Annotated in this window: 45 protein-coding genes; 27 read left to right on the top strand and 18 right to left on the bottom strand. The window is 64.7% G+C overall.

The window, feature by feature from the left end; all coding sequences use genetic code 11:
• Positions 1–594: 594 nt before the first annotated feature.
• Entirely contained in the window at positions 595–1,008 is a 414-nt protein-coding gene (locus tag QX124_RS06280; protein ID WP_315796672.1) for an SRPBCC family protein, read from the bottom strand.
• 147 nt (positions 1,009–1,155) lie between these two features.
• Here QX124_RS06280 and QX124_RS06275 point away from each other — a divergent pair, with 147 nt between their 5' ends.
• Positions 1,156–1,407, top strand: coding sequence for a hypothetical protein (locus tag QX124_RS06275; RefSeq protein ID WP_315796671.1), 252 nt, complete (start codon positions 1,156–1,158; stop codon positions 1,405–1,407).
• A gap of 169 nt (positions 1,408–1,576) precedes the next feature.
• On the opposite strand, the gene QX124_RS06270 is transcribed toward QX124_RS06275, so the two are convergent.
• The 7 genes from QX124_RS06270 to QX124_RS06240 all read right to left on the bottom strand — a co-directional run bounded on the left by QX124_RS06270 (position 1,577) and on the right by QX124_RS06240 (position 7,220).
• Positions 1,577–2,278, bottom strand: coding sequence for a hypothetical protein (locus QX124_RS06270; RefSeq protein WP_315796670.1), 702 nt, complete (start codon positions 2,276–2,278; stop codon positions 1,577–1,579).
• Positions 2,268–2,798, bottom strand: coding sequence for a hypothetical protein (locus QX124_RS06265; protein WP_315796669.1), 531 nt, complete (start codon positions 2,796–2,798; stop codon positions 2,268–2,270). Before QX124_RS06265 ends, QX124_RS06270 begins: the two co-directional genes overlap by 11 nt.
• Before the next feature lie 258 nt (positions 2,799–3,056).
• Positions 3,057–3,527 (bottom strand): DUF4265 domain-containing protein, encoded by a 471-nt coding sequence (locus tag QX124_RS06260; RefSeq protein ID WP_315796668.1) that lies wholly within the window; start codon positions 3,525–3,527, stop codon positions 3,057–3,059.
• A gap of 92 nt (positions 3,528–3,619) precedes the next feature.
• Positions 3,620–4,675: a hypothetical protein gene (locus QX124_RS06255; RefSeq protein WP_315796667.1), complete on the bottom strand. Its 1,056-nt coding sequence runs from the start codon at positions 4,673–4,675 to the stop codon at positions 3,620–3,622.
• 423 nt (positions 4,676–5,098) lie between these two features.
• Entirely contained in the window at positions 5,099–5,353 is a 255-nt protein-coding gene (locus tag QX124_RS06250; protein WP_315718031.1) for a DUF3297 family protein, read from the bottom strand.
• Complete coding sequence (locus QX124_RS06245) at positions 5,350–5,826, bottom strand: glutathione peroxidase (RefSeq protein WP_315725519.1); 477 nt, start codon at positions 5,824–5,826, stop codon at positions 5,350–5,352. Before QX124_RS06245 ends, QX124_RS06250 begins: the two co-directional genes overlap by 4 nt.
• Positions 5,826–7,220, bottom strand: coding sequence for an amidase family protein (locus QX124_RS06240; RefSeq protein ID WP_315796666.1), 1,395 nt, complete (start codon positions 7,218–7,220; stop codon positions 5,826–5,828). Before QX124_RS06240 ends, QX124_RS06245 begins: the two co-directional genes overlap by 1 nt.
• A 244-nt stretch (positions 7,221–7,464) precedes the next feature.
• On the opposite strand from QX124_RS06240, the gene QX124_RS06235 reads away from it, so the two are divergent.
• The gene (locus tag QX124_RS06235) at positions 7,465–8,568 is read left to right on the top strand and encodes a lactonase family protein (protein ID WP_315796665.1); all 1,104 of its coding nucleotides are present in this window, start codon (positions 7,465–7,467) and stop codon (positions 8,566–8,568) included.
• 80 nt (positions 8,569–8,648) lie between these two features.
• Positions 8,649–9,083, top strand: coding sequence for a group III truncated hemoglobin (locus tag QX124_RS06230; RefSeq protein ID WP_315796914.1), 435 nt, complete (start codon positions 8,649–8,651; stop codon positions 9,081–9,083).
• 54 nt (positions 9,084–9,137) lie between these two features.
• On the opposite strand, the gene QX124_RS06225 is transcribed toward QX124_RS06230, so the two are convergent.
• Positions 9,138–9,395 (bottom strand): DUF6894 family protein, encoded by a 258-nt coding sequence (locus QX124_RS06225; protein ID WP_315718026.1) that lies wholly within the window; start codon positions 9,393–9,395, stop codon positions 9,138–9,140.
• Positions 9,396–9,700: 305 nt separating this feature from the next.
• Here QX124_RS06225 and pqqA point away from each other — a divergent pair, with 305 nt between their 5' ends.
• From pqqA to QX124_RS06175, 10 genes are all read left to right on the top strand, one after another.
• Positions 9,701–9,781, top strand: a complete 81-nt coding sequence (pqqA, locus tag QX124_RS06220; protein WP_012029362.1) for a pyrroloquinoline quinone precursor peptide PqqA — start codon at positions 9,701–9,703, stop codon at positions 9,779–9,781.
• Between the two features lie 215 nt (positions 9,782–9,996).
• A complete protein-coding gene (pqqB, locus tag QX124_RS06215; RefSeq protein ID WP_315796664.1) occupies positions 9,997–10,926 on the top strand; it encodes a pyrroloquinoline quinone biosynthesis protein PqqB in 930 nt (309 codons plus the stop codon).
• Positions 10,927–10,946: 20 nt separating this feature from the next.
• Positions 10,947–11,702 (top strand): pyrroloquinoline-quinone synthase PqqC, encoded by a 756-nt coding sequence (gene pqqC, locus QX124_RS06210; RefSeq protein ID WP_409997672.1) that lies wholly within the window; start codon positions 10,947–10,949, stop codon positions 11,700–11,702.
• Between the two features lie 206 nt (positions 11,703–11,908).
• On the top strand, positions 11,909–12,217 hold the full coding sequence (gene pqqD / locus QX124_RS06205) for a pyrroloquinoline quinone biosynthesis peptide chaperone PqqD (RefSeq protein WP_315738637.1): 309 nt from the start codon (positions 11,909–11,911) through the stop codon (positions 12,215–12,217).
• Positions 12,214–13,410 (top strand): pyrroloquinoline quinone biosynthesis protein PqqE, encoded by a 1,197-nt coding sequence (pqqE, locus tag QX124_RS06200; RefSeq protein ID WP_315796662.1) that lies wholly within the window; start codon positions 12,214–12,216, stop codon positions 13,408–13,410. Before pqqD ends, pqqE begins: the two co-directional genes overlap by 4 nt.
• Positions 13,403–14,392: a prolyl aminopeptidase gene (pip, locus tag QX124_RS06195; RefSeq protein ID WP_315738640.1), complete on the top strand. Its 990-nt coding sequence runs from the start codon at positions 13,403–13,405 to the stop codon at positions 14,390–14,392. Before pqqE ends, pip begins: the two co-directional genes overlap by 8 nt.
• Positions 14,393–14,570: 178 nt before the next feature.
• Positions 14,571–15,239: a DUF4286 family protein gene (locus QX124_RS06190; protein WP_315738641.1), complete on the top strand. Its 669-nt coding sequence runs from the start codon at positions 14,571–14,573 to the stop codon at positions 15,237–15,239.
• 337 nt (positions 15,240–15,576) lie between these two features.
• The gene (locus tag QX124_RS06185; protein ID WP_315796661.1) at positions 15,577–17,376 is read left to right on the top strand and encodes an FAD-dependent oxidoreductase; all 1,800 of its coding nucleotides are present in this window, start codon (positions 15,577–15,579) and stop codon (positions 17,374–17,376) included.
• Positions 17,346–19,196 carry a 2-oxoacid:acceptor oxidoreductase subunit alpha gene (locus QX124_RS06180; protein WP_315738643.1) on the top strand — a complete coding sequence of 617 codons (1,851 nt, stop codon included), beginning with the start codon at positions 17,346–17,348 and terminating at the stop codon, positions 19,194–19,196. The genes QX124_RS06185 and QX124_RS06180 overlap by 31 nt, the downstream gene beginning before the upstream one ends.
• Positions 19,197–19,362: 166 nt before the next feature.
• On the top strand, positions 19,363–20,418 hold the full coding sequence (locus QX124_RS06175; protein ID WP_315796660.1) for a 2-oxoacid:ferredoxin oxidoreductase subunit beta: 1,056 nt from the start codon (positions 19,363–19,365) through the stop codon (positions 20,416–20,418).
• 159 nt (positions 20,419–20,577) lie between these two features.
• Here the strand turns inward: QX124_RS06175 and QX124_RS06170 are convergent, their stop codons facing one another.
• Entirely contained in the window at positions 20,578–21,849 is a 1,272-nt protein-coding gene (locus tag QX124_RS06170) for a TMEM143 family protein (protein ID WP_315796659.1), read from the bottom strand.
• Between the two features lie 162 nt (positions 21,850–22,011).
• Here QX124_RS06170 and QX124_RS06165 point away from each other — a divergent pair, with 162 nt between their 5' ends.
• Positions 22,012–22,422 (top strand): VOC family protein, encoded by a 411-nt coding sequence (locus QX124_RS06165; protein ID WP_315755269.1) that lies wholly within the window; start codon positions 22,012–22,014, stop codon positions 22,420–22,422.
• A gap of 15 nt (positions 22,423–22,437) precedes the next feature.
• Here QX124_RS06165 and QX124_RS06160 read toward each other — a convergent pair whose 3' ends face one another.
• The 3 genes from QX124_RS06160 to QX124_RS06150 all read right to left on the bottom strand — a co-directional run bounded on the left by QX124_RS06160 (position 22,438) and on the right by QX124_RS06150 (position 27,418).
• Positions 22,438–23,976, bottom strand: coding sequence for a SpoVR family protein (locus QX124_RS06160; protein ID WP_315738648.1), 1,539 nt, complete (start codon positions 23,974–23,976; stop codon positions 22,438–22,440).
• Positions 23,973–25,250, bottom strand: a complete 1,278-nt coding sequence (locus QX124_RS06155) for a YeaH/YhbH family protein (protein WP_315782020.1) — start codon at positions 25,248–25,250, stop codon at positions 23,973–23,975. Before QX124_RS06155 ends, QX124_RS06160 begins: the two co-directional genes overlap by 4 nt.
• A gap of 224 nt (positions 25,251–25,474) precedes the next feature.
• Positions 25,475–27,418 carry a PrkA family serine protein kinase gene (locus QX124_RS06150; protein WP_315738651.1) on the bottom strand — a complete coding sequence of 648 codons (1,944 nt, stop codon included), beginning with the start codon at positions 27,416–27,418 and terminating at the stop codon, positions 25,475–25,477.
• A gap of 1,135 nt (positions 27,419–28,553) precedes the next feature.
• On the opposite strand from QX124_RS06150, the gene QX124_RS06145 reads away from it, so the two are divergent.
• Genes QX124_RS06145 through QX124_RS06120 form a run of 6 tightly spaced genes read left to right on the top strand, consistent with a single transcriptional unit; the run spans position 28,554 to position 36,085 of the window.
• Entirely contained in the window at positions 28,554–31,400 is a 2,847-nt protein-coding gene (locus QX124_RS06145; protein ID WP_315796658.1) for a bifunctional transaldolase/phosoglucose isomerase, read from the top strand.
• 14 nt (positions 31,401–31,414) lie between these two features.
• A complete protein-coding gene (gnd, locus tag QX124_RS06140) occupies positions 31,415–32,452 on the top strand; it encodes a phosphogluconate dehydrogenase (NAD(+)-dependent, decarboxylating) (protein ID WP_315796657.1) in 1,038 nt (345 codons plus the stop codon).
• Entirely contained in the window at positions 32,449–33,972 is a 1,524-nt protein-coding gene (gene zwf, locus QX124_RS06135; RefSeq protein WP_315796656.1) for a glucose-6-phosphate dehydrogenase, read from the top strand. Before gnd ends, zwf begins: the two co-directional genes overlap by 4 nt.
• A 2-nt stretch (positions 33,973–33,974) precedes the next feature.
• Positions 33,975–34,724, top strand: coding sequence for a 6-phosphogluconolactonase (gene pgl / locus QX124_RS06130; protein WP_315796655.1), 750 nt, complete (start codon positions 33,975–33,977; stop codon positions 34,722–34,724).
• Positions 34,711–35,241 (top strand): gluconokinase, encoded by a 531-nt coding sequence (locus QX124_RS06125; protein ID WP_315796654.1) that lies wholly within the window; start codon positions 34,711–34,713, stop codon positions 35,239–35,241. The genes pgl and QX124_RS06125 overlap by 14 nt, the downstream gene beginning before the upstream one ends.
• 19 nt (positions 35,242–35,260) lie before the next feature.
• Complete coding sequence (locus tag QX124_RS06120) at positions 35,261–36,085, top strand: HAD family hydrolase (RefSeq protein WP_315738656.1); 825 nt, start codon at positions 35,261–35,263, stop codon at positions 36,083–36,085.
• 11 nt (positions 36,086–36,096) lie between these two features.
• Here QX124_RS06120 and QX124_RS06115 read toward each other — a convergent pair whose 3' ends face one another.
• Entirely contained in the window at positions 36,097–37,908 is a 1,812-nt protein-coding gene (locus QX124_RS06115; protein WP_315796653.1) for a glycoside hydrolase family 15 protein, read from the bottom strand.
• 40 nt (positions 37,909–37,948) lie between these two features.
• A complete protein-coding gene (malQ, locus tag QX124_RS06110; protein WP_315796652.1) occupies positions 37,949–39,901 on the bottom strand; it encodes a 4-alpha-glucanotransferase in 1,953 nt (650 codons plus the stop codon).
• A 352-nt stretch (positions 39,902–40,253) separates the two neighbouring features.
• Here malQ and treS point away from each other — a divergent pair, with 352 nt between their 5' ends.
• From treS to treY, 5 genes are read left to right on the top strand one after another with little or no spacing between them, the layout of a single operon-like run.
• Positions 40,254–43,559, top strand: coding sequence for a maltose alpha-D-glucosyltransferase (treS, locus tag QX124_RS06105; protein WP_315796651.1), 3,306 nt, complete (start codon positions 40,254–40,256; stop codon positions 43,557–43,559).
• Complete coding sequence (gene glgB, locus QX124_RS06100; RefSeq protein ID WP_315796650.1) at positions 43,556–45,694, top strand: 1,4-alpha-glucan branching protein GlgB; 2,139 nt, start codon at positions 43,556–43,558, stop codon at positions 45,692–45,694. Before treS ends, glgB begins: the two co-directional genes overlap by 4 nt.
• Before the next feature lie 4 nt (positions 45,695–45,698).
• Positions 45,699–47,774, top strand: a complete 2,076-nt coding sequence (gene glgX / locus QX124_RS06095; RefSeq protein WP_315796649.1) for a glycogen debranching protein GlgX — start codon at positions 45,699–45,701, stop codon at positions 47,772–47,774.
• Positions 47,771–49,537 carry a malto-oligosyltrehalose trehalohydrolase gene (gene treZ / locus QX124_RS06090; RefSeq protein WP_315796648.1) on the top strand — a complete coding sequence of 589 codons (1,767 nt, stop codon included), beginning with the start codon at positions 47,771–47,773 and terminating at the stop codon, positions 49,535–49,537. Before glgX ends, treZ begins: the two co-directional genes overlap by 4 nt.
• Before the next feature lies 1 nt (position 49,538).
• Positions 49,539–52,340 carry a malto-oligosyltrehalose synthase gene (treY, locus tag QX124_RS06085; RefSeq protein WP_315796647.1) on the top strand — a complete coding sequence of 934 codons (2,802 nt, stop codon included), beginning with the start codon at positions 49,539–49,541 and terminating at the stop codon, positions 52,338–52,340.
• On the opposite strand, the gene QX124_RS06080 is transcribed toward treY, so the two are convergent.
• On the bottom strand, positions 52,341–52,652 hold the full coding sequence (locus QX124_RS06080) for a polyhydroxyalkanoic acid system family protein (protein ID WP_315796646.1): 312 nt from the start codon (positions 52,650–52,652) through the stop codon (positions 52,341–52,343).
• A gap of 169 nt (positions 52,653–52,821) precedes the next feature.
• On the opposite strand from QX124_RS06080, the gene QX124_RS06075 reads away from it, so the two are divergent.
• Positions 52,822–52,986, top strand: coding sequence for a DUF3309 family protein (locus tag QX124_RS06075; RefSeq protein ID WP_006614022.1), 165 nt, complete (start codon positions 52,822–52,824; stop codon positions 52,984–52,986).
• 94 nt (positions 52,987–53,080) lie between these two features.
• Here QX124_RS06075 and ligD read toward each other — a convergent pair whose 3' ends face one another.
• Positions 53,081–55,765: a DNA ligase D gene (gene ligD, locus QX124_RS06070; RefSeq protein WP_315796645.1), complete on the bottom strand. Its 2,685-nt coding sequence runs from the start codon at positions 55,763–55,765 to the stop codon at positions 53,081–53,083.
• Positions 55,766–56,406: 641 nt separating this feature from the next.
• Between ligD and QX124_RS06065 the strand changes: the two genes are divergently transcribed.
• Positions 56,407–57,288, top strand: a complete 882-nt coding sequence (locus QX124_RS06065; RefSeq protein WP_315796644.1) for a Ku protein — start codon at positions 56,407–56,409, stop codon at positions 57,286–57,288.
• Between the two features lie 45 nt (positions 57,289–57,333).
• Here the strand turns inward: QX124_RS06065 and QX124_RS06060 are convergent, their stop codons facing one another.
• The gene (locus QX124_RS06060; protein WP_315738669.1) at positions 57,334–57,627 is read right to left on the bottom strand and encodes a DUF6496 domain-containing protein; all 294 of its coding nucleotides are present in this window, start codon (positions 57,625–57,627) and stop codon (positions 57,334–57,336) included.
• Positions 57,628–57,671: the final 44 nt, after the last annotated feature.

The following is a 57,671-nucleotide window of genomic DNA, read 5'->3' as shown; positions in this document are numbered from 1 at the left end:
GCGTCCCACATCCGCCGCGGAGTATGGGTCCCGGCGTTCGCCGGGACGATGCTGTGGGAAAACCGCTTTCACATCTCAAACAGCTGGAGGACGTGCGACCGCGGCCTCGCGGCGCCTGACGCCCGAGTGCTGCGAAACACGTCACCCTCATCAAATACAGAGGGCGCAGGGAAGACCGGGTGCTGGCCGCAACCCATGGCCCCCGTGCGTGAGAAAGTGCACGGGGCAGGAACCACAGGTACGACCGGTGCATTCCGGCCTTCCCTGCGCGATGGTTTGAACGGTGTCCTTCGTGCTCTCCCTGGGGATCGGCGTTCTTGCCCCCATCGCCCGGGCGTGCCGTCAAGCAACGCTTGCGGACTTGACCTCAGCGTCGAGAGGTCAGGACCACACGACTTCTCCGTCCGCACAGACGCCGGTCGTCTACCGACATCTCCACGGCCACCGCATCCCTGCCCCGACGTTCGTGACGACGCGTACGCCCCTCTGCGAAAAGGACAGGACACGCGCATAATTGCTGATTTTCGGAATTTGTCAAGGTGAAAGATTCGGGCGCCGCTCGCGGCGCCCGCCGGGACCTCGGCCCCCTCGTCCTCACGACGCCTTCTTCGCCTCCACGTGCCGTGCAAAACTGTCGAGAATGGCCTGCCAGCCGCCCTGCTGCTGCTCGACTGAATGAGTCGTTTCGGCATCGAAGGCGACGCGAACGACAACGCCATTCGGGCCGGGCTCGAAGTGGACCTCGGCCTTCCGGTCGCCGAAGGCGTATTCGATCAGCTTGTGGTCGACGATCTTCGTGTAGGTGCCGGCGAAGTCGAAGCCCATGCTGCCGTCCTTGGCCTCCATCCGCGACGAGAACGCGCCGCCCTCTCTCAGGTCGACCGTGGCCTTGGTCGTATGCCAATCGTCGGAGGCCGCGTTCCACTTCACGATGTCGGCCGGCGTCGTATAGGCACGCCAAACCTGATCGATCGGGGCTGCGACGGTGGTTTGGACGGTGATCCTCATGATTATTGCTCCAGGTTCGAGTTCGACGGCTCACTGCATGCGTGCAGCATTTGTGTTCGCCCCAAGGACGATCCAGACTGGCCAGTCCCGACAGATGGCAAGAGAATTCTTGCGTCCCGGGGACAGCCCATTGTCGGAGATGTTTGGATGGGGAAAGCCACACGAGCAGGGTTCATCGGCGTCGCAGGCCTGATCGGCTTCGCGCTGGGGGCCGCCATGCTTGGATACGCTGCTCTGGCCATCGGCTTTTTCGCTCTCAGTTTCGCGCCGGGAGGCATTCACAGCGACTGGAGCATCGTCGTGCTGTTGGGCATCGTGGCTGGCGTGGGTCTGGGCAGCCTCTTAGGAACTTGGGCAGCCGTACGGCTCGCCAAACTCCTGCTGAGGGAGAAGCCATAGCAGCGCGGCCGGATGATACGGGAGGGTCTGGAAACGGCCCTCCGTAAAGGAGAAGGCTGCGGGTCTGTGATCAGCGATCCGGCTTCAAGAATTGCGGAACTGATGCTCGACGACTACGTCTACGCCGCGCGACGGACGGACGCGACTGCTTCTATTCCGGCATTGCCGCTCATCGATGTGCAGAACATGCATCAGGGTCCAAAAGCAGGGAAACTTTCGACACCTTGCCGGAAAGAATATCGTCAAGATATGACTTGAATTCGGTGGTGAGATCTCCGAGCCCGAGGATCCGTTGGAGAACGAGCCTGACGTCAGGCCCGGTCGTGTTGCAGATGATCGCATCGGGGGGAAATGGCCAAAGCGCCAATTCGATATCTCGCGACGAGATCTGGTCCCGCTCACGCAGATCGACCATCTTCTGAAGAAAGCTGATGAACTCGGACCTGCCGAGTTCGCGCATCGACCACAGGGAGATGGCGCGATGAATGGGGGTCTGCTTCGGGTCAGAAACCAGCCGAAGACAAAAATCCGGATACCGTGCGCTCAGTTGCTGCAGCTTCTTGAAGCTCTTGAGGGGCGGCCAGGGCTTGGGGGGCCCGCTTAGAATGATGCCCAGGATCGGCGATACCGCCGGCCCCAGCTCACCCTCGACGACACCGATCTGATCGACATAGGCCTGGTAGCTGTCTGCCTCGGTTGGACCATTGGTCTCGCGCCGATCGGCCCGCGCACGATCGTCTCCTCCGGCAAGGAGGCAACCGACGCATAGCATCAGACACAAGACAAGGTGACGCAGCGGCCGCACCGGGCGTCGACGCAAGCGGCCATCACGCAATGGCGCTTCGGAACCACGTCGCCGGCTAGTCGACACGGAGCCCTCGTGCGGCCAGGGCCTCGATCAAATACGGACGGCGCTCGTCGACCCACTCGACGCATTGTTCAGGGATGAGGCGGAGGCCGGCATCGACCATGTGCACCATCGGGCGCGGGACCCACGCCAGGATGTAGCTGGCCTCGTGGTCCTCCTGGAGATAAGCTACCCACGTATCCCATGGCGGGACATTGCCGTCCGTGAAGAAGCCGTCCGTCTCGCTAGCGGCGACACCGCAATCGAGACTGCCGTCCGGAAAGAACGCCAGCAGCCGGCCGTGAAAGCTGTAGATCTTCGGGAAGGTGATGGTGCCGCCACCGAGGCGGCAACGCCGCTGCTCGGCGACCGACTGAACCGAGGCCTTGCGCGTTCGGCTGCCGAATTCGGGCGCGATGTCGGCGCTGCGGAATGTCGTCGCGGGCCACCACGGGCGCGGGCGCGAGCTGCACCAGGCGATTGTTTCGGCCAGGTGCGGGATGACCTGGTCCAGGGTGTGGCCGTTTTCGGGATCGAGGTTCATGGTGGGCTCGTGTCGTTCCGATCAATCGTCGAGAACATCAACTGGCTCTGGCCGCCTGTCCAGCGCAGCTTCGCCGAGTCCGTTCATCATTGCTCTCTGCGCCACGCTTGCGCTTCGATCCATAGCCCTGCGGCGGCAGAACGACCTTCACCTCCTCGGGTGTTCGGTGACGCAGCAGCAAATTGGTCGCATGACGTTGTCGATTTTTGACGAAGAGTCTCGTGCATTGCTATCGCAATCCCGCCATCGCCATCGAAATCAATGCGCCCACCAGTTTGTGAAGTTGCCATGATCGTCGTACACGTTCCCGAACTCCCATTGAACGGCGGGACCAACCACCAAATTCATGATTGACTTGATCTTGTCTAGACCGAGACCGATATGAAGACTGAGAAGCAGGAGTGAGGCATCCTCACTGTTCTTTCCCACTTCGTACTTTCCATTCTCAGAAAGAACCGCATCGATCACCGCGTGCACGTCGGACCTATCAAGTGGTCCCTCGATGAAGACGCGAATAGACACTTGCCCGCTTCGCGACACGACCTCGAAGCGACCGGAATTCGGGTCGACAATTCTGACGATATCGTCCAATGCGACATCATAGGCGAACCCAGGAATGCTCCGGATTACATATTCCCCGTCCTGCCGCGTCATTTCCGCGAGCACGACTTCTCGCTTCATAGGCCCGGACACTGCGGCGATCGGCAGGCGTAGCAGCCGCTCCTCCATATCTACTCCCTCCCGCTACGGTCCACAGCTTCTGCTTAGCGATCGCCACTGGTGTTCGATAGGACGGCCATACATTCAGTTGATTGTCTAGCCTACGCAGCAGCTCGCTGCGGCCGCAGCCGCAGCACCGCCGGCGGCAGATTGGCTGCCAGCCACTCCGCGATCACCCGTTGCTTCCGATGATACGCCAGTCCCACCGCGACCACCGCGATGCCGATCAGCGACAGCGCGAACGGGAACAGCAGCGAGTCCTTGAAGACGACGTCGGCGAGGTGGCCGAGATACATCGTGATGCCGATCGCGCCGAAGACGGCGTAGGCGCGGCGGACGATGATGACGGCGATCGCGAGCAGGCCGACGTTCAGCAGGCAGTAGATCGCCTTGCCGAGCTCGGTGGCGCCTTCGGTGGCGCTGACGCCGCCCCAGAAGGCCAGCAGGCCGAACAGATTCAGCCAGAAGCCGAAGTCGCGGCTGTGGCTGGTGTAGTCGACGGTCCAGGCGACCGCGAGAATGCCGAGGCCGAACCAGATCGAGACGATGCGGCGCATCTCCCAGTCGATGTGGCTGACGTTGAAGATCCAGGGCGTGAGGTCCATCGACATGAACCACAGCGCGACCGAGATGATCGCGACGATGAAGGGGACGCGATAGAAGCGTAGCGCGATCGCGCCGGCCGCGATGGTGGCGATCTCCATGAACAGCCAACTGCCCTTGATCCAGACGTAGAAGTCGTGGACCGTGCCGGGATTGCCGAACTTGCCCCACCAGCCGAATTCGGCCTGGACGCCGTAGACGGCGAGCGGTGCCATCGACACGGCGATGGCGATCAGCAGGCCGCCGGGAACGCGCAGGTCGCGGCGCCAGAGGTGGTCGCCGGCGAAGCCGAACGCGGCGGCGTAGGCGAGCGCGCAAGCGGTCAGCGCACGGCCGCCCATCTGCGAGAACGCCACCGTCGAGAACAGGCCCATGGCGCCGATGACGATCAGCGCGCCGGCGTACCAGAGCAGATGCGCGGCATCGAATTTGGCGTGCGCCGCGGGACCCGCCTTCGCCTGTTGCTCGAGGTAGGTCAGCAACCGCTGCAACTCGTCGGGCCCGATCGCGCCGGCCCCGGCTGCGGCGCGCAGATCTTGTTCCGAATAGGCCATCGTCATCACCCTCTGTGACCCCGCCGGAGACGGCACGCAGGGGTCCGATCGCGCAAACGCCTGGGGACGTCGCGCGTCGGGACCGGTGCCGACGGGGCGGATATGGGTGAGTGTAGCGGAATGTGAGCGACGTTCAATATAATTTTGAACGACGCTCAAATATCTACGACCAACGTTCTAAATCACCCATCGCGACGCGGGGGCTAAAGCTGCTTCGACCCCGCCCTTCTCCACACCGTCATGGCCGGGCTTGTCCCGGCCATCCATGTCGTGCGCCTGGAATGACGACGCGGATGCCCGGGACAAGCCCGGGCATGATGAGTCCTGGGTTGGCGGTTTGCCTCATCACTGAGGCCAGAGGTTGGCGGATACGACCACCAGAGGCCCGCAGCGCAGTCGCCTCAATCCTTGAAAGCAGTCGCCTCAATCCTTGAAATACGGCTCGACCGGGCCGTGGACCTTGATGGTCAGCGGGTTGCCGTGGCGGTCCTTGGCGTTCCCTGCGGCGACGCGGATCCAGCCTTCGCTGATGCAGTATTCCTCGACATTGGTCTTCTCGGCGCCCTTGAAGCGGATGCCGACGTCGCGCGACAGGATCTCCGCATTGTAATAGGGGCTCTTCGGATCGACCGACAGCCGGTCAGGAAATGGGGTCGCAGTCGTCTCGTTGTCGCTCACAGCAGTGCCTCGATCTCTTTCTTCAACGCCTCGGGCGTGGTGGTCGGCGCATGGCGCGACACCACGTGACCGGTGCGATCGACCAGGAATTTGGTGAAATTCCACTTGATCGCTGAGCCCAGCAGGCCCGTCTTCTCGCCCTTCAGGAACCGGTATAGCGGATGCGCGTCCGCACCGTTGACGTCGATCTTCGCGAACAGCGGAAAGGTGACGTCGTACTTGCCGGCGCAGAACGCGCCGATCTCCTCGGCCGTGCCGGGCTCCTGGGCGCCGAACTGGTTACAGGGAAATCCGAGCACGGCAAAGCCCCTGTCAGCATAGGCCCGGTGCAGCGCCTCGAGGCCGCGATATTGCGGCGTGAAGCCGCAGGCGCTGGCGGTGTTGACGATCAGCAGCACCTGGCCCTCGAAGCGCTTCAGCGGCACCTCCTCGCCCTTCAGCGAGGTCGCGGTGAAATCATAGATGCCGGCCATCAGCCCAGCACCGGATCGATCGGCGACGGCGGCGTGCCGCCGGCCTCGATCGCCTCGCCGGCAGCGAGGCACATGTCCTCGCGAAAGCGCTGGCCGACAAGCTGGACGCCGACCGGGACGCGGCCGACCATGCCGGTCGAGACCGTCAGGCCCGGCAGGCCGAAGAACGGAATCGCGATCTGCGTGAGCTGGGCGTGCCAGACCTGCCTGAAGGACTCCTCGTCCTTGCGGTCGAGCTGATCGGCGAACGGCAGCATGCCCGACACCGGCATCAGCAGCAGCGGATGCTGCTCCATGAACAGGAGCCATTGCCGGGTCAGCGCGGCGCGGCGCGCCAAGGTCTGCGACAGGTCGAACGGATGCACCTTGTCACTGACGCCGCGCAGGCAGGCCAGCGCGCCTGGGTCACCCTCCTTCTCGGCCGCCGCGAGCTGCGCCTCGTAGCCGTCGCCGAGCCAGAGACGGGTCTGCAGCAGCGCGGCCTCCTGCATCGGCGGCGTGTCCGCGATCTCCTCGACGGTCCAGCCGGCGGCTTCCAGCCGCCTGGCGGCATCGCGCAAGGCGGCCACGACCTCCGGCACCGGGTTCAGCCCGTCCGGGTTGACGCACAGCGTGACGCGCTTCGGCAGCGGCGGGCCCTCGAGCGGCACCGGCATCCACCAGACATCGCGGACGTCGCGCGCCGACATCGCGGCCAGCGCGATCCTGACGTCGTTGACCGTGCGGGCGAGCGGGCCGGAGACGGCGCTGATCTGCGGTCCGATCGGGCGCTCGGGGAATTGTGTATTGAAGGCCGGGATGCGGCCGACCGTCGGGCGCAGGCCGTGGATGCCGCAGGCGTAAGCGGGATAGCGGACGGAGCCGGCGATGTCGGTGCCGTGGCCGATATGGCCGATGCCCGCCGCGGTGGCCGATCCTGCGCCGCCCGAGGAGCCGCCCGGCGTGATGCCGGGGTCGCGCGGATTCTTGGTGTGGCCGTGGATGAGGTTGCTGGTGAACCAGCGATAGGACACCGCCGGGGTGTTGGTGCGGCCGAGCAGCACGGCACCGGCCTTGACCAGGTTGTTGACGACCGGATTGTGTGCCGACGCGATCGCGTCCTTCTGCAGATTGAGGCCGTTGGTGGTGGCGAAGCCGGCCTGGTCGACATTGACCTTGATGGTCACCGGCACGCCGGCGAGCGGCCCCGGGTCCTCACCGCGCGCCAGGCGGGCGTCGATGGCGTCGGCCTGTTGCAGCACGTCCTCGGGGCGATGGTCGATCACGGCGTTGATCGCGGGATTGACCGCATCGAGCCGCGCCAGCGCCGCGGTCGCGGCATCGCGGGCGGAGACCTGTTTCGACTTGATGAGGGCGGCGAGGTCGGCAGCCGGCAGGCGCCAGAGTTCGGTCATGGGGAGCTCCGTGGTGACGGATGGCTGTTCTAGCGCGCGGGCTGGATGGGAGAAAGCCGTCCAGGCGCGGCACTCCGGGATAGCCCATGCAGCAACGCGCATGGGTCTTGTCCCCCGCTCGCCGATCGGGACCGAGGGGGCGATCAATACCGATCCTGTATCGATCGATCCGGAAACAAGCTTGGTCAAGCTTCACAAACGACTTTAAGACCTCAAGCAACAACATCACGAAGGGGGAAACCACATGATCAGACCGGGCACCATCATGGCCGCTACATTCGTTCTCGCCGCTGCAGCAACGCTGGCGCCGCGCGCAGGCCACGCCGAGACCTACGCCTATGTCGGCAACGCCGACAGCAACGACATCAGCGTCTTGAAATTCGATGCTGCGACCGGCGAGATGACCCCGGTGCAGACGGCTTCCTTCGTCGGCGTCGACAAGCCGGGCTCGTCGCCCCCGCTCGCGGTCAGCCCGGACAAGCGGGTGCTGATCGCCGGTGTGCGGTCGCAGCCGTTCCAGGCGGAGAGCTTCGCGATCGATGCCAAGACCGGCCAGCTCAGCCATCTCGGCAACGGCCCGCTCGCCGACAGCATGGCCAACATCGCCTTCGACCGCACCGGCAAGGTGCTGTTCAGCGCGTCCTATGGCGGCAACAAGGTCGCGGCGAATCCGGTCCAGGCCAACGGCGTGGTCGCCGCGCCGAGCCAGGTGCTCCCGACCGGGCTGAACGCCCATGCCTTCCTGCCCTCGCCCGACAACCGCTTCGTGTTCGCAACCAATCTCGGCTCCGACCAGGTGCTCGGCTTCGCCTTCGACGCCGCCACCGGCGCGCTAACGGCCAAGGATGCGCTGACGGTGAAGACGCCGGAGAAATCCGGGCCGCGGCACTTCATCTTCCACCCGAACGGCAAGTTCATCTACCTCCTGCACGAGCTCAACGCCGATCTCGCCGTCTATGCCTATGATGCCGAGAAAGGCAGCTGGAGCGAGCAGCAGCGCACCACCGCCCTGCCCGCCGGCTTCACCGGCAAACCCTGGGCTGCCGATCTTCACGTGACGCCTGACGGCAAGTTCCTCTACGCCTCGGAACGCGGCTCGAACACGATTGCCGGCTTCAAGGTCGATACGGCCAGCGGGCGCCTGACCTTGATCGGCAGCGTGCCGACCGAGACCCAGCCGCGCGGCTTCGCCATCGATCCCGCCGGGCGCTATCTCGCCGCCGTCGGCGAGCTGTCGAACGGCATGACGGTGTATCGGATCGACGCCGCCGGCGGCGCACTGGAGAAGCTGAAATCCTACGCCGTGGGCAAGAAGCCGAACTGGGTGGAGTTCGTCAGCCTGCCGTGACCGAACGCCAGGGCCGCCGCGAGATCGTGAGTGGCGGCCCCGGCGTTTCCACCGGCGCTATCATCCCCTATATACAGCGCATGACCATGCCTGCCGCCCAGCCCGACCGCCATCCCCTCGCCGTTCAACATCCGGAACTCGACGACGCATCGATCCGCCTGCTGGTCGAGACCTTCTACGGGCGCGCACGGGAGGACGAGCTGATCGGCCCGATCTTCAACCGTGCGGTGGAGGATTGGGACCAACATATCGGCAGGATCAGCGATTTCTGGTCGTCGATGTTCCTGAAGACGGGCCGCTACAGCGGCGCGCCGATGCGGCCGCATCTGTTGCTGTCGTTGCGGGGGCCGCATTTCGACCGCTGGCTGCAACTGTTCGAGGCGACGGCGAAGGACCTGCTCGCGCCGGAACTCGCGGAGCTCTTCATCGTCCGCGCCCGCCGCATCGCCGACAGCTTCGAAATGGGCATCGCCAGCACGCGCGGCGACATCGTTCGCCCGCGCCATTCGGTCTGACCTCGGCTGCAAACATGCGAGCGTTCGAGGAGCGGCGATGCGGCCGCTCTGCGCTCAATGGCGCGTCATCGATTGCGCCGGCATGTTGAAGATCGCTTCGGAGAACGGGAACTCCAGCACGATCTCGCCGTCCTCGTCGGTGACCTCGATGACGGCCGTCATCAGCGCCGCGTTGCCGCCTTCGGTACGCAGCAGTTCCTTGATCATGTCGCGCGCGACTTCCCAGGCGCGGTCGGGACTGCGCAGCACCTCGCCGTCGGTATCGGAGACCAGTTCCTCGCCGATCCGTGTGTTGAAGAAATATCTAGGCATCATCAGCTTCCAATGGGGTCGCGCGCTTGGGTTTTGAAGTCTCGAACATCTCACGACTGCTTCATCCGGCCAGCTCAGCCCCTCAAGCTAGGGACCGAATTGTACGGCGTTGCGAAGCCATCGATCACGAATTCGTTGTTTTCGCGGCTCAATCCGACGAAAACGGCAGCAACTCGCATCTGCAACTTCGCACTGCAATAAACAGGCCTGAGAGGCTCAAACAAAAAGATTCCACTGGCGAACTTTTCGTAGCACGGTAGTTTAATGCTGAGGACGATAACCGTCCCGTCTTGAAGGAGAGGACAATGGCCTGGAAAGCACCGAAGATCGTTGAAGTGCCGGTCGGCATGGAAATCAACATGTACGCCTGCGCGGCCCGCAAATAATTCGCGGGTGTGACGTCCAGGTCTCGGCGATCAGGACGTCGACGCTTGAGGGTGGGGATCAGCGACCGCGTATGTGCCAGCCCGTACGCGGGTCGGATGTCCCACCCTCGTCACCTTCCCTGCGGGCGATCCTGGCCGGTGGTCAGCTTGCCTGTCGGTCATCCTGCCGCTGGTAATCGCGTGCGCCACCACAGCTGAATTCCAGGAGACGGCTCATGCTTCGCCTCGTCGTCCTGGGCGCCGCCGCAGGCGGTGGAGTGCCGCAGTGGAATTGCGGCTGCGCTGTGTGTCGTGCCGCGCGCACCGATCATCCCGAGATCAGCAACAGCCAGGCCTCGGTCGCGGTCAGCGCCGATGGCGCCAACTGGTTCCTGATCAACGCCTCGCCCGATCTGCGTCAGCAGGTCACCCGAACGCCGCAACTGCATCCGAAGCCCGGCGCCTTGCGCCACAGCCCGATCGCCGGCGTGATCCTGACCAATGGCGAGATCGACGCGGTCACGGGGCTGCTGTCGATGCGCGAGAGCTCGCCATTTTCGATCCATGCGCATCCCAAGGTGCTTGCGATCCTCAGATCGAACAACATCTTCGATGTGCTGAAGGACGAGACCGTCAAGCGCGTGCCGATCGTGATCGATGTGCCGTTCCGGCCGCTTTTGCAGGACGGCAGGCCCTCGGGCCTGGAGGTCACGGCCTTCGCCGTCTCGGGAACGAGCGCGTGGTATCTGCGCGACAAGCAGCATCCCGGCGGTAGCTCCTCGATCGGCGACACGCTGGGCCTGAAGATTGCCGATCTCGAAGGCGGCCAATATTGCTACGTCATCGCCGCCTGTGCCGGCGTCGACGATGATCTGAGAACGAGATTGAGAGGCGCGCCCCTGGTGCTGTTCGACGGCACGGTGTGGCGCGACGACGAGATGATCCAGGCCGGACTCGGCAACAAGACCGGGCAGAGCATGGGACATATCGCGATGTCCGGAGAAAGCGGCGCGATCAAGTCGCTGGCGGATATCGGGATCGGCAGGAAGGTCTTCCTGCACATCAACAACTCCAATCCGGCGTGGCTGCACGCCTCACACGAGCGGCAAACGTTGGAACGCGAGGGATGGGAAATCCCCGCTGAAGGGATGGAGATCGAGCTGTGAGTGAGGCGAAACTGAGTGGAATGACGGCGCTGTCGGTCGGCAAGGGCGTGACCTTGAACAGTGCCAACGAGCTGGAAGCGGCGCTGCGCCATATCGGCGCGACGCGCTATCACAACCTGCATCCGTTTCATAAGCTGCTGCATGGCGGCAAGCTGAACAAGGGCCAGGTGCAGGCCTGGGCGCTGAACCGCTACTATTACCAGTCGACGATCCCAATCAAAGACGCGATGGTGATGACGCGCTTCCGCGATCGCGCCACCCGGCTGGAATGGCGGCACCGCATCGAGGATCATGACGGCGATATCGGCAGCGAAGGCGGCATCGAGCGCTGGATCAAGCTCACGGAGGGCCTCGGCCTCGACACGGACTATGTCGAATCCACCGAGGGCATCCTGCCCGCTACCCGTTTCGCGGTCGAAGCCTATGTGCATTTCTGCCGCGACCGCACGCCGCTGGAGGCGATCGCCTCGTCGCTGACCGAGCTGTTCGCGCCGAGCATCCATGAAGAGCGTATCTCCGGGATGCTCGAGCACTACAATTTCGTCAACAACGACACGATGAGCTACTTCAAGCGGCGTCTCACCCAGGCGCCACGTGACGCCAATTTCGCGCTGCATTACGTCAAGGAGCACGCCACCACGCCGGAGCAGCGCGCCGCCGTGTGCAACGCGCTGATCTTCAAGACCAACGTGCTGTGGGTGCAGCTCGACGCGCTGTATTACGCCTATGTCGAGGGCAACATCCCGCCCGGCGCCTTCGTGCCGAAGGAGGGGTAGCCGTGTCCCGTTTGAACCACCGCTCTCGTACCGCGAACGGTGCACTCCCTCCCCCCTTGCGGGGGAGGGTTGGGGTGGGGGGTCCACACGGGAAGTCTTTGCTGGGACCCCCACCCCCGACCCCTCCCCGCAAGGGGGAGGGGAGTGGCATCGTGCTCTGCGCGGCCACCGTGCTTCTTCACGACTACACGACTTAGAGACCCGCCATGGCTCCGCGTCACATCCAAGTCACTGAGACCAGCCGCGTGGTGCTGCCGCGACACACCAAGCTGAAGTTCGACGAGACGCGCCAGGTCTGGGTGATCCTCGCCCCTGAGCGCGTGCTGGCGCCGGACGAGATCGCGGTCGAGGTGCTCAAGCTGTGCGATGGCGCGCGCGCCGTCGCCGGCATCATCGACGATCTCGCGGCGAAATATGCCGCGCCCCGCGACGTCATCGCGACCGACGTCGTCGCCATGCTGCAGGATCTCGCCGACAAGGGATTTCTCACCGAGGTTCGGGAGACGACATCATGACCGAGCTCACCGAGACGACGCCGCAGATCGACGCGAATGACGGCCTGGCCGTGCTGGAGCGGCGCGGCTCCACGGCCGAGACCTACGGCATCCCGCTCGCCGTGCTGGCCGAGCTGACGCATCGCTGTCCGCTGCAATGCCCCTATTGCTCCAACCCGCTCGAGCTCGATCGCGCCGGGCAGGAGCTGACGACGGCGGAGTGGAAGAAGGTGCTGTCGGAGCTCGCCGAGATCGGCGTGCTGCAGATCCACTTCTCCGGCGGCGAGCCGACCGCGCGCAAGGATCTGGTCGAGCTGGTGCAGCATGCCAACAACGTCGGACTCTACACCAACCTGATCACCTCGGCCGTGCTGCTGACGCGGGAGCGGCTGAAGGAGCTGGCCGATGCCGGGCTGTCCCATGTCCAGATCAGCTTCCAGGGCAGCGAGGCCGGCATCGCCGACCGCGTCGGCGGCTACAAGGGCGGCCACGTCAAGAAGCTCGAGGTCGCGCGCTGGACCCGCGAGCTCGAGCTGCCGCTGACGGTCAACGCCGTGATGCACCGGCAGAACCTGCATCAGCTGCCTGATATCATCCGGATGGCGGTCGATCTCGACGCCGACCGGCTCGAGGTCGCCAACGTGCAATATTACGGCTGGGCGCTGAAGAATCGCGCCAGCCTGATGCCGACCTACGCCCAGCTCGAAGAGACCGACCGCATCGTCGAGGACGCCCGCGAGCGGCTGAAGGGCACGCTGACCATCGACTACGTGGTGCCGGACTATTACGCGCTGCGGCCGAAGAAGTGCATGGGCGGCTGGGGCCGGCAGTTCTTCAACATCTCGCCCTCGGGCAAGATCCTGCCCTGCCACGCCGCCGAGAGCATCACCGGGCTCGACTTCATGTCTGTCCGTTCGAACCATTCGATCGCCTGGATCTGGCAGAACTCCGAGGCCTTCAACCGCTACCGCGGCACCGGCTGGATGAAGGAGCCGTGCAAATCCTGCGAGTTCCGCGAGATCGATTTCGGCGGCTGCCGCTGCCAGGCGTTCGCCCTGACCGGCGATGCGGGGAATACCGATCCGGCCTGCACGCTGTCGCCGCTGCACGAGAGCATCTTCAAGCAGGCCGAGCGTGACGCGGCCTCGGGCCAGGACCGCTTCCTCTATCGCAACTTCGCCGGCGGCACGCCGGAGAACGGCAACGATGCCTGACGCCGAAGCCGGCCGCGCCTCCGCGCACCGCAGCGATCCGTTCATCCCGCTGACGTCGGAATGGCTGGATGTCTCCGGCGGTCACCAGATCTATGTCGAGAGCAGCGGCCGCGCTGGCGGCATTCCCGCGGTTTATCTGCACGGCGGGCCGGGCTCCGGATGCCAGCCGGATCACCGCCGGCTGTTCGATCCCGAGCGCTTCCACGCCGTGCTGTTCGACCAGCGCGGCGCCGGCCGCTCGCGTCCTGCACGCAGCCGCGACAACAACACCCTGCCCGACCTGATCGCCGACATGGAGGCGATCCGCGAAAGATTCGGTTTCGAGCGCTGGATCGTCGCCGGCGGCTCCTGGGGCGCCACCTTGGCGCTGGCTTATGCGCAGGCGCACCCGACGCGCGTCACGGGGCTGGTGTTGCGCGCGACCTTTTTCGGCACCCGCGCGGAGGTGGCGACCGCCTTCGGCGAGACGCTGGCGCGCTTTCACCCGGCCCTGCACCGCGACTTTCTGGAGCTGCTGCCGGAGAACGAGCACGCCGATCCGTGCGACGCCTACTTCCGGCGCATCCTCGATCCCGATCCGGCGATCCATGGCCCTGCCGCCCGCGCCTGGCACGATACCGAGCGCGCGCTGTCGGAGGTGAAGCCCGCGCGCGCCCGGCTCGATCGCCTCGCCATCCGCTCCGGCACCGCCTTGCCGGCGACGCCGTTCATGGAGGCGCACTATTTCTCGCACGACAGCTTCATGGCGCCGGACCAGTTGCTGCGCAATGCGAACAGCCTCAGCGGGATTCCCGGAATCATCGTGCAGGGCCGCTACGACCTGCTTTGTCCGCCAGCGACCTCGGCACGGCTGGCGGAGGTGTGGCGCGACGCCGAAATCCGTGTCGTCGAAGCCGCAGGTCACAATCTTTATGACCCCGGCATCCGCGATGCGGTCATGAAAGCCATCTCCGACATGGCTAAGCGCACGACCGCGCCTTAAACATGTGATCGTCTCCCCTCATTCCTGAGGAGCCATGCGCAGCATGGCGTCTCGAAGGATGAGGCCGATCCATCCCGACCTCGTGGTTCACCAGGCAATGCGCAAGCATTGTCCGCGAGACGCGCCCGAGGGGCGCTCCTCACCATGAGGAATTGGCCGCCAAACAAGGACATCTGCAATGCCCATCGCCGGGAAAGGCATGCTGTTGACATCGATGAACATCGATGCCGCTGACGAAGCCGACTTCAACCGCTGGTATGACAGCGAGCATCTCGAAGAGCGCGTGGCCATCCCCGGCTTCATCGAGGCGCGGCGCTATGTCGCCGAGCAGGGCAGCCCGAAATATCTCTGCCTGTATTCGACCGAGACGATCGACGTGCTCGACAGCGCGCCCTATCGCGCCCGGCTGGAGTCGCCGACGGAATGGTCGAAGGCAGTGATGGCGCGGTTCAAGAACATGATCCGCAGCGTCGCGCGCATCACGATCTCGATCGGCGCCGGTCGCGGCGCGGTGCTCGGCATCATCCGCCTGCGGCCGAAGCCGGGACAGGACGGGGCGCTGCGCGACGCGCTGCAGATCGAGCTCGATCCGAGCGAGGTCAAGGGCGTCATCTCGATGCACCTGCTCGAGGGCGATGCTGATCTCTCCGGTCCGGCAGCCGGAGTTCCCGCGAGCTCGCGCGATGCCGACTGGTTCATCCTCATCGACGGCACCGACAGTCATGCCATCGCGACCTTGATGACCACGCGCTTCGCGGCCATCGACGGTCCGCTGGCGACGCAGATCTCGGCCGGCATCTACAGGCTGATGTGGGACCTGAGCCGCGCGGACATCGCCTCTGGCTGAGCGCGCATTGTTCTGCATCAATGACGCGAGCGTGCAACCGGCAGATGCAGCCGCTCGCCACAATGCCGCAACGCAACAAATTCGATGTCAGCATCACGCCCGCAATGCGGCGCCGCACGCTGTGCACGAAGGGCAGCTTTGCAAATTTGCCTTTGTGTGCGCCTTGGAATGGCTCTAGTCTGATAAGACTATTCAATTGAGCCATTCAAAAAACAGAAGGGCGACGAACAGGACCTGCTCCGGACTCCCAATCGATCCCCAGCCGATCCTGAACAAGCAGTCGTCCTCACGTCAGGAAGGCCGCGCGCTCATGGTTCGCCGCGCGGACAGGGTATGAATGAGAGCGACTGATATCTCGGCCCCCGACTACTTTCACAAAGTAGTCGATTGCCAATGGGCTTGTCCCGCACACACTCCGGTCCCCGAATACATCCGCCTGATCGCCGAGGGTCGCTACAGCGACGCCTACATGATCAATTGGAAATCGAATGTATTCCCGGGCATTCTCGGACGCACTTGCGATCGCCCTTGCGAGCCCGCCTGCCGACGTGGGCGCGTCGAGGAAAGCCCGGTCGCGATCTGCCGCCTCAAGCGCGTTGCGGCCGATTTCAAGGACGACGTCCATCAGCGCATGCCGCGCCCTGCCCCGAAGAACGGCCGGCGCATCGCGCTGGTCGGCGGCGGCCCGGCGTCGCTGACCGTGGCGCGCGATCTCGCGCCGCTCGGCTATCACTGCACCGTGTTCGACGCCGATCCCAAGCCCGGCGGCATGATGCGCTCGCAGATTCCCAAGTTCCGCCTGCCCGACAGCGTCATCGACGAGGAGACGGGCTACGTGCTCAGCCTCGGCGTCGACTACAAGGCCGGCCATCGTATCGACAGCCTCAAGAAGCTGCTGGCCGAGAACTATGATGCCGTCTTCATCGGCTCCGGCGCGCCGCGGGGCCGGGAGCTGAACATTCCAGGTCGGGAGGAAGCGGCGGCCAACATCCATCTCGGCATCGACTGGCTATCCGGCGTCTCGTTCGGCCACACCGACAAGATCGGCAAGCGCGTGATCGTGCTCGGCGGCGGCAACACCGCGATGGATTGCTGCCGCACCGCGCGCAGGCTCGGCGGCGAGGACGTCAAGGTCATCGTCCGCTCCGGCTTCGAGGAGATGAAGGCGTCTCCGTGGGAGAAGGAGGACGCGCTGCACGAGGACATTCCGATCCTCAACTATCTCGTTCCGATCGCGTTCCACCATGCCGCCGGCAAGCTGACCGGCATGACCTTCCAGAAGGTGAAGGCGGAATATGACGCCAACGGCGGACGCTCGCTGGTGCCGTCCGGCGAGCCCGACGAGACCTATCCGTGCGACGACGTGCTGGTCGCCGTCGGCCAGGAGAACGCATTCCCCTGGATCGAAGCCGATTGCGGCATCGAATTCGACAAGCGGCACATGCCCAAGGTCGATCCGACCACCTTCGTCTCGACCAATCCAAAGGTGTTCTTCGGTGGCGACGCCGCGTTCGGGCCGAAGAACATCATCTGGGCGGTCGCACAGGGCCACGAGGCCGCGCTGTCGATCCATCGCCTGCTCTCCGGCGAGGACATCACCGAGCGTCCGCTGCCCGAGGTGCACATCTCCTCGCAGAAGATGGGCATCCATGAATGGAGCTACGACAACGACATCTCCTCCGACAAGCGCTTCAAGGTGCCGCATCGTGACAAGGTCGTGGCGCTGAAGGACATCCGCACCGAGGTCGAGCTCGGCTACGACGTCAAGCTCGCGCTCGGCGAGGCGCATCGCTGCCTGAATTGCGACGTGCAGACGGTGTTCTCCGACACGCTGTGCATCGAATGCGACGCCTGCGCCGACATCTGTCCGATGGATTGCATCACCTTCACCGACAATGGCGAGGAGGCGGATCTGCGCGCGCGGCTGAAGGCGCCCTCGCTGCATCCCGACCAGAGCCTCTACGTATCCTCGGATCTGAAGACCGGGCGCGTGATGGTGAAGGACGAGGACGTCTGCCTCCATTGCGGCCTGTGCGCCGAGCGCTGTCCCACCGGTGCGTGGGACATGCAGAAATATTTCATCGAGACGACCCACGCAGGTAACGCATGTCCCAGCAAGCGCCGCTCAGCAGCGTAAACGACTTCGTCGTCCGCTTCGCCAACGTCAACGGCTCCGGCTCGGCCAGCGCCAACGAATTGTTCGCGCGCGCCGTGCTGCGCCACGGTGTGCCGGTATCCCCGCGCAACATCTTCCCGTCGAACATCCAGGGCCTGCCGACCTGGTACGAGGTGCGCGTCACCGAAGCGGGCCATCTCGGCGCCCGCGGCGGCGGCACTGATTTGATGGTGGCGATGAACCCGCAGACCTGGGACAAGGACGTCGCCGGTATCGCGCCGGGCGGCTATCTGTTCTACGATTCCACCAAGCCGATGCCGGCAACCAAGTTCCGCGACGACATCACCGTCATCGGCGTCCCGCTGACCGCGATCACCAACTCGACCTATTCGGATCCGCGCCAGCGCCAGCTGTTCAAGAACATCATCTATCTCGGCGCGCTCTCAGCGCTGCTCGACATGGATCCGAAGCTGATCGAGCAATTGATCGGCGAGCAGTACAAGGGCAAGGAGAAGCTGCTCTCCTCCAACGTCCACGCGCTGCATCTCGGCCGCGACTGGGCGCTGCAGAATTTGAAATGCCCGATCGGCCTGCGCATCAAGAAGGCCGACAAGGTCGGCGACCGCATTTTCATCGAGGGCAACAACGCCGCCGCGCTGGGCGCCGTCTATGGCGGCGCCACGGTCTGCGCCTGGTACCCGATCACGCCGTCGTCTTCGCTGGCCGAAGCGTTCAGCAACCACTGCAAGAAACTGCGGCACGATCCGGAAACCGGGCAGGCCAAATACGCGATCGTGCAGGCCGAGGACGAGCTCGCCTCGATCGGCATGGTGGTCGGCGCGTCCTGGAACGGCGCCCGCGCCTTTACCACGACATCGGGTCCCGGCGTTTCGCTGATGACCGAGTTCATCGGCCTGTCCTACTTTGCCGAGATCCCGGCCGTGATCATGAACGTGCAGCGCGCCGGCCCCTCGACCGGCATGCCGACGCGGACGCAGCAATGCGACCTGATCGCCTGCGGCTATGCCTCGCACGGCGATACCAAGCACGTGATGCTGTTCCCCGAAGATCCGGCCGAGGCGTTCGAGTTTGCCGCTGCGGCGTTCGATCTTGCCGAGCGGCTGCAGACCACGATTTTCCTGATGCTCGACCTCGACATCGGCATGAACCAGCGGCTGTGCCGGCCGCTGAAGTGGGACGATGCCAAGCAGTATGACCGCGGCAAGGTGATGACGGCGGAGATGCTCGACGAAGGCCGCGACTTCGGCCGCTATCTCGACGTCGACGGCGACGGCATTCCGTTCCGCACCTACCCCGGCACGCATCCGACGAAGGGCTCCTACTTCACCCGCGGCACGTCGCGTGACCGCTACGCGCGCTATTCCGAGGAAGGCGCCGTCTATGCCGACAACGTGCAGCGCCTGCTGCGCAAGTTCCAGACCGCGCAAGACATGGTGCCGCGGCCGCTGCAGGCCAATGCGAGCAAGCCGACCAGATATGGCGTGATCTATTTCGGCTCGACCGCGCCGGCGATGGACGAGGCGATCGGACTGCTGGAGGCGCGCGGCTGCCAGCTCGACCGCCTGCGCATCCGCGCCTTCCCGTTCCATTCGAGCGTGGCGAGCTTCATCGCCGAGCACGATTTCGTCTACGTGGTCGAGCAGAACCGCGACGCGCAGTTGCGCCAGCTGATCGTCACGGAGAACGGCATCGACCCGGTCCGCCTGGTGCCGATCCTGCATTATGACGGCACGCCGATCACGGCGCGCTTCATCGCCGATGCGATCGGCGACCACCAGGACCACATCAAGGTCACCCCACTGCGCAAGGCCGTGTCATGACGTGCTCTTCGCTCTCTCCGCCGTCATGTCCGGACTCGCCCCGCCTGCGCGGCCATAACCGCTTCGGAGCGGCGAAGGCCCGGGCATCCACGTCTTTCCTCCCGGCCCCGACGTGGATGGCCGGGACAAGCCCGGCCATGACGATGCCGGGTGATGCGAGGCTCTCATGACCTACATCGCAAAGCCTAAGTTCCAGCATCCGGGCATCAAGAAGAACGCGCTCGGCTACAGCCATCGCGACTACGAGGGCAAGATTTCGACCCTCTGCGCCGGCTGCGGCCACGATTCGATCACGGCCTCGATCATCGAGGCCTGTTTCGAGCTGTCGATCGAGCCGCATCGCGTGGCAAAAATCTCCGGCATCGGCTGCTCGTCGAAGACGCCGGACTATTTCCTCGGCAATTCGCACGGCTTCAACACCGTGCACGGCCGCATGCCCTCGGTGCTGACCGGCGCCAATCTCGCCAACCGCGAGCTGATCTATCTCGGCGTCTCCGGCGACGGCGATTCCGCCTCGATCGGCTTCGGCCAGTTCGCCCACGCGATCCGGCGCGGCGTGAACATGACCTATATCGTCGAGAACAATGGTGTCTACGGCCTGACCAAGGGCCAATTCTCGGCGACCGCCGACCGCGGGTCGAAGTCGAAGAAGGGCGTCACCAACACCGACAATCCGATCGACCTGGTCGGCATCGCGCTGCAGCTCGGGGCCACCTATGTGGCGCGGTCGTTCTCCGGCGACAAGAAGCAGCTGGTGCCGATCATCGAGGGCGCCATCCAGCACAAGGGCGCGGCGTTCATCGACGTCATCAGCCCGTGCATCGCGTTCAACAATCACGCCGGCTCAACCAAGAGCTTCGACTATGTCCGCGAGCACAACGATGCCGTGAACCGGCTCGACGTGCTGACCGGACGCGATCCGATCGAGATCGACCAGGATCCGGGCACGGTGCAGATCGTCGAGCAGCACGACGGCTCCAGGCTGGCGCTGCGCAAGATCGACGCCGACTACGACCCGCACGACCGGCTCGGCGCCATGACCTTCCTCCAGAAGCATGCCGCGCAAGGCCAGATCGTGACCGGCCTGCTCTATGTCGATCCGGAAGCCGATGATCTGCACAACCACCTCAACACGGTGGAGCGGCCGCTCAACCGGCTGGAAGCGGTGGATCTGTGCCCCGGACAGGCCGCGCTCGACAAGATCAATGCGAGCTTGCGCTGACGCGTCAGCAACGCTCGCAGCCGTCCTTTGAGACGACGCCTGTTTGCCGCGCCGGTTTCGGAGCTGGCTCTCGTAACCCGGATGTCGCGTCCGCCTCCGCCCTCCGGGCGCAGGCTTCCGCTCATCCAGACGACGATCCTGTTCATCGTCCACGTGCGGCTACGGCCGCAGCGCGCTCGCCCAAACGCGATCGAGCTGCGCGATCGCCGCTGGCAGCGGCAGCGCCGAGAGCGCGTCGTCGCCACCACTCACAAGCCCAAACTCGCGCAGCCGCAGCAGCGCCTCATCGATATTGAACGCCCGACCCAGCCCGAACATCTGCTGCAGCAACTCCTCGACATGGCTGCCCAATGCAGCACGCGAGAGCGGCACCGACGCCAGCAGCAGGCCGCCATAGGCCAGCATCGCTTCCTTCCAGTCCTGGTCCTCGGCCTCGCCGATCAAATAGTTGAAGATGCCGGAATTGTTGTTGACGTTGCGGAAGTAGATGTTGTCGGTGACCTGCTTCTGATGGATCAGCGACTGGCGGTGGAAGTTGCCCCATTGCCGCAGGATGAAGGCGCCGAGCGCGAACAGACCCGAAAGCGCCGCCAGCGCCTGCTCGGTGTCGTTGTCGTGCACGGTGCCGCTGAGGCCGAGATAGAAGCCGGCGACGATGAACAGCACGGTCAAGGTCGAAGCCAGCTTGAGCAGGATCGGTACGCCGCCGACCAGCGCCGGCACGCCCAGCGTCAGTTGCTCGCGCAGGCCCATGACGACGCGGACGTTCGGCAGCAGCGCCTCGAGGTCGAAGCGCGCGATGTGGCGGAAATATTTGAACAGCACCGCGCCGCCGCGGATCTTGTTGCGGCCGCGCCAGGCGGCGGCCTTGCTCTTCTTCTTGACCGGCTCGTCGGGCTTGGTCGCGACCATCAGCACGATGTCGTCATAGACCTCGATCTCATGCTTGCGCCGTCGCAGCCCATACAGCATGGGGACCTCGATCGTCTCCTGATGCTGGCCACGCCGGAACATCCGTACAGCACGATAGTCGGAGATCGGCGCCTTCAGCTTGACCCGCACCAGCGCATGCTCGGCAAAGGCGCGCTCGATCTCGCCATGGCTGATCTCGACGAAATTGGCCTCGCCGAGTACCCGCACGACTTCGTCGGCGAGGCTGCGATAGGCCGCGTCGAGATCCTCCGGCGATCGACGGCGGCCGACCGGCACCTCGGGATCGAAGTCGAAATAGGCGTCGCGGAACCGATCGAGCTCGTCGAAATATTGATGGTGCAGAATCGCGCCGAGCATACGCGCCAGCTGCCGCAGCTCGCTGGCCTGAGCGTCATCGACATGGCCGTTCGAGATAAGGCCATCAAGAACGTCCGACTTGCGCAACGGAATGAACCGGTCCCGCCGCTCCGCCGCCGCCGTCTTCCCTGGTCCGACCACGCCTCTCACGCCCGAGCTTCGATCTGCGCCATTGACAGCCGATCCGGCTGCACGGGCCGGCGCGTCCGGCCAACCCCGCATACCATAGCGCCCCGATCCCGTTCACGCCACTCGCCGCAACACGTAAGCTGCAGGTCCCGCCTGCAGAACGAGAGACTGATCATGACCCACGCCGGACAGCAGACATCCCCGTTCCGGGCCATCCGGGCCATCGACTACACCGTCATCCTGGTGCGCGACTGGTCCGCGATGCGCCGCTTCTATGAAGAGGTGCTGGGCTTTCCCCTGCTGCGCGAGCTGTCACAAGGCTGGATCGAGTACCAGGCCGGCAGCAACACGCTGGCGCTCGCCCGGCCGCAACGGCTGGCCTCGGACCAGCCGACGCCGCCAGGGAGCGCATCGCTTCAGCTCGCCTTCAAGGTGACCCGCGACGATGTCGACCGCTGCGCGGCTGAGCTGACCGGCAAGGGCATCGCCCTCATGGAGCCGCCGACGGACCAGCCCTTCGGCCACCGCACGCTGTTCTTCAGGGATCCCGACGGCAATCTGCTCGAGGTGTTTGCGGACATCTAAGGCTTGGCGGCCGCGCTAGGCGGCCGCCGGTTGTATCCGGGGATTGAGCACGTACTCCTTCAGCACCTTGTCGGTGGCGGCATCGACTTCCACCAGCGACACGTCGTAGCTCCAGAGATCGGCGAGATGCTGCAGCACGCGCTTGGTGTCGGTCTCGCTGAGCTGGGCCCCCTTCACCACGGTATGCCGCAGCATCAGGCGGCGGTCGCCGGCGAGATCGACATCGACCACCTCGATGTTCGGATCGATGCAACCGACGTCGTACTGCTTGGACAGCTCGCGGCGGACGCGGCGATAGCCGCGCTCGTCATGAATGGCGTCGACGAGGATGCCGGCGCGCTCGGCTGGATCGTCATGCAGGTGGAAAAGTCTGAGCTGTCGGATCAGGTTGGGGCTGAGGAACTGGCTGATGAAGCTCTCGTCGCGATAATTGGCCCAGACGTCGCGCAGCACCGCCATCTCGTCGCCGGTGCCGGCGATGTCCGGAAACCACTCGCGGTCCTCGTCGGTCGGGTCCTTCACGATGCGCTCGATGTCCTGCATGATCGCAAAGCCGAGCGCGTAAGGGTTGAATCCGGAGAAGCGCGGATCGTCGAACTCCGGCTGGAAGACGACGTTGGTGTGCGACTGCAGGAACTCCAAGAAGTTGCCGTCGGTGAGGCGGCCGTCCTGGTGCAGCCGGTTCATGATGCGATAATGCACATAGGTCGCCGTGCCCTCGTTCATGACCTTGGTCTGGCCCTGCGGATAGAAGTATTGCGCGATGTGGCGGACGATGCGCAGCAATTCGCGCTGCCACATCGCCAGCCGCGGCGCGGTCTTCTCCAGGAAATAGAGCAGGTTCTCCTGCGGGAGGCCGAGCAGCGCGCGGCGCCGCTCGACGTTCAGCATCGCATTGGTCTTGACCGGGCCGGTCGGCACCGTACGCCAGAGATCGTTGAACTGGCCCTCCTCGTAGAGCCTGCGCTTGCCGGCGCGCTTCTCCTCCTCGCGGAAGTCGAGCTTCTTCTTGCCGGGATAGCGGTCGACGCCGTGCGACATCAGCGCATGCGCCGCGTCCAGCGTATGCTCGACCGCGAGCCGGCCGTAGCGCTCCTCGCATTGCGCGATGTAGCCGCGGGCGAAATCGAGATAGTCGAGGATGCCGTCGGCGTCGGTCCACTGCTTGAACAGATAGTTGTTCTTGAAGAAATGGTTGTGGCCGAACGCGGCGTGCGCGATCACCAGCGTCTGCATCGTCGCCGTGTTCTCCTCCATCAGATAGGAGATGCAGGGCGAGGAGTTGATCACGATCTCATAGGCGAGGCCCATCAGGCCCTTGCGGTACGAGGCCTCGTGGTAGGCGAAGTGCTTTCCGAACGACCAGTGCTTGTAGAACAGGGGCATGCCGACCGAGGAATAGGCGTCGAGCATCTGCTCGGCCGTGATCACCTCGATCTGGTTGGGATAGGTGTCGAGCCCAAGCTCCTTCTCGGCGACGGCTTCGCAGGCATCGTGGATGCGCTGCAGGGTGAGGAAATTCCAATCCGCGCCCTCGAACAGCAACCCGCTCATGACGCCGCCCTCTCCTGCGTGGTGCCGCGACGCTGAAACAGGTCGTGGAACACCGGGAAGATCTCGCTGCGGTCACGCACCTTGCGCATCGACAGCGGCTCGCCATCGGCGCGCAGCCGCTCATACAGCGACCACAGCGCGGAGTCCGGCATCTCGAACGAATAGGTGCCGGATTCGCCGACCTCGAGATAGGCGAAGAACTGCGACACCGGCAGGATGTTGTCGGTCAAGAGACGGGCGACGTTCTCGGAGTCCGAAGTGGCGTTGTCGCCGTCGGAGGCCTGCGCCGCGTAGATGTTCCAGTCCGAGGGGCGGAAGCGCGAGCGGACGATGTCGTGCATGCATTGCAGGGCGCTCGACACCAAGGTGCCGCCGGATGCCGGCCCATAGAAGAAGGTCTGCTCGTCGACCTCCTCGGCGCGATCGGTATGACGGATGAAGACGATCTCGACATGACGGTAGCGCCGGGTCAGGAACACGTAGAGCAGCATGTAGAACCGCTTGGCGAGGTCCTTCATGTGCTCCGACATCGAGCCGGACACGTCCATCAGGCAGAACATCACGGCCTGCGCGATCGGCTTGGGCACGGCCTCGAAGCGGCGGTAGCGGATGTCGATCGGATCGATGAAGGGGATGCGCTTGGCCTTGGCCTTCAGGGCTTCGAGCTCGGCCAGCAGCGCGGCACGCTTGTCGTCGTCGGTCTCCTGCTCCAGCTGGGCCTCGAGCTCGGCAATCGCTTCCGGCCGCGGACGGCGCAGCGCGACGCGGCGGGCCAAGGCGCGGGTGACGGTGCGGCTGATCGAGATGTTGGCCGGTGAGCCCGACGTCGAGTAGCCGGCACGCACCAGCCCCTCGCTCTCGGCCTCGGCGAATTTGCGCTTGGCGAGATCAGGCAGCTCGAGATCGTCGAGGAAGAGATTGACGAACTCCTCCTTGCTCAGCACGAAGCGGAACGCGTCCTCGCTGTCGCCCTGCCCCGGTGCCGACTTGCGGCCGCTGCCGTCGCCGGAGCGCGGCAGGATGTCGCCTTCGACGAACTTCTTGTTGCCGGGCAGCACCATGTCGCGGGTGCCGCCCTCGCGGCGGAAGCGCGGCTCGTCCATGCCGTCGAGCGGGATCGAGACTTCGCCGCCCTCCAGCACGTCCTTGATGTCGCGGTCCTGCGAGGTCTTCTTGACCGCTCCCTGAACCAGGGCCTTGGCGCGGCGCAAAAATCGCTGGCGATTTTCGAGACTTTTGCCGCCCGGATTCAGGCGCCGATCAATGATGTGCATGACCACGTTCCATACGCCTCCTGCTGCAGCGGCTTCGACTCCTGCTCTCCCCCGCCGCGATGCCGCGGTGCAGTATCGGACCCGACACTGCAACGGCACCCTCTGCCTGTCCGACGCCTCCCAGCGAAGCTCAGCGTCGAACGTTCATCTCGTTCGTAACCCTGGCGCCGACGTCAGACCGATGGCCTGCCGCACCTGCAGTGAACATCGGCGCCGGACCACGATCAACCCGCCTGCTTCACGCGCATGTACCACTCGACCAGCCGACGGACCTGCCGCTCGGTGTAGCCGCGTTCGACCATGCGCGCGACGAAGTCGTCGTGCTTCTTCTCGGTCTCGCCGTCCTTCTTGGTACCGAACGAGATGACCGGAAGCAGATCCTCGACCTGCGAGAATATCCTCTTTTCGATGACTTCGCGGATCTTTTCGTAGGAGGTCCAGGACGGATTTTTGCCTCCATTCTGGGCTCGGGAGCGCAGCGAGAACTTGACAACCTCGTTGCGGAAGTCCTTCGGGTTGGCGATCCCGGCCGGCTTCTCGATCTTGGTCAGCTCCTGGTTCAACAGCTCGCGATTGAGCAGCTGTCCCGTATCGGGATCCTTGAAGTCTTGATCCTCGATCCAGGCGTCGGCGTAGTCGACGTAGCGATCGAACAGGTTCTGGCCGTAATCGGAGTAGGATTCGAGATAGGCCTTCTGGATCTCGTGGCCGATGAACTCGGCGTAGCGCGGCGCGAGATCCGCCTTGATGAATTCGAGGTATCGTTTCTCGAGCTCCTCGGGCAGTTGCTCGCGCTTGATCGACTGCTCCAGCACGTACATCAGATGCACGGCGTCGGCCGATACTTCCGCCGTATCGTGATTGTAGGTCGCAGCCAGCACCTTGAAGGCAAAGCGGGTGGAGATGCCGTCCATGCCCTCGTCGACGCCGGCAGCATCGCGATATTCCTGCACGCTGCGCGCCTTCGGATCGGACTCCTTGAGGCTCTCGCCGTCATAGACCCGCATCTTGGCATACAGCGTCGAGTTCTCGTGCTTGCGCAGGCGCGACATCACCGAGAAGCGGGCGAGCGTGTCCAAGGTCGCCGGCGCGCAGGGCGCGGTGGAGAGCTCGGAGCCCTGGATCAGCTTCTCGTAGATCTTGCGCTCCTCGGTGACGCGCAGGCAGTACGGCACCTTGATGACGCAGATGCGGTCGATGAAGGCCTCGTTGTTCTTGTTGGTCTTGAAGCTCTGCCACTCCGACTCGTTGGAGTGGGCGAGGATCACGCCGTTGTAGGGAATGGCGCCGATGTTCTCGGTGCCGATATAGTTGCCTTCCTGCGTCGCCGTCAGCAGCGGATGCAGCATCTTGATCGGCGCCTTGAACATCTCGACGAACTCGAGAATGCCCTGGTTGGCGCGGTTGAGACCGCCCGAATAGCTGTAGGCGTCGGGATCGTTTTGCGCGTAGGTCTCGAGCTTGCGGATATCGACCTTGCCGACCAGCGAGGAGATGTCCTGGTTGTTCTCGTCGCCGGGCTCGGTCTTGGCGATGCCGATCTGGCGCAGCCGCGACGGCTGGATCTTGGCGACGCGGAACTGTGAGATGTCGCCGCCGAAGGCTTCGAGCCGCTTGTAGCACCACGGGCTCATCAGGCCGGACAAACGGCGGCGCGGAATGCCGTATTTCTCCTCGAGCATCGGGCCCAGCGTGTCGGGATCGAACAGGCCGAGCGGCGACTCGAACACCGGGCTCAGCTCATCTCCGGCCTTGAGCACGTAGATCGGATGGGTTTCCATCAACTGCTTCAGCCGTTCGGCCAGCGACGACTTGCCGCCGCCGACCGGTCCGAGCAGATAGAGGATCTGCTTGCGCTCTTCGAGACCCTGCGCGGCGTGACGGAAGAAGCCGACGATGCGCTCGATCGTGTCCTCCATGCCGTAGAAGCCGGCGAATGCAGGATACAGGCGAACCGTCCGGTTCAAAAAAATACGGCCAAGGCGTGGGTCCTTGGCCGTGTCTATCATCTGAGGCTCGCCGATCGCAGCTAGTAGTCGTTCAGCGGCGTTCGCGTATCGCATCGGGTCGGTTCGACACGATTCTAGATATTCCTGCATCGACATGTCGGTCTGGCTGCGTGCCTCGAACGACCTTGCGAACGCGTTGAACAACGAATCGTTGTACATGATCCCTCTCCACGTAGGTTCCGCCGCACTGCTGCAACGGGCCGAGATCCAAGTACGTTCCTGCTGATCCCGAACCGACTCAGAGTGAAGCGCGCTAGCCCCCATTGGGCACCGTCTTCGTCCTTTTCCGCAACGCAAAGTGCATGCAGCATATGCCCTATCAACATGCACTTCGCTCAATAGTTCGGCAAAAGCCGGCCGACTCTCCCCATTTGTACCTCATTGTCTCTGCTTCGCAACATCCGCAATACCCCGGCACCGTAGTCTCCCTGCGCCGCACAAGGTGTTGTGAAGCCACGTGAACTGGTGGCGTGACAGCTCCAAAATCAGTCTCTCTTCCCGAAGTGAACCGCGAGTGAACGCAACTCTTCCCGCAAGCGCTCCAGGCAGGGAACGTCTCATTCGCTGCACGACCTGATGCGCGCCGGCCACGGCGGCCGACCAAACACGGGCCTGCTGCGATCGCATCTGCCGTCGCTCATACAACGTCCTCGAGGGAGCGATGAGCGCGCGCATCTCATAGGGCCGCGCGCACGCATGTTCGCCGCCTGAACCGAACGGCGTGAAATAACGCGCGACCGAAGCCGGACGGATCACTCGATGCCGATCATTGCCATGATCACACGGCTGTTCGCCGCTGAGCATCTGCAGCCGGAAAGCATCATGGGTTATCCGCCGACACTCGTGAGGCGCTGCCGAGGCGACAACCGTGAGACGTTCGCCATGATCCGTTGCGTAGGGCACCATTCCCCAGAACACATGTGGCACCTTTCCAGCATTGCAAGCCGGAGAAGCTTGATCGACGGCATTTGCTTGCCTCCCGGGGCCTCTCCGGCGCACGAGCACTGCTGAGGTCGACGCAGGCCGAACGCCGACCGCGCTCTGGCGGCTCTGCCGCGCGCTTTGGCCGGAACGATCAGCGGCAGGCTTCGCGTCGCCTGCCGATCTCCCTCCGGACGCGCCCCGCCGGCACGTCACCCCGGCTCGAAGCTCTTGGGATTCCAGAGGGATCAATCCATTATGAATGGCGTTCTCCTGAGGGCTGGCGCATAGTTGTTCATGTGAGGTCCCTATCGACCTGGCAGCTGCCAGGCGGGAACCCAAAAAAGCAAGCCGACGCACATAGATAGGCATCATGAATCCGGTCAAAGCTCTCGAAGAACACGGCCAGGCGGTCTGGCTCGATTTCCTCGCACGCGGCTTCGTCGCCAGGGGCGACCTGAAGCGGCTGATCGATGAGGATGGCGTCAAGGGCGTCACCTCGAATCCCGCGATTTTCGAGAAGGCGATCGGCAGCTCCGACGAATATGACACACCGATCGCCACGGCGCTGAAGAACGGCGATCGATCGCCGACGCAGCTGTTCGAGGCCGTTGCCGTCGAGGACATCCAGAATGCCGCCGACGTGCTGCGGCCCGTCTATGACCGCTTCGATGGCAATGACGGCTTCGTCAGCCTCGAAGTCTCGCCCTATCTGGCGATGGACAGCAAGGGCACGATCGCCGAGGCCGAGCAGCTCTGGACGGCGGTCGACCGCAGGAATCTGATGATCAAGGTGCCGGCGACCAACGCCTGCCTGCCGGCCATCCAGCACCTGATCTCCAAGGGCATCAGCGTCAACATCACCTTGCTGTTTTCGCAAGACGTCTACCGGCAGGTTGCCGAAGCCTATATTGCCGGCCTCGAAGCCTACGTCGGCGCCGGCGGCGATCCGTCGCATGTCGCCAGCGTGGCCTCGTTCTTCGTCAGCCGCATCGACAGCGTGGTCGACAAGCAGCTGGACGAGAAGATCGCCCAGGCCAATGATCCGACCGAGAAGGAGCGGCTGGCCGCGCTCAAGGGCAGGATCGCCATCGCCAATGCAAAGATGGCGTATCAGGACTACAAGCAGCTGTTCGCCGGCGCGCGCTGGGAGCGGCTGGCCAAGCAAGGGGCAAAGCCGCAGCGGCTGCTCTGGGCCTCCACCGGCACCAAGAACAAGGACTACAGCGACGTCCTCTATGTCGAGGAGCTGATCGGGCCGAACACCGTCAACACCGTGCCGCCGGCCACGCTGGACGCCTTCCGTGATCACGGCAAGGTGCGCGACAGCCTGGAGGAAGACGTCGATGCCGCCCAGGCCGCCCTTGAGGATCTGGCGAAGACCGGCATCTCGCTCGACGACATCACTGCAGATCTCGTGATCGACGGCGTCAAGCAGTTCGCGGACGCCGCCGACAAGCTCTATGGCGCGGTTGCGCACAAGCGCGCCGTCGTGCTCGGGACCGGGCTTGGGCAGCAGTCGATCACGGTTGCTGCTGATCTGCAGAAGAAGGTCGCCTCCGCCACTGAGGAGTGGCGCAAGGACGCCAGGATCCGCCGACTCTGGCACAAGGACGCGACGGTCTGGACCGGCCGTGACGAGCACAAATGGCTGGGCTGGCTGACCAGCGCGGAGAAGGCCGATATCGCCGATTACGAGGACTACGCGCAGCGGGTGAAGGGACAGAAATTCTCCGACGCCGTGGTCCTCGGCATGGGCGGCTCCAGCCTCGGGCCGGAAGTGCTGGCCGAAACGTTCCCGCGCAGGGCCGGCTTCCCCAAGCTGCATGTGCTCGACTCCACCGATCCGGCGCAGGTGCGCGCGATGGAGAAGGCGATCGACATTGCCAGGACGGTGTTCATCGTCTCGTCCAAGTCGGGCGGCACCACCGAGCCGAACGCGATGAAGGACTATTTCTTTGCGCGCGTATCCGATGCGATCGGGCCCAAGAAGGCCGGCCATCGCTTCATTGCCGTGACCGATCCCGGCTCGTCGCTGGAGAAGGCGGCCAAGGCACAAGGCTTCGCCCGCATCTTCCACGGCGAGCCGAGCATCGGCGGCCGCTATTCGGTGCTGTCGCCGTTCGGCCTGGTGCCGGCCGCCACCGCCGGCATCGACGTGCGCAGGCTGATCACGCTGGCGCTGTCCATGGTGCGCTCCTGCGGGCCCGACGTGCCGCCGCTGCAGAACCCGGGTGTGCAGCTCGGTCTGGCGATGGGCCTTGCCGGCCTCGAAGGCCGCGACAAGGTGACGATCTTCGCCTCGCCCAAGATTGCCGATTTCGGCGCCTGGTCCGAGCAGCTGATCGCGGAGTCCACGGGCAAGGAAGGCAAGGGCCTGATCCCGATCGATGGCGAACCAGTCGCCTCGCCCGAGGTCTACGGTCATGATCGCTTCTTCATCGACATCAAGGTCGACGGCGACGAGGTGGCGGGCCATGACGCGAAGCTCGCCGCGCTCGAGGAGGCCGGTCATCCGGTCGTGCGCATCGTCATGAAGTCGATCGACCAGCTCGGCCAGGAATTCTTCCGCTTCGAGATGGCGACCGCTGTTACCGGCGCCGTGCTCGGCATCAACCCGTTCGACCAGCCCGACGTCGAATCGGCCAAGATCAAGACCCGCGAACTGACCGCGGCGTTCGAGCAAAGCGGCGCACTGCCGGCGGAGGAGCCCGTCGTGGCGATCAAGGGCTGCGAGCTCTACACCGATGCGCAGAACGTCGAGAGCCTGCGCGGGCATGGCGCCGACGGAACGCTCGCGTCCTGGCTGAAGGCGCATCTCGGCCGCGCCGGCGACGGCGACTACATCGCCCTGCTCGGCTATATCGACCGCAATGCAGGCAATATCGACACGCTGCAGCGGATCCGGCTGAGGCTGCGCGATGCCAAGCACCTCGCCACCTGCGCCGAATTCGGTCCGCGCTTCCTGCACTCGACCGGCCAGGCCTACAAGGGCGGTCCGGACAGCGGCGTGTTTCTCCAGATCACCGCCGACGATGCCGAGGATCTGCCGATCCCCGGGCAGAAGGCGAGCTTCGGCGTGATCAAGGCGGCGCAGGCGCGCGGCGATTTCGACGTGCTCACCGAGCGCGGGCGCCGGGCTCTTCGGGTCCATCTCAAGGGCAATCTGAAATCGGGCCTGAAGATGCTCGACAGCGCGATCAGCGAAGCGCTGAGCTAGGAAGGGCCTCGTCGATGCAGCTTGGAATGATCGGTCTCGGGCGGATGGGCGGCAACATCGTGCGCCGCCTGATTCGCGCGGGACACTCCTGCGTGGTCTATGATCGCGACGCAAAGGCCGTGGCCGCGCTGGTCTCCGAAGGCGCCACCGGCGCCGCGAGCCTCGAGGAGTTCGTCGGTAAGCTCGCAACGCCGCGGCACGCATGGATCATGCTGCCGGCCGGCAAGATCACGGAAGCCACCGTCGAGCAGTTGACCAAGCTGTTGACGGCGGACGATGTCATCATCGACGGCGGCAACAGTTTCTGGCAGGACGACGTCCGCCGCGGCAAGGCGCTGAAGGAGCGAGGTCTGCACTACGTCGACGTCGGCACCTCCGGCGGGGTCTGGGGCCTCGATCGCGGCTACTGCATGATGATTGGCGGCGATAAGCCGGTCGTCGACCGGCTCGATCCGATCTTCGCCGCGCTCGCGCCTGGGATCGGCGACATCCCGCGCACACCGGGCCGTGATGGCCGCGACCCGCGCGTCGAGCAGGGCTATCTGCATGCCGGTGCGGTGGGCGCCGGGCACTTCGTCAAGATGATCCACAACGGCATCGAATATGGCCTGATGCAGGCCTATGCCGAGGGCTTCGACATCCTCAGGAATGCGAACAGCGCGGCGCTGCCGCAGGCGCACCGCTTCGACTTCGATCTCGCAGATATCGCCGAGGTGTGGCGCCGCGGCAGCGTCATTCCGTCCTGGCTGCTCGACCTCACCGCCAGCGCGCTGGCGCGGCAGCCCGGTCTGGAGAAATATTCCGGCTATGTCGAGGATTCCGGCGAGGGCCGCTGGACCGTGAATGCGGCGATCGACGAGGCGGTGCCGGCCGAGGTGTTGACCGCCGCCTTGTTCGCCCGTTTCCGCTCGCGCCAGGAGCACACGTTCGCGGAGAAGATTCTCTCGGCCATGCGCGAAGGCTTCGGCGGACACAAGGAGCCCGAACAGCACCCAGACCCGGCGCGCCAGAGCGCGCCCGAGATCGTCAAGCCGAAGGCGGACCGCGCGTGACCGCCCACCGTTCGCATCAGCCGCAACACCAGAAGCCTGACGCCTGCGCCTTCGTCCTCTTCGGCGTGACCGGCGACCTGACGCATCGGCTCGTCCTGCCATCGCTTTACAATCTGGCCGCCAATCATCTGCTGCCCGACAGGCTCTGCATCGTCGGCATTGCCCGCAAGGGCATGTCGAGCGAGCAACTGCGCGACAATCTCATGGAAGGCCTGCGCAGATACGCCACACGCCCGATCGAGGATGAGATCGCGCAGCGCCTGTTGCAATGCGTGACTGCGATCGAGGCCGATCCGAAGGAGCCGGAAAGCTTCGATCAGTTGAAGGCGAAGCTGGAAAAGCTGGAAGCCGCGCGGGAGACCCACGGCAATCGGCTGTTCTATCTGGCGACGCCGCCGAGCGCCTTTGCGCCGATCGCGCAACAGCTCGGGCGCGTCGGGTTGCTGCGCGAGGACGGCAAGGCTTGGCGCCGCCTCGTGGTGGAAAAGCCGTTCGGCACCGACCTCGCCTCGGCCAAGAAGCTGAACGACGAGCTTCTGCAGCTCGTGACCGAGCACCAGATCTACCGGATCGATCATTACCTCGGCAAGGAGACGGTGCAGAACATCCTGGTGCTGCGCTTCGCCAATGGCATGTTCGAACCGATCTGGAACAGACATCACATCGACCATGTCCAGATCACCGTCGAGGAGAAGCTCGGCGTCGGCACGCGCGGCAGCTTCTACGACGCCACCGGCGCCCTGCGCGACATGGTCCCCAACCATCTATTCCAATTGCTGTCGCTGGTGGCGATGGAGCCGCCAGCACGGTTCGATGCACATACCGTCCGCTCCGAGAAGGCCGAGGTGCTATCGGCGATCCAGCCGTTGAGCGAACGGGAGGCGCTGCTCAACTCGGTGCGCGGCCAGTACACGGCCGGCATGATCGGCGACGCCGAGCTGCCCGACTATGTCAGGAGCAAGGACGTCCACCCCGACAGCACCACCGAGACCTATGCCGCCTTCAAGCTCACGATCGACAATTGGCGCTGGGCCGGCGTTCCGTTCTATCTGCGCACCGGCAAGGCGCTCGGCGCCAAGCGCACCGAGGTGGCGATCAAGTTCCGCCAGGCGCCGTTCGCGATGTTCAGTTGCACGCCGATCGAAACCCTGGCCGAAAACTATCTGGTCATCGGCATCGAGCCGACCCAGAGCATCACGCTGCAGTTCAACACCAAGGTACCCGGCCCCACCATCCGCACCGACGGCGTGCAGATGAAGTTCAACTACAAGGACTATTTCCAGGCTGAGCCGGCCACCGGCTACGAGACGCTGATCTATGACTGCATGATCGGCGACAACATCCTGTTCCAGCGCGCCGACAGCGTCGAAGCCGGCTGGAAGGCCGTCGAGCCGTTCATCGGGGCGTGGAAGAAGGCTGGCCGCGATGGCCTGCATTCCTACGCGGCCGGCAGCGAGGGACCTGAGGCGGCGGCCGATCTCCTGGCCCGCGACGGCCGCAGCTGGCGCAAGCTGGTTTAGCCGTGGCCGGGCCGCAGGACCGCAAGCTCGTGCGCGTCGCCGACCGGGCGACGATGGCGAGGGTCGCGGCCGAACATCTCCTGGCTCGGACTGATACCAATCCGGGACGCGTGGCCATCTGTCTCACCGGGGGATCGAGCCCGAGGCAGCTCTATGAGCTGCTGGCGACGGACGCTTATCGTGAACGGATTCCATGGCCGCGCGTCCACTGGTTCATCGGTGACGAGCGATATGTTCCGCCCGGCGATTCCCTGCACAACATGACCACGGCACGTCACGTGTTCCTCGATGCCTGCGCGCCGGCCGCCAACATCCACCCGATCGCGACCGATGGGTCGGACCCGGAGGCCATTGCCCGCGACTATCAGCGCACGCTGGAAGCGTTCTACGGCGCCGCGCGGCTCGACTCCGGGCGGCCGCTGTTCGACCTCGTGCTGCTCGGCATCGGTCCCGATGGCCATGTCGCGTCGCTATTCCCCGGCTTTCCCGCAATCGACGTCACCGATCGCTGGGTTGTCGGCGTCGACAAGGCTCACGTCGCACCCTTCGTGCCGCGGATCAGCCTGACCTTGCCTGCGCTCGCCTCCTGCCGAACCATGCTGTTCGAGGTCGCCGGTGCCGACAAGCGCGCGGTCATGGCGCGGGTACTGGCCGGTGAGGACCTGCCCGCCAATCGCGCCCGCTCGATTCAGGAGACGATCCTGCTCATCGACAGCGAGGCCTGGCCGGAGGGGCGAAGTGGCGAGATCTGACCTGCCCCATGCGCTCGTCATTATGGGCGTGTCCGGCTCCGGCAAGAGCACGATCGGGCAAGCATTGGGCCAGCGTCTCGGCTGGCGCTTCGAGGATGGCGACAGCTTTCATCCGCCCGCGAACGTCGCCAAGATGAGCGCCGGTCACCCGCTCACGGACGAGGATCGCTGGCCCTGGCTTCAGGCGATTGCCGCGGAGATCGCGCGTTGCCGTACTGCGGGCCAGCACATCATCATCGCCTGCTCTGCGCTCAAGAAGGCCTATCGCGACATCCTCGTCGGCGGCCGCAACGATGTCCGCATGGTCTATCTCCAGGGCAGTCAGGAGCTGATCGGCGAGCGGATGAGCCATCGCGAGGGGCACTTCATGCCGCCGGGCCTGCTCGCCAGCCAGTTCGCCACCCTGGAACCACCTGGGGCCGCCGAGCATCCCATCACCGTCTCGGTCGACGCGCCGGTCGCGGCGGTCGTGGACGACATCATGCAACAGCTTCACGCCGGTCGGCGCTGCTCCTGACCGCGAACAGGAAGGGCTCATGACCCGCATCGCTCTCGTCGTATCCGACGTCGACGGCACGCTGCTGACCAAGGACAAGGTTCTGACCGAGCGGGCTGCGAAGGTGGCGCGACGGCTGCATGAATGCGGCGTCGCCTTCACGCTCACCTCGAGCCGCCCGGCGATCGGCATGCGCTTTCTGATCGAGCCGCTGCAGATCAGCCTTCCGGTCGGCCCGTTCAACGGCAGCTCGATCATCGGCGCCGACATGCGCCCGCTCGAGCAGAGCCTGATCCCGCCCGCGGCCGCCGCGCGCTGCGTCGATCTTCTCCATCAATCCGGCGTCGACATCTGGGTCTTCACCAATGATGCCTGGCTGACGCGCAATCCGGACGGCGAGTACGTCCCGAACGAGCGGCGCGCCATTCGCGCGGAGCCGACGATCGTCGACGATTTCTCCCCCTATCTGTCGAACGCCTGCAAGATCGTCGGCGCCAGCAGCGATTTCGAGCTGCTGGCGCGCTGCGAGAGCCAGATGCAGCAGGCATTGGGGGCGGAAGCGACCGCTGTCCGCTCGCAGAGCTACTATCTCGACATCACGCCGCCAGGCCGCAACAAGGGCACCTTCGTCAAAGCGATGGCCCAGCGGCTCGGTATCCCGCTCGACCAGGTCGCGACCATCGGCGACATGCATAATGACGTCGCGATGTTCGAGGTGAGCGGCTTGTCGATCGCCATGGGCAATGCCAGTGACGAGGTGAAGAGCAAAGCCAAGCGCATCACCACGTCCAACCAGGACGAAGGCTTTGCCAATGCCATGGAGATGATCCTGGCAGAAAACGCGCAAGGCTCATCCGCAAGCTGACACGCGGCAGCTCAGGCTTCCGACCGCTGCCTCGCGGGTTTGTCGCTGGTCTTCTTGGCACTGCTCAGATTCTGCGCCGTGTTGATGAGCGCGATATGCGTCAGCGCCTGGGGAAAGTTGCCGGTCTGCCGCCGTGCCTCGGCGTCGTACTCCTCGGCCAGCAGTCCGACGTCGTTGGCGATGTTCACAACGCGGCGGAACAGCGTCTCGGCTTTTTCGGTGGCGCCCGCCAGAACATGCGCGTCGGCCAGCCACAGCGTGCAGGCCAGGAACGCGCCTTCGATCGGCTGCTGCTCGTCCGGAGAGACGTCGCGCGGATCGTGCCGGAGCACGAAGCCATCCCGCAGCAGATGCTGCTCGATCGCCTCGACCGTGCCGCGAATGCGCGAATCGGAGCACGGCAGGAAGCCGACCGCCGGCAACAGCAGCAGGCTGGCATCGAGCAGCCGCGAGCCATAGGACTCGACGAAGCTGCCGAGGCCTTCGTCGTAGCCCTTGTCGCAGACGTCGCGATGAATGGCCTCGCGCAGCCGCCGCCAGCGCTCCAGCGGCGCCTTGAACCCGAACTTCTCCGCGCTCTTGATCGCGCGATCGAACGCGACCCAGGTCATCACCTTGGAAAACACGTAGTGACGGCCATCGCCGCGGCGTTCCCATATGCCGTGGTCGGGCTGGTCCCAGACGTCGGTGAGATGGTCGAGCACCGCGCATTCCAGGTCCCAGGTGCCGTCGTCCAGCTTGAGCTTGGTCATGCGGGCCTGGTGGAAGGCATCCATCAGCTCGCCGTAGACATCGAGCTGGAGCTGCGCATGCGCGGCATTGCCGATCCGCACCGGCTGGGCACCCTCGTAGCCCGGCAGCCACTCGGCCTCCCACTCCATCAGCCGCCGCTGGCCCATGATGCCATACATGATCTGCATATAGGCGGGAGCGCCGGCCGCGGCGCGCAGCAGCCAGTTGTGCCAGGCCAGCGCTTCCTCCGTGTAGCCCGAGTTCATCAGCGCCAGCAGCGTGAATGTCGCGTCACGCAGCCAGCAGAACCGGTAGTCCCAGTTGCGCCGGCCGCCGAGCTTCTCCGGCAGCGAGGTGGTCGGCGCCGCGACGATGCCGCCGGTCGGCGCGTAGGTGAGCGCCTTCAAGGTGATCAGCGAGCGCATCACGAGCGCGCGATGCTCGTCCTGATGGGTGCAGCGCCGCGACCAGTCGGCCCAGAACGTTTCGGTGTCATCAAGCGCCCGATCCGGATCGATCGCCTTGGGCACCGGCAGATGCGACGGACCGTAGGTGAGCACGAAGGGCACGGTGTTGCCGGCAGCGACCTCGAACTCCGCCACCGTGGTCATGTCCTCGCCGCGGGTGGCGACCGGCGTGTGCAACACCGCCATGTCCTGGCCGCAGATGGCGAGCAGCGCGGAGCGATCCTCAGAACGCTTGACCCAGGGAATCTCGATGCCGAACCCGAAGCGGATGATCAGCTCCATCCGCATGGCGACCCGGCCGGAGACGCCGCGGACCAGCCGCACGACATCTGAGGCGCTGCCCCGTGGCGGCATGAAATCGATCATTTCGACGGTGCCGGTCGCAGTTTCGTATCGCGTCTCGAGGATGAGGCTGTCGCCGCGATAACGGCGAGACGTGGATCGGACGTCGCCGCGGGGCTCGATCAGCCAGCGGCCATGGCTGCGATCTCCCAGCAAGGCTGCGAAACAGGCATCCGAATCGAACGCCGGCCAACACAGCCAGTCGATCGACCCGTTCCGGCTCACCAGGGCAGCCGTCTCACAATCACCAATCAGCGCGTAGTCTTCGATCCTGCAGGACATTTGGCATCCGCGTGCAACTGCCCCCCGCAATCCCCCCGTTCTAAACGCCGGCCGGGCTGATCCGTTCGGCGGTCGCCGCCTTCAACGCCGCGACGCTGGTCGCACCGGCGATGTCCTCGAGCTTGATCGGCATCTTGCGGCGCCAGTTCGGATGCTCGTCGATCGTGCCGGGAATATTGGGCTGATCGACCACTTCCAGCAGATCCTCCAGGGAAATCACCAGCAGCCGGGACCGCGTCCGCGACAGGAAGGCGATCGCTGAGTGGACGTCGTTGGCTCGAATGCCGTTTTGGCGGAGCACCTCGTCCCAGAGCCCCAACGCATCCCAGCGATCCTGGTCGCTTTCACCGGGATCGATGCCCAGCCCGCGTTTGGTCTTGAGATCGCCGAACGAGCGCCAGCCGGCGTAGGTCGAGAGATCGTGGGTATTCAGCGTCACCAGCGCATTCGGCGGATAGAAGTCGACATCGCGGAAGCGCCCGTTGTCGTCGCGTTCGAAGATCATCACCTTGTAGGACCACAGTCCCCAATCGGCCATCTGCTCGCGAAAGCCCTCCGGCACGGTGCCGAGATCCTCGCCGATGACGATGCATTCGTTGGCGACGCTCTCGATGACGGTTGCGGCGAGCAGCGCCTCGAACGGCATCTGCACGTAAGCGCCCTGCTTGGCCGGAAATCCGTGCGGCACCAGATAGAGCCGCTTCAAACCGAGCACATGGTCGAGCCGGATCGCGCCGGCATGCCGCATCGACGCCCGGACCATCTCCCGGAACGGCTCGAAATTCTTCAGCGCCAGTCCGGGCGCGTTGAACCCGGCGAGTCCCCAGTTCTGCCCGACCGTGTTCAAGGGATCGGGCGGCGCCCCGACCGAGAGCGTGCGCGAAATGGCGCCCTGCTCGTTCCAGGCATCGAAGCCGTCGGATTGAACGCCGACCGCGACGTCGAGATACAGACCGACCTTCATTCCCAGCCGCTGCGCGAGATCCCTGCAATGGCTCAATTGTCGTTCGGCGAGCCACTGCACATAGGCGACGAAATCGGCCTCCCTCCGATCGGGGCCGCTGAGCAGCGCCGCGCAGCGCCCAGCATCGGGCTGCCGCCACTCCTCGGGCCAGTCCCACCACGGCTTCTGGAAGCGATGCCGCAACACCTCGAAGCAGGTGAAGCGCGCCAGCAGATCGCCGCGCTCGGCGCGGTAGGCCTTGAACTCCGCCGCCGCGGCGGCGGCGGGCGCAGCCATGAAGGCGTCGAAGGCCGCGCGCAAGGCCGGCCATTTCAACGCCGCCACTCCCTTGTAGTCCACCAGCTCGGCCCGCCGCAGCGGCTCGAGCACCTTGCTGTCCGGCCCCTTCGCGAAGCCGGGCGCCTGCTCCACATCGACATAGAGCGCATTCAGGAACAGCCGGCTATTCGGTGCATAGGGGCTGAAATCGCCCGGCCGGTCGTCGAACAGCGCGTGCAGCGGATTGAGGCCGACGCCATCGGCGCCGAGCTTGGCGCAAAGCGTGATGAGATCGGCAAGATCGGTGAAATCACCCATGCCCCAGTTGCGACCGGATCGAATGCCGTAGAGCTGGACCGCCAGCAGCCAGACGCGATCGAAATCACCGCCGAAGGCCTTCGCCGGCGCGACCAGCAGCGGCAGCTCCTCGCGGTACGACGACGCATCCACCAGCTCGAGGCGATAGCTGCCGACCGGCAGATCACCCGGCCACTCGACCAGGGCCTCAGCGGCCTGCCCGGAGACTGTCTCAGCGTCGCCACGCCTGATGGTCCACCTGACTGGCAGCTTGGCCGCCTCGTTGAGGCGGCTGCGCGCCGGCTGCCCGGACCGAATCACGACCGCGCCGCTCAGCAGCCGATGAGGCGTGGGCCTGGGAAAAGCCTCAACGATGATCTTGAGCGCCGCTTCGTCGGTGACACGACGCTGCCCCTGACCATCGTAGAATTCTGTCAGGATTCCGAGACTATGGGCTTCGCTGTAGAGATCCATTCGGCACGCGATCTGGACGTAACGGGAGACGTACGTCGTAAATTGTTGTGGGACGGCAAGAAGATAAGCCCCTAACGCCGCGGCATGGCCGTCGTTCCCGGGGGAACAAAACGAGCCTTGCAGCTTTGTAAGGGGGTCGTCTCGGTTTCTAGCGAACCGGGACGCCGTTTTCTTGTCAATGGCATCACCGTGAACAAATTTGCGCACACGTTCGAGAGCGTCACCCCCAAGGACGCTTTCTCCCCTATTCTGCCCTCTTTTGAGGAGAGCCGCATCTGCCGAGACCGAGACATCTTTCGAGACGCCTCCAATCGCAGCTGCATCATCATCCTCTCTCCTAGGTGAGGGCCTCGTGAACCTGATGTCATCCCTGGATTCGCCGAGTCTGCAGACCGAGACCGACGGCGACGGTCTCTGGTACAAGGACGCGATCATCTACCAGCTGCACGTCAAGGCGTTCGCCGACAGCAACAATGACGGCGTCGGCGACTTCGCCGGCCTGACCGACAAGCTGGATTATCTGCAGGACCTCGGCGTCACCACGCTGTGGCTGCTGCCGTTCTACCCCTCGCCCGGCCGCGACGACGGCTACGACATCGCCGATTACGGCAGCATCAATCCCGATTTCGGGACGATGAAGGAGTTCAAGCGCTTCATCCAGGAGGCCAAGCGGCGCGGCCTGCGGGTGATCACCGAGCTCGTGGTCAATCACACCTCCGACCAGCATCACTGGTTCAAGCGCGCCCGGCGCAGCCCGCCCGGCTCCAGCGCCCGCAACTGGTACGTCTGGAGCGACACCGACCAGAAATATCTCGGCACCCGAATCATCTTCACCGATACCGAGAAGTCCAACTGGACCTGGGATCCGGAGGCCTGCCAGTTCTACTGGCACCGCTTCTTCTCGCACCAGCCGGACCTCAATTTCGACAATCCGCGCGTGGTCAACGCGATCATCCAGGTGATGAAACGCTGGCTCGATGCCGGCGTCGACGGCTTCCGGCTTGACGCCATCCCCTACCTCTGCGAGCGCGACGGCACCAACAACGAAAACCTCCCCGAGACGCATGCGATCATCAAGCGCCTGCGTGTCGAGCTCGACAATTACGCCAAGGACAAGCTGCTGCTTGCGGAAGCCAATCAGTGGCCGGAGGACGTTCAGGAATATTTCGGCCAGGGCGACGAATGCCATATGGCCTATCACTTCCCGCTGATGCCGCGCATCTACATGGCAATCGCCCAGGAGGACCGCTTCCCGATCACCGACATCCTTCGCCAGACGCCCGACATCCCCGCGACCTGCCAATGGGCGCTGTTCCTGCGCAACCATGACGAGCTGACGTTGGAGATGGTGACCGACGTCGAGCGCGACTATCTGTGGTCGACCTACGCCAACGATCCGCGCGCACGCATCAATGTCGGCATCCGCCGCCGCCTCGCGCCGCTGATGGACAACGACCGGCGCAAGATCGAGCTGATGAACTCGCTGCTGATGTCGTTTCCGGGCACGCCGATCATCTACTACGGCGACGAGATCGGCATGGGCGACAACATCTATCTCGGCGACCGCAACGGCGTGCGCACGCCTATGCAGTGGACGCCCGACCGCAATGGCGGCTTCTCGCGCGCCGACCCGGCGCGGCTCTACGCGCCGATGATCATGGACCCGGTGTACGGCTACGAGGCGGTCAATGTCGAGGCGCAATCGCGCAGCTTGTCGTCGCTGTTGAACGCCACCAAGAAGCTGATCTCGGTGCGCAAGTCGACGCTGGCCTTCGGCAGGGGCACCATGACCTTCATCCGCCCGGCCAACCGGTCGGTGCTGGCCTATGTCCGCCAGTACAAGGACGAGGTCATCCTCTGCGTCGCCAACCTGTCGCGCTCGGCGCAGGCGACCGAGCTCGATCTCTCGCCGTTCAAGGATCGCGTCCCGATCGAGATGCTCGGCCGCTCGCGCTTTCCCCCGGTCGGCGAGCTGCCTTACATGATCACGCTCGCGCCCTACGGATTCTACTGGTTCCAGCTCAAGGAGCGCGAGAAGTCGGAGCCCATCATCCAGCGCGCGGTGCCGGAGTTCGAGACGCTGGTCGTGCCGCTCGGCTCGACCTGGGTATCGCTGGCCCGCACTCGCAGCGTGTTCGAACGCGACGTTCTGCCCGGTCATCTGGCGCGCGCGCGATGGTACCCCGAGCGCTCGGCGGACGCGATCCATCCGACGCTGACCTCGGCGATCCCGTTCTGCGACATCGGCGACAACCGGCCCTGGCTGATCTTCTTCAAGGCCGCTGAGCGCGACGACAAGCTGCGCTATCTGCTGCCGATGCAGATCGAATGGGTCCGCTTCGATCGCGATCGCTACAATCCGCAAGCCTTTGCCGCCGTGCGCCAGGGCGCCCGCGAGGGAACGCTGCTCGATGCAGCGACCAGCCCGATCTTTCTTGCGCTGCTCCTGCACAATCTGAAGCAATCGCTGACGGTCGAGGAAAACGGGGTGCGCCTCGAATTCCGGCCGACGTCGCGGTTTCCGGACAAGCCAATCCGCGAATCCGAGCAGGTGCGCGTGGTCGAAACCGACCGCTGCAGCAGCAAGGCGGTCGTCAACAACGAGTTCTTCATCAAGATCCGCCGCGAGCTGGAGGCCGGCCCGCATCCGGAGATCGAGATCGGCCGATTCCTCACGGAGGCGGTGGGCTTCGCCAATGTCCCGCCGCTGCTCGGCAGCATCGAGGTGATCCAGGAGGGCGAGCGGCAGACCGTCGGCTGCGTCCATGGTTTCATCGAGAACCAGGGCGACGGCTGGACCGTCAGCGCCGCCTATCTCGATCGCTACGTCGACGACCAGCGCGTGTTCGCCGCGAGCGGCGACGTGCGGCAGAGCGAGGAGCTGTCGCCCTATCTGCGCTACATGGCGCAGGCAGGCCGTCGCGTCGGCGAACTGCATGCGGCGCTCGCCTCGCGCAGCGACGTCGCCGATTTCGCGCCCGAACCCACGACCGCAGATCATCTCGATCACTGGATCGACCGGCTGCGCGCCCAGGCCGGACGGGTCCTGACGGACCTGAGCGAGCGCCGCGATCACCTCAAGGATCCCGAACGAGGGCTGGTCGACCAGGTGCTCGCCAGGCGCGGCGAGTTGTCGGAGCGCCTCAGCAGCCTGATCCCGCACCATGTCGGCGGCTGCGACATCCGGCTGCATGGCGATTTCCATCTCGGCCAGATCCTCATCGTCAAGGATGATATCTTCATCATCGATTTCGACGGCGACGAGGAGCAGCCGCTCGCCGAGCGCCTGCGCAAGGCGCCGCCGGCCCGCGACATCGCGGGCTTCCTGCGCTCGATCGATTGCTCGGTCCGCGTCGCGCTCGAGCGTGCTCTGAGGGCAGGCCCGGACGATCACGGCCGGATCCCCGCCGCGCTGTCGGAATGGCGCGACCAGGCTGTTACGGCCTTTTTGACGGGCTATCGGGAGATCAAGGCCAACCAGCGCCTCTGGCCGGACGATCCGCACACCGCGGAGGCGCTCCTTAACTTTTTCATGCTGGAAAAAGCCCTCGGAGCGCTCGAATATGATCTGGCTCACCGGCCGGACTGGTTGCGCGTCGCATTGGGCAACCTGCTTCGCGTCCTGTCCGAGCCAGCATCAGCCAGCGAGTCCTCATGACCCATCTTTCTCCCGAGGCGTTTGCGATCATCGAAGGTCGGCATGCCGACCCGTTTCGCTATCTCGGTCAGCACAATGTCGACGGGCGGACCGTCGTGCGTGCCTTCCTGCCCGAGGCCTCGCGGGTCGAGGTGGTCGGCGAGCACGGCGAAGTCTCGCCGCTGACGCGCATCCATGATGCCGGCCTGTTCACCGGGACCATGCCGTCGCTGCAGCGCTATCGGCTTCGGGCGACATTCGGCGACCACGTCACCGACCTCGAGGATCCCTATCGTTTCCTGCCGATCCTGAGTGATTTCGACCTGCATCTGCTCGGCGAAGGCAACCATGAGCGGCTTTACGACAAGCTTGGCGCGCATCCGATGGTGCTCGACGGCGTCGATGGCGTCGGATTCGTCGTACTCGCGCCCAATGCACGTCGCGTCAGCGTGGTCGGCGATTTCAACTTCTGGAATGCGCGGCGCCACCCGATGCGCGTCCGCGGCAACGGCTATTGGGAGCTGTTCATTCCCCGTGCCAGGGCCGGCGACCACTACAAGTTCGACATCATCGGCCCGCAGGGCGAGCACCTACCGCTGAAATCGGACCCGATGGCCTTCGCGGCCGAGATGCGTCCCAAGACCGCATCGATCGTGGTCGACGAGACCAGCCTGCCGCGGCCGCGGCCGGCGCCACATGACATCAACAAACTGAATCGACCGGTCTCGATCTACGAGGTGCATCTCGGCTCCTGGCGGCGCAAGGACAACAACCAGTGGCTGACCTATCGCGAGCTCGCCGAGCAGTTGCCGGCCTATGCACGCGACATGGGCTTCACGCACATCGAATTCCTGCCCGTCAGCGAGCATCCGTTCGACGGCTCCTGGGGCTATCAGCCGACCGGCCTGTTCGCGCCGACCAGCCGCTTTGGCAGTCCTGAGGATTTCTGCGCGCTGGTCGACGCCTGCCACCGCGAAGGCCTTGCGGTGTGGCTCGACTGGGTGCCGGGCCATTTCCCGGATGATCCGCACGGCCTCGGCCATTTTGACGGGACAGCGCTTTACGAGCACGCCAACCCGATGCAGGGCCGGCATCTCGATTGGGGCACGCTGATCTACAATTACGGCCGCACCGAAGTCGCCAACTTCCTGCGCTCGAACGCGCTGTTCTGGCTGGAGCGCTACGGCATCGATGGCCTGCGCGTCGATGCCGTAGCCTCGATGCTCTATCTCGACTACAGCCGTCCCTCCGGCGGCTGGATCCCGAACAAATATGGCGGGCGCGAGAACCTCGAGGCGATCGAGTTTCTGCGTCGGACCAATATCGACGTGTTCGGTCATTTCCCGCAGGCGACCACGGCTGCCGAGGAATCCACGGCGTGGCCGCAGGTGTCGCGCCCAGTCGACATGGGCGGGCTCGGCTTCGGCTATAAGTGGAACATGGGCTGGATGCATGATACCTTGCGCTACATCAGCAAGGATCCGATCCACCGCAAATATCACCACGGTGAGATCCTGTTCGGCCTGCACTACGCCTTTTCGGAAAACTTCATCCTGCCGCTGTCGCATGACGAGGTCGTGCACGGCAAGCGCTCCATTCTCGGCCGGATGCCCGGCGACGACTGGCAGCGCTTTGCGAATCTGCGCGCCTATTACAGCTTCATGTTCGGGCATCCCGGCAAGAAGCTCCTGTTCATGGGCTGCGAGCTCGCCCAGGAGCGCGAGTGGAATCACGACACCTCGCTCGACTGGCATCTGCTCGGCGATGCCAAATATGCCGGCATCCAGGCCCTGATCCGCGACCTCAACCATCTTTACCGCAACGTGCCGGCGCTGCATGAGCGGGACTGCGAGCCGGACGGATTCGAGTGGCTGATCGCCGATGACGCGGACCGCAACGTGTTCGCCTGGGTGCGAAAGGGCTTCGATGAGCACGCGCGCTGCGTCGTGGTCGTGAACTTTTCGCCCAACGTGTATTACAATTACCGGGTCCGCGTGCCGTTCGGCGGCAAATGGAGGGAAGCTTTCAATTCCGACTCCCTGCATTATGGCGGCAGCAATGTCGGCAATGTCGGCCAGGTCCATGCCTCTGAAGAACACCAGCTCAACCTCATCCTCCCGCCCATGGCAGCGGTATTTCTCGTCCCGGAAGCCTGACGCAATGCGTCTGGCCGCAGGAAGCCACGCCCGTCTCGGAGCAACCTGGGACGGACGGGGGACCAATTTTGCCTTGTTCTCCGCCAATGCCGAGAAGGTCGAGCTCTGCCTGTTCGACAGCCAGGGCCGGCGAGAGATCGAGCGGATCGAATTGCCGGAGCGGACGGAAGATGTCTGGCACGGCTATCTCAACGACGTCTCGCCGGGGCAGCTCTACGGCTACCGCGTCTACGGGCCCTACGAGCCGGAGCGCGGCCACCGCTTCAATGCCAACAAGCTACTGCTCGACCCCTATGCCAAGCGGCTCGCCGGCCGGCTGGTCTGGAGCGATGCCCATTTCGCCTACCGCGCCGGCTCGCCGCGCGAGGATCTCTCGTTCGACCGGCGCGACAATGCCCGCGGCATGCCCAAGGCGGTCGTCATCGACGAGACCTTCAACTGGGGCCGGCGCGAGATGCGGCCGCAGATCCCGTGGGAGGACACGATCATCTACGAGGCCCACGTCAAGGGCCTGACCAACAAGCGCGACGACGTGCCGCCCAATCTGCGCGGCACCTATGGCGGACTCTCCTCGCCCGCGATGATCAAGCATCTGAAGCGGCTCGGCGTCACGACGATCGAGCTGCTTCCGATCCACGCCTTCATCGACGACCGCATGCTGGTCGAGAAGAAGCTCGTCAACTACTGGGGCTACAACACCATTTCCTTCTTCGCGCCGGAGCTGCGCTACGCGCAGGACAATCCGCTCGATGCCTTCCGAACGACGGTGGCGCGGCTGCACGATGCCGGCATCGAGGTGATGCTGGACGTGGTCTACAACCACACCGCCGAGGGCAACCATCTCGGGCCGACCCTGTGCTATCGTGGCATCGACAACGCCTCCTACTACTGGCTCCAGCCCGACAATCCGCGCTTCTACGACGACTTCACTGGTTGCGGCTCGTCGGTGAATCTCACCCATCCGCGCGTGCTGCAGATGGTGATGGACTCGCTGCGTTACTGGGTCGAGGTCTGTCACGTCGACGGCTTCCGCTTCGATCTCGCGACAACGTTGGCGCGCGAGAAGCACGGCTTCGACCGGCGCAGCGGGTTTCTCACTGCGATCCGCCAGGACCCCGTGCTCGCCGGCGTGAAGCTCGTGGCAGAGCCGTGGGACGTCGGCCTCGGCGGCTACCAGGTCGGTGCCTTCCCGTCGCAATGGTCGGAGTGGAACGACCGCTATCGCAGCGCCATGCGCCGCTACTGGAGCGGCGAAGGCAGCCTGATCGGCGAGGTCTCCAGCCGCATGACCGGCTCGTCCGACATCTTCAATCACGACGGCCGTAGCCAACGCGCCAGCGTCAATCACGTCACCGTCCATGACGGCTTCACGCTGGCGGACCTGTTCAGCTACAACAGCAAGCACAACGAGGCGAACGGCGAGGACAATCGCGACGGCTCCAACGACAATCACAGCAACAATTGCGGCCATGAAGGCCCGACCGACGACGTCGCGATCAATGCGATGCGCCGACAGTTGCGCAAGAACCAGCTCGCCTGTCTGTTCCTCGCGCAGGGTCTGCCGATCCTGCTCGCAGGCGACGAGGTTGGCAACTCGCAGCACGGCAACAACAACGCCTATTGCCAGGACAACGAGGTCGGCTGGGTGGACTGGAGCGGCATGGGCCGCGAGGGCGACGACCTCATCGACTTCATCGCGCATATGACCGAGTTGCGCCGCCGCTTCGGCCAGATCCGCGCACGCCGCTGGCTGGACGGCCGCCGCTCGGACGGCAGCTTCGGCGTGCTGTGGCTGACGCCTTCGGCGGAGGAGATGACGCAAACCGACTGGACCTTTCCCGACGGACGATTTCTCGCCTACGTGCTCGCCCCGTTGGAACAGGAGCAGGCTCCGATCTTTATCGTTCTGAATGCAGCGCCCGAAGAGATTGGATTCAAATTGCCCGAGTTCGCCGAATACAAGACGTGGCAGCAGGTCCTCGACACCACCGAAGCCCAGCAGAAGCAGGTCGATTTCACCGCCGGGGCCGACCTCAAGGCTCCGCCCCGCTCCGTGCTGGCGTTTGCGGGCCTGCCATGAGCCCCCGTCAGTTCGGACCTCGCATCACCGGGAAAGGCACGACGTTCCGGTTGTGGGCTCCCGCCGCCAAGCGCGTCGATCTGGTGCTCGACGGCAAGCACGAGATGCAGCGCCTCGACGGCGGCTGGTATGCGCTCGAGGTCGCCGGCGCCGGCGCCGGCACGCAGTATAAGTTCCGCATCGACGACGAGCTCGACGTTCCGGATCCCGGCTCGGATTTCCAGCCAGAGGACGTCTCCGGTCCGAGCGAAGTCATCGATCACCGCGCCTACACCTGGCGCTCCGAAAACTGGCGCGGCCGCCCGTGGCAGGATGCCGTGTTCCTGGAAAGTCATGTCAGCGCCTTCACGTCGGAAGGCACCTACCGCGCGATGATCGACAAGCTCGATCACCTCGTCGAGACCGGAATCACGGCACTCGAGCTGATGCCGCTGGCGGATTTCGCCGGCCGGCGCAATTGGGGCTATGACGGCGTGCTGCTCTACGCACCCGACAGCGTCTACGGCCGGCCCGACGACCTGCGGGCGTTGATCGACGAGGCCCATTTGCGTGGGGTGATGGTGTTTCTCGACGTCGTCTACAATCACTTCGGCCCGGAGGGAAACTACATCGGCCTGTATGCACCGACCTTCTTCACCGATGCGCATACGCCATGGGGCAGCGCGATCGACTACCGGCGCGCGGAAGTGTGCGCCTTCGCGATCGAGAACGCGCTGCATTGGCTGACGAATTATCGCTTCGACGGCCTGCGCTTCGATGCGGTCAATCACATCCTGTCCAACGAGGGTGAGATCCCGATGCTGCACGATCTGAGCGCGGCGGTTGGCAAGCTTGTCGAAGCAACCGGGCGGCACATCCATCTGGTGCTCGAAAACGGCGACAACCGCGCCAGCATGCTGGATTCCGCGGAGGAGCCGCCGCGCGGCAAATTCCGCGCGCAGTGGAACGACGATTATCATCATGCCTGGCACGTCATGCTGACGGGCGAGAGTGGCGGCTATTACGGCGACTACCAGCAGGCGCCGCGCCGCGATCTCGCTCGCGCGCTCGCCTCCGGCTTCGTCTATCAGGGCGAACCGGCGGCATTCTGGGGCGGCGATCCGCGAGGTGAGCCGAGCGGTCATCTGGCCCCCGGAGCGTTCGTCAACTTCCTGCAGAACCATGACCAGATCGGCAATCGCGTGTTCGGCGACCGGCTCGAGGCGCTGGCGCCGCCGCAAGGGATCGCGGCGGCGCTCGCGGTGACGCTGCTGGCGCCGACCGTGCCGATGCTGTTCATGGGCGAGGAATGGGGCTCGAAGCAGCCGTTCCCATTCTTCTGCGACTTCCAGGGCGACCTTGCGCATGCCGTGCGTAAGGGACGCCGCAAGGAGTATGAGTGGGCATACGCCAAACATGGCGACGAGGTCCCCGATCCGCTCGACATCGAAACCTTCAAGTCCGCGATCATCGACTGGGACTCCCGTAATTCATCGCCGGGGCGCGAGCGTCTGGCGCTGGTGCGCGCGCTCCTCGCCGTGCGTCACAAGGAGGTTGCGCCGCGGCTTCCGGGCGCAAAATTCGGCGACGCTGATGTGACCGATGACGGTCGCCTGACCGCGCATTGGGAGATGGGCGATGGCAGCAGGCTGACTCTGCTTGCCAACGTCTCGGACAAGGAGCTCGCGGCTTCGCCGAACGGCGTCCCGGGCACTCCGATCTGGGGCGGCACGCCTGGAGACCGCCTGCCGCCGTGGTCCGTGTTCTGGAGCATCGGAGGATAGCATGCCTCCGGCCGTCCCCCTCGCGACCTATCGCCTGCAGCTCACGGGTGATTTCAACTTCGAAGCGGCCGCGCGCGTCGTGCCGTATCTGAAGGCGCTCGGCATCAGCCACGTCTACGCCTCGCCGTTCATGACGGCGCGGAAGGGCTCGACGCATGGCTACGACATCACCGATCATTCCAGGCTCAATCCCGAGCTCGGCGGCGAGGACGGCTTTGCCAAACTGAGCGCGGCGCTCAAGCAGCACGATCTCGGCCTCATCCTCGACTTCGTGCCGAACCATGTCGGCGTGCATTTCGACGACAATCCATGGTGGCTCGACGTCCTCGAATGGGGCCAGGCTTCGCCGCACGCCGCCTCGTTCGACATCGATTGGGACCAGTTGCCGTATCGCGCACGCGGCGGCGTGCTGCTGCCGATCGTCGGCACCTCCTACGGGCATGCACTCGAACATGGCGACATCGAGCTGCGCTATGATCCAGGCGAAGGCTCGTTCTCCTGCTGGTACTTCGAGCATCGGCTGCCGATCGCGCCCGAGCGCTACGGCGAAGTGCTGCGCATCATCGTCAAGGAGGCAGGCCCAGAAAGCAGTGAGACCGGCAGGGCGATCCTGGAGCTCGCCTCGCGCTATCAAGGCCTGCGCCATCCGAACCGCAAGGAAGCGCCGGCATTCAAGGCGGCCCTCAAGGCCATTCCGGACGCCGCCGACGTCATTGCCCGCGGGATCGCGGCCTACAAGGCCGGGCCCGAGCGTCCGGCACAGACGCTCGCCCTGCATCATCTGCTGGAGAGGCAGCACTACAAGCTCGGCCACTGGCGGCTCGCCTCCAGCGACATCAACTACCGCCGCTTCTTCGACGTCAACACGCTGGCGGGCCTGCGCGTCGAGGATGCCGGCACGTTCGAAGCGATCCACCGGCTGGTCAAGACGCTGATCTCCGGCGGCCAGTTGCAGGGATTGCGGCTCGACCATATCGATGGCCTGCGCGATCCCGCACAATATTTTCAGCGCCTGCGCCGGCTGATCCGCGACGCCCGCGGGCCCGCGGCGGGGCCGTTCTACGTCGTGATCGAGAAGATCCTCTGCGAGCAGGAGAAGCTGCCGCGCTTCGCAGGCGTGCACGGCACCACCGGCTACGAATGGATGAACGTGGTCATCCAGCTTTTGATCGACGGCAACGGCCTGGAGCCGCTCGACGAGATCTGGCGCCAGATCAGCAACAAGCCGCCGAAGCTGGCGCCGGTGATAAAGGAAGCCAAGCAACGCGTGCTTGAGACGCTGCTGACCAGCGAGTTCACCGTGCTGACGCGCCTGCTGGCGCGCATCGCCAACGGCCACTACTCCACGCGCGACTATTCGGAAGACATCCTGCGCCAGGCGCTCGAACTGTATGTTCTCCACTTCCCGGTCTATCGCACCTATCTCACCACAGCCGGTCCGACCGAGACCGACCGCAAGCTGATCGACCACGCCATCGCCGGCGCCCGCGCCGAATGGTTCGCCTCCGACGGCTCGATCTTCGAGTTCCTGCGCGACGCGCTGACCATGGATCTCATCAAGCGCGACCGCAGCACCAACCACAGCGTCCCGCGCGTGCGCCGCTTCGCCCTCAAGGTGCAGCAGCTCACCGGCCCCATGATGGCGAAGTCGCTGGAGGACACCGCGTTCTACCGCTTCCACCGGCTGCTCGCGCTCAACGAGGTCGGCGGCGATCCGGCGGCGCATGCTCTCGCCATCGGCGACTTCCACAAGTTGATGCAGGACCGCGCCAGGCATTGGCCGCACGGCATGACCGCCACCGCCACGCACGACACCAAGCGCGGCGAGGATGCGCGCACGCGGCTGGCCGCCATCACCGAGCTGCCCAACGACTGGACGTCGTCGGTCGCGCGCTGGAAGACCTTGAACGCGCCGCACGTCATCACGGATGGCAAGATGCGCGCGCCCTCGGCGGCGTTCGAATACATGCTGTACCAGACGCTCGTCGGCATCTGGCCGGCAAGCGGCACCGATGACACCCTGCCCTATCGGCTGCAGGCCTATGCGCTGAAGGCCGCGCGCGAGGGCAAGGAGGAGACCAGCTGGCTCAATCCGAACGAGGCCTATGAGAACGGCCTGCGCGCCTTCATCGAACGCATCCTGGACCGCGACCGTTCGACCGAGTTCCTGCAGTCGCTGGAGACTGTCGCCAGACGGCTGGCGCTGCTCGGCGCGCTGAACTCGCTGACGCAACTGACGCTGAAGGCGACCATGCCGGGGGTGCCCGACTTCTACCAGGGCACCGAATTCTGGGACCTCTCGATGGTCGATCCCGACAATCGCCGCCCGGTCGATTTCGCCGCACGCGAACAGGCGCTGCGTGCGTGCGAGAGTCCCGACTGGGCGCACCTCGCGGACCATTGGCCGGATGGCCGCATCAAGCTGGCCTGGACGCGGCGGCTGCTCAGGCTGCGTAACGAGATGTCCTCGGTCTTCACGGACGGCGCCTATGAGCCGCTCGAGGTGAGCGGACGTCATGCCGATCACATCATTGCCTTCGCACGGCGGCGCGGGCGCGACGCCGTCATTATCATCACTGCGCGCAACTTTGCGCCGTTTACCGACGCTGGCCGGGTGTGGCCCCACGCGGATGATTTCGAAGCCGAGGTTCATGCCCGCGGTTACACATCTGCGGACATGCAGAACGGCATGGTCGCGGTGTCCTCCATCTTCACGCACGTGCCTGCAGCAGTGATCCCGGCGCGGACTGATGCGGCAGCCCACCCGGCTGGTCGACGCCAGACAGCGGCAGCGCCGACCTGATCAGCTCTTCTTCGTCAGCAGCAACTGGCCGCGGTTACGGATCGCGGCCTGCGCCGCCTCGGCAAAGCGCTGCAGCAGCCAGGGCAGCACGACCTCGACACGCACGTGATCGTCGGCGACGTCGACATGGCCCGACGCCGCCTGACCGAGCGCGCGAACGCGAAAGATCATCTTGTCGCCCTCCCAGCGCTCCTCGTCGACCTTCAGGACCGGAACGCTGGTCGCGGCGCGACTGAGACCGGCCCGGAGCCGGCGCACGGCCTCGTCCTTGCCGAGGCGATGCGGAATGGAAACGACAAGCGGACTTGACATCGCGATCTCCTGACTAACAACCGTCTTCATGTATCATCGGTGGATGCGACCGCAAAGACACACGCTGCATTTTACTTGTTCCCATGCGGAACTTTCGAAGTTCCAACCAGTTTCCTCGGCGAAGGCAGAGCACGTTGTCGCCCCGCTGCCGGGCACTGGAGGGAAGCACATGTCCATCGGAACTATCATCCTCATCATTCTCATCATCGCCCTGCTCGGCGGCTTTTCCGGCATCGGCGGCGGTCCGTTCTACGGCACCGGCTACTACGGCGGCGGCGGCCTCGGCCTGATCATCGTCATCGTGCTGATTCTCGTCCTGCTCGGACGCATCTGATCCGATCGATCTCATAGCCATCCAACTGATCAGTTCGGGCTGACGTGGCCGCGCCACGTCGGCCTGGGCTTGATTGCGCCCCGCATCGCATCCCTTACACTTCGTTCGCGAGCTTCCTCATCGCCGGCTTGATCGCTCCGGCCGCGTCGTCATAGCCCTCCCACGCCTTGGTCTTGGGCAACAGCGCCGGCGCGGTTCGGACCGTGTACCGCTTGGGTTCGAGCCCGTTCTTCACCTGCGCCCAGGTCAGCGGCATGGACACGGTGGCACCTTCGCGGGCGCGCGGCGACAGCACGGCGACGGCCGTCGACATCCGGTCGTTGCGCAGATAGTCGAGGAAGATCTTTCCCCTGCGCAGCTTCTTCGACATGTTGAGCAGATATTGCTCCGGGCTGTCGTTCGCCATCCATTGGCACACGCCCTGGGCAAACGCCTTCGCCTCGGGCCAGCTCACCTTGTCGCGCGCGCCGTGCAGCAACGGCGTCACCACATGCAGACCCTTGCCGCCCGTGGTCTTGCAGAAGCTCTCGAGTCCGAGGCACTTCAAGCGCTGGCGCATCTCCTTGGCTGCCGCGATCACCTCCTCGAACGCGACGTTCGGCGCCGGATCGAGATCGAACACCAGCCGGCCCGGAACGTCATAGGCGTCCGGCGCGCAATTCCATGGATGCAGCTCGACGGCGGCGACCTGAGCCACCGCGATCAATCCCTCGACGCGATCGATCTGCAGATACGGCTTGCGATCGCCCGAGACCTTGACCAGCTCGAGCAGGTCCGACATGCCCTGCATGCCGTGCCGCTGGAAGAATTTTTCGCCACCGATGCCGTCAGGCGCACGCACGATCGAGCATGGCCGGCCCTTCAGATGACCGATCATCCAGTCGCCGACGGCTTCCAGATAGTTCGCGAGATCGAGCTTGGTGACGGGCTCGCCGTCGCCGGCGTCCGGCCACAGCGCCTTGTCGGGCTTGGAGATCGCAACGCCCATCACGGTGGCCGAGCCCTTAGTCCGAGACGGCGTCTTGTGGACCGTGGTGCCGACGGTCGCGACGCTCGCCGCGGCGCGCGCCACCGGCGTCGCAACCTTCGTCGTCACCACCGGCTCCTCGGCAACGACCTCGCGCGCCGGCTTGTCCTCGCGCAGTGCCTTGAACGAGGCCTGCCTGACATTGCCGTCGCCGGTGAAGCCTGCAAACTCGATCTCGGCGACCAGCTCGGGCTTGAGCCAATGCACCTCGCGCGTCTTGCGCGGCGCGTTCTTGCCGCTGAACGGGCTCTTGTCGGAGGCCGCCGCCTTCAGCGCCGGCATGATCTCCTTCACCGTGTCCTGGCCGAAGCCGGTGCCGACGATCCCGACATAAGCGAGATGATCGTCCTTGTTGACGCCGACCATCAACGATCGGAATTTGCCGTTGGTGGTCTTCCAGCCACCGATGACGACCTCGTGGCCGGGCCTGGTCTTGGCTTTGGTCCAGCTCTCCGTCCGTCCCGAATGATAGGCCGAGTCCAGCTTCTTGGAGACGATGCCCTCCAGCGATAGCTTGCGTGCGGACTCCAGCACCGCCTCGCCGTCGCTCTCGAAGTGCTCGACATAGCGGATGCGCGGCGCCTTGCCTTTGATGTTCGCCTTCAACAGCTTCGCGAGCCGCGCCTTGCGCTCGCGCAAAGGCTGGCGGCGCAGGTCGAACTCTTCGGCGAACATCAGGTCGAAGGCAAAGAAGATCAGCTCGTCGGTTTCGCCCGCTGAGATCGCCGCCTGCAGCGCAGAGAAATTCGGATTGCCGTCCTTGTCGAGCGCGACGATCTCGCCGTCGATGATCGCATCCGGCAGCTTCGCGGCCTCCTGCGCGATCGCACTGAACTTGGCCGTCCAGTCCAGGCCCTTTCGCGTCATCAGGGTTGCCTTGCCGCCTTCGACCCTGATCTGCACGCGGTAGCCGTCGAACTTGATCTCATGCCCCCACCCCTCACCGCTCGGCGGCTTCGCGACCGAGGTACACAGCTCTGGGGCGACGAAGTCCGGCAACGATGACACCATGCGCGGCGCCACTGTCTTCGACTTCAGGCTCGCTTTCGTCGTCTTTGCCGACGGCGCCGTCTTCGTCGAAGTGGCCTTGCCGTCGCTGCGGTTCGAATGCCACACCGCATCGGCATTCATGCGCTGTGTCTTGGCGAGCATGAACGGCTTCGGCGCTTTGCCTTTGCCGGCCGCGATCTGCTCCATCGTGCGCCCCGACGCCACTGATTTGTCGGCGTCGAGAATGTCGTTGGCCTCGCCCTCCTTGGCAAATTCGTCGCGATGCTTGATCAGGAGCCAATTGGTGCGCTTGCCGCCGGTGCGATCGTGGCGCATGCGCACCAGCACCCAACTGCCATGCAGCTTCTCGCCATCCAGCGTGAACTTCAGATCGCCCTTCTTGAAGCCGCTCTCGGGATCCTCGCTCTCCCAATAGCCACGGTCCCACAGCATGACGGTGCCGCCGCCATACTCGCCTTCCGGGATCGTGCCCTCGAAATCGCCGTAGTCGAGCGGGTGGTCCTCGACCTCGACCGCGAGCCGCTTGTCATGCGGATCGAGCGACGGGCCCTTGGTCACCGCCCACGACTTGAAGACGCCGCCAAATTCGAGCCTGAGATCGTAGTGCAGCCCCGTCGCGTCGTGCTTCTGGATGACGAAACGCGGCCGCGGCGCACGCGCAACCTTGGCGTCGCCGGACGGCTCCGCCGTCTTGTCAAAATCGCGCTTCTTGCGATAGGTGGAGAGCTTCCTGAGCGCCACGGTGATCCCTCGCGTTGAGTGGTAGCGTAGCAAAGCCGGTGAACTCGTGGAACCGGCCGCATCACCATGATGATAACATCGGGCAAAGTTCCGCGTTCCCGCGGCTCAGGGAGCCCAGGCTGCGCTGGCGTCCGCCCTCTGCCAATCGAGAGGGCGCAGGGAAGGCCGGGAGCTCGCCGCCCCCATGGCCCGCCTGCGAAAAAAATGCAGGCGGCAGGTACCACAGGTGCAGCCGAGACATCCCGGCCCTCCCTGCGCGACGGCTTTAACGGCTGCTTCGCGTTCTCCTCGGCGCGCCGGGCTTGTTGGCCACCGTGTCGCGACAATGCGCTTGCGCGCATCGCGCTGGATACCAGCATCGGGGTATCAGGACCGCGCGACTTGACCGTGCATGCCGGATTGTTCGTCGGCGCGACTGAATCACGCTGCAATCCGACACACCCATCGCATTCCGCTGCCGACGTCCGTGACGACCGCGATACGTCCCCTTCCGACGCAACGGAACGGGTCGGACCATAATGCTGATTTTACGAAGTCGTCAAGCGAATTATTTTTTCCCGAAGCGACCTTCGCCGGGCCCATGGAACCCACACCGACGCTTGCCCGTTGCAGCCTCGTCCGGATTGTCCAAGGAGACCACGATGGCCCCCCGCGCCTATTGGAAAGGCTCGCTCAAACTCTCGCTCGTCAGTTGCCCCGTCGTCCTCTATCCGGCGTCGACCTCGGTGGAGAAGACGCGCTTCCATCTGATCAACCGCGAGACCGGCAACCGGCTCAAGCAGCAGATGGTCGACTCCGAGACCGGCGACATCGTCGAAGGCGACCAGAAGGGCCGCGGCTACGAGCTGTCCAAGGGACAGTACGTCGAGATCGAGCCCGAGGAGCTGGAGGCGGTCCAGATCAAGAGCAACCATACGATCGACATCGACAGCTTCGTGCCGCGCGACGAGATCGACCAGCGCTATCTCAACGATCCCTATTACATCGCCCCCGACGGCAAGGCGGCAATCGACGCCTTCGCGGTGATCCGCGATGCGATGAAGGATCAGGACCGCGTCGCGCTGGCGCGCATCGTGCTGACCAACCGTGAGCATATCATCGCCATCGAGCCGATGGGCAAGGGCATGCTCGGCACCACCCTGCGCTTTCCCTATGAGCTGCGCGACGAAGCTGAGTTCTTCGACGACATCAAGGCGCCGAAGATCGCCAAGGACATGGTCGAGCTCGCCGGCCACATCCTGCAGACCAAGGCGGCGCATTTCGATCCCTCGGAGTTCAAGGACCAATACGAGACCGCGCTGAAGGCGCTGGTAAAACGCAAGGCGTCGGGCAAGCCGATCAAGCTACCGGAGCCGGAGGAACGGCCCGACAACGTCGTCAGCCTGATGGATGCGCTGAAGCAGAGCCTGAACGGCAAGAGCGGAAAAAAGACGGCGCGTGCGGCGCCAAGGCGGACGAGCACGCATCGACGCCCGGCGAAGAAGGCGCATCGGTCGGCGGCGCGGCAGAGGAAGGCGGGCTGAGTACGCCGTAGCCCGGATGAGCGCAAGGCGGCACAATCCCGAGCCTCAGCTTTTCTTCGATGATTTCTTTGCTGTCTTCCGGCTGGTCTTCTTCGTGGTCTTCTTGCTCGATGCCTTCTTGGTTGTCTTTTTCGATGACTTCTTCGCCGATGTCCGCGCGCTCTTCTTCGGCGGCACCTTCTTGCCCTCGCGGCGCGCCTCCGACAGGCCGATCGCGATGGCCTGCTTGCGGCTCTTGACCTTGCGACCGGAACCGCCGCTGCGCAGCGTGCCGGCCTTGCGCTTCTTCATCGCCCGGCCGACCTTGGCCGATGCCTTGCGCGAGTATTGTCGTGCCATGAACATCCTCCCGATTGCGACACGTAAACCGCGTCGGCGAGACG

This window comes from Bradyrhizobium sp. SZCCHNRI3043 (genome assembly GCF_032377735.1).
GTDB lineage: Bacteria > Pseudomonadota > Alphaproteobacteria > Rhizobiales > Xanthobacteraceae > Bradyrhizobium.
Note: the sequence above shows the minus strand (reverse complement) of the source record. Positions and strands in the feature narration are given on the sequence as shown.

Coding starts and splice junctions, on each gene's coding strand:
- QX124_RS06260 (WP_315796668.1), bottom strand. CDS start 3,527: ATGGAGGAGCGGCTGCTACGCCTGCCGATCGCCGCAGTGTCCGGGCCT.
- QX124_RS06185 (WP_315796661.1), top strand. CDS start 15,577: ATGAGAGCGACTGATATCTCGGCCCCCGACTACTTTCACAAAGTAGTC.
- QX124_RS06165 (WP_315755269.1), top strand. CDS start 22,012: ATGACCCACGCCGGACAGCAGACATCCCCGTTCCGGGCCATCCGGGCC.
- QX124_RS06245 (WP_315725519.1), bottom strand. CDS start 5,826: ATGGCCGGCATCTATGATTTCACCGCGACCTCGCTGAAGGGCGAGGAG.
- QX124_RS06060 (WP_315738669.1), bottom strand. CDS start 57,627: ATGGCACGACAATACTCGCGCAAGGCATCGGCCAAGGTCGGCCGGGCG.
- QX124_RS06240 (WP_315796666.1), bottom strand. CDS start 7,220: ATGACCGAACTCTGGCGCCTGCCGGCTGCCGACCTCGCCGCCCTCATC.
- QX124_RS06150 (WP_315738651.1), bottom strand. CDS start 27,418: ATGTACAACGATTCGTTGTTCAACGCGTTCGCAAGGTCGTTCGAGGCA.
- pqqA (WP_012029362.1), top strand. CDS start 9,701: ATGGCCTGGAAAGCACCGAAGATCGTTGAAGTGCCGGTCGGCATGGAA.
- QX124_RS06075 (WP_006614022.1), top strand. CDS start 52,822: ATGTCCATCGGAACTATCATCCTCATCATTCTCATCATCGCCCTGCTC.
- QX124_RS06080 (WP_315796646.1), bottom strand. CDS start 52,652: ATGTCAAGTCCGCTTGTCGTTTCCATTCCGCATCGCCTCGGCAAGGAC.
- pqqC (WP_409997672.1), top strand. CDS start 10,947: ATGACGGCGCTGTCGGTCGGCAAGGGCGTGACCTTGAACAGTGCCAAC.
- pqqD (WP_315738637.1), top strand. CDS start 11,909: ATGGCTCCGCGTCACATCCAAGTCACTGAGACCAGCCGCGTGGTGCTG.
- QX124_RS06230 (WP_315796914.1), top strand. CDS start 8,649: ATGACCATGCCTGCCGCCCAGCCCGACCGCCATCCCCTCGCCGTTCAA.
- QX124_RS06255 (WP_315796667.1), bottom strand. CDS start 4,675: ATGGCCTATTCGGAACAAGATCTGCGCGCCGCAGCCGGGGCCGGCGCG.
- QX124_RS06145 (WP_315796658.1), top strand. CDS start 28,554: ATGAATCCGGTCAAAGCTCTCGAAGAACACGGCCAGGCGGTCTGGCTC.
- QX124_RS06175 (WP_315796660.1), top strand. CDS start 19,363: ATGACCTACATCGCAAAGCCTAAGTTCCAGCATCCGGGCATCAAGAAG.
- malQ (WP_315796652.1), bottom strand. CDS start 39,901: ATGGATCTCTACAGCGAAGCCCATAGTCTCGGAATCCTGACAGAATTC.
- QX124_RS06190 (WP_315738641.1), top strand. CDS start 14,571: ATGCCCATCGCCGGGAAAGGCATGCTGTTGACATCGATGAACATCGAT.
- pqqB (WP_315796664.1), top strand. CDS start 9,997: ATGCTTCGCCTCGTCGTCCTGGGCGCCGCCGCAGGCGGTGGAGTGCCG.
- QX124_RS06235 (WP_315796665.1), top strand. CDS start 7,465: ATGATCAGACCGGGCACCATCATGGCCGCTACATTCGTTCTCGCCGCT.
- QX124_RS06065 (WP_315796644.1), top strand. CDS start 56,407: ATGGCCCCCCGCGCCTATTGGAAAGGCTCGCTCAAACTCTCGCTCGTC.
- pqqE (WP_315796662.1), top strand. CDS start 12,214: ATGACCGAGCTCACCGAGACGACGCCGCAGATCGACGCGAATGACGGC.
- gnd (WP_315796657.1), top strand. CDS start 31,415: ATGCAGCTTGGAATGATCGGTCTCGGGCGGATGGGCGGCAACATCGTG.
- QX124_RS06265 (WP_315796669.1), bottom strand. CDS start 2,798: ATGAACCTCGATCCCGAAAACGGCCACACCCTGGACCAGGTCATCCCG.
- pip (WP_315738640.1), top strand. CDS start 13,403: ATGCCTGACGCCGAAGCCGGCCGCGCCTCCGCGCACCGCAGCGATCCG.
- glgX (WP_315796649.1), top strand. CDS start 45,699: ATGCGTCTGGCCGCAGGAAGCCACGCCCGTCTCGGAGCAACCTGGGAC.
- QX124_RS06115 (WP_315796653.1), bottom strand. CDS start 37,908: ATGTCCTGCAGGATCGAAGACTACGCGCTGATTGGTGATTGTGAGACG.
- treZ (WP_315796648.1), top strand. CDS start 47,771: ATGAGCCCCCGTCAGTTCGGACCTCGCATCACCGGGAAAGGCACGACG.
- QX124_RS06155 (WP_315782020.1), bottom strand. CDS start 25,250: ATGCACATCATTGATCGGCGCCTGAATCCGGGCGGCAAAAGTCTCGAA.
- treY (WP_315796647.1), top strand. CDS start 49,539: ATGCCTCCGGCCGTCCCCCTCGCGACCTATCGCCTGCAGCTCACGGGT.
- QX124_RS06275 (WP_315796671.1), top strand. CDS start 1,156: ATGGGGAAAGCCACACGAGCAGGGTTCATCGGCGTCGCAGGCCTGATC.
- QX124_RS06180 (WP_315738643.1), top strand. CDS start 17,346: ATGTCCCAGCAAGCGCCGCTCAGCAGCGTAAACGACTTCGTCGTCCGC.
- QX124_RS06280 (WP_315796672.1), bottom strand. CDS start 1,008: ATGAGGATCACCGTCCAAACCACCGTCGCAGCCCCGATCGATCAGGTT.
- glgB (WP_315796650.1), top strand. CDS start 43,556: ATGACCCATCTTTCTCCCGAGGCGTTTGCGATCATCGAAGGTCGGCAT.
- QX124_RS06160 (WP_315738648.1), bottom strand. CDS start 23,976: ATGAGCGGGTTGCTGTTCGAGGGCGCGGATTGGAATTTCCTCACCCTG.
- QX124_RS06120 (WP_315738656.1), top strand. CDS start 35,261: ATGACCCGCATCGCTCTCGTCGTATCCGACGTCGACGGCACGCTGCTG.
- QX124_RS06225 (WP_315718026.1), bottom strand. CDS start 9,395: ATGCCTAGATATTTCTTCAACACACGGATCGGCGAGGAACTGGTCTCC.